The organism is Streptosporangium sp. NPDC051023 (assembly GCF_040689595.1).
Taxonomy (GTDB): Bacteria; Actinomycetota; Actinomycetes; order Streptosporangiales; family Streptosporangiaceae; genus Streptosporangium.
This window is the reverse complement of sequence record NZ_JBFBCE010000059.1, coordinates 1-56876: the sequence shown is the minus strand read 5'-3', so window position 1 is coordinate 56876 and position 56876 is coordinate 1. Positions and strand designations below refer to the sequence as shown.

55 protein-coding genes and 2 tRNA genes (1 of these 57 running past the window's edge) are annotated in these 56876 nt (G+C 69.3%); 41 read left to right on the top strand and 16 right to left on the bottom strand.

What is annotated here, in order from left to right:
- The 19 genes from AB0395_RS31680 to AB0395_RS31590 form a co-directional block, all read left to right on the top strand.
- Window positions 1–51, top strand: partial view of a DUF4233 domain-containing protein gene (locus AB0395_RS31680; RefSeq protein ID WP_366287422.1) — the 3' end only. 318 nt of this gene lie to the left of the window's left edge; 51 of the gene's 369 nt are visible here — the last part of the coding sequence; its start codon lies beyond the left edge, outside the window; the stop codon is at window positions 49–51.
- Between the two features lie 11 nt (window positions 52–62).
- Window positions 63–1877 (top strand): hypothetical protein, encoded by a 1815-nt coding sequence (locus AB0395_RS31675; protein ID WP_366287420.1) that lies wholly within the window; start codon window positions 63–65, stop codon window positions 1875–1877.
- 91 nt (window positions 1878–1968) lie between these two features.
- Window positions 1969–2379, top strand: a complete 411-nt coding sequence (ndk, locus tag AB0395_RS31670) for a nucleoside-diphosphate kinase (RefSeq protein WP_366287418.1) — start codon at window positions 1969–1971, stop codon at window positions 2377–2379.
- A gap of 183 nt (window positions 2380–2562) precedes the next feature.
- On the top strand, window positions 2563–3594 hold the full coding sequence (locus AB0395_RS31665) for a rod shape-determining protein (protein WP_366287416.1): 1032 nt from the start codon (window positions 2563–2565) through the stop codon (window positions 3592–3594).
- Window positions 3594–4475, top strand: a complete 882-nt coding sequence (gene mreC / locus AB0395_RS31660; RefSeq protein WP_366287414.1) for a rod shape-determining protein MreC — start codon at window positions 3594–3596, stop codon at window positions 4473–4475. The genes AB0395_RS31665 and mreC overlap by 1 nt, the downstream gene beginning before the upstream one ends.
- Before the next feature lie 2 nt (window positions 4476–4477).
- Window positions 4478–5005, top strand: a complete 528-nt coding sequence (gene mreD / locus AB0395_RS31655; RefSeq protein ID WP_366287413.1) for a rod shape-determining protein MreD — start codon at window positions 4478–4480, stop codon at window positions 5003–5005.
- A gap of 76 nt (window positions 5006–5081) precedes the next feature.
- The gene (gene mrdA, locus AB0395_RS31650; RefSeq protein WP_366287411.1) at window positions 5082–7160 is read left to right on the top strand and encodes a penicillin-binding protein 2; all 2079 of its coding nucleotides are present in this window, start codon (window positions 5082–5084) and stop codon (window positions 7158–7160) included.
- Window positions 7157–8320 (top strand): rod shape-determining protein RodA, encoded by a 1164-nt coding sequence (gene rodA / locus AB0395_RS31645; protein WP_366287409.1) that lies wholly within the window; start codon window positions 7157–7159, stop codon window positions 8318–8320. The genes mrdA and rodA overlap by 4 nt, the downstream gene beginning before the upstream one ends.
- Window positions 8321–8434: 114 nt before the next feature.
- A complete protein-coding gene (locus AB0395_RS31640; RefSeq protein WP_366287407.1) occupies window positions 8435–8659 on the top strand; it encodes a hypothetical protein in 225 nt (74 codons plus the stop codon).
- A 103-nt stretch (window positions 8660–8762) separates the two neighbouring features.
- The gene (locus tag AB0395_RS31635; RefSeq protein WP_366287405.1) at window positions 8763–10190 is read left to right on the top strand and encodes a hypothetical protein; all 1428 of its coding nucleotides are present in this window, start codon (window positions 8763–8765) and stop codon (window positions 10188–10190) included.
- Window positions 10187–11083, top strand: coding sequence for an aminoglycoside phosphotransferase family protein (locus AB0395_RS31630; protein WP_366287403.1), 897 nt, complete (start codon window positions 10187–10189; stop codon window positions 11081–11083). The genes AB0395_RS31635 and AB0395_RS31630 overlap by 4 nt, the downstream gene beginning before the upstream one ends.
- Before the next feature lie 18 nt (window positions 11084–11101).
- Window positions 11102–13012 carry a TIGR03960 family B12-binding radical SAM protein gene (locus AB0395_RS31625; protein WP_366287402.1) on the top strand — a complete coding sequence of 637 codons (1911 nt, stop codon included), beginning with the start codon at window positions 11102–11104 and terminating at the stop codon, window positions 13010–13012.
- Window positions 13013–13115: 103 nt separating this feature from the next.
- Complete coding sequence (locus AB0395_RS31620) at window positions 13116–13895, top strand: TIGR03936 family radical SAM-associated protein (protein ID WP_366287401.1); 780 nt, start codon at window positions 13116–13118, stop codon at window positions 13893–13895.
- Between the two features lie 96 nt (window positions 13896–13991).
- A complete protein-coding gene (locus AB0395_RS31615) occupies window positions 13992–16772 on the top strand; it encodes an Rne/Rng family ribonuclease (RefSeq protein WP_366287399.1) in 2781 nt (926 codons plus the stop codon).
- Window positions 16773–16956: 184 nt separating this feature from the next.
- Entirely contained in the window at window positions 16957–17259 is a 303-nt protein-coding gene (rplU, locus tag AB0395_RS31610; RefSeq protein ID WP_271223379.1) for a 50S ribosomal protein L21, read from the top strand.
- A gap of 19 nt (window positions 17260–17278) precedes the next feature.
- On the top strand, window positions 17279–17536 hold the full coding sequence (gene rpmA / locus AB0395_RS31605) for a 50S ribosomal protein L27 (RefSeq protein ID WP_012893687.1): 258 nt from the start codon (window positions 17279–17281) through the stop codon (window positions 17534–17536).
- 104 nt (window positions 17537–17640) lie between these two features.
- Window positions 17641–18993, top strand: coding sequence for a GTPase ObgE (obgE, locus tag AB0395_RS31600; RefSeq protein ID WP_366287396.1), 1353 nt, complete (start codon window positions 17641–17643; stop codon window positions 18991–18993).
- Window positions 18994–19049: 56 nt separating this feature from the next.
- Complete coding sequence (proB, locus tag AB0395_RS31595) at window positions 19050–20174, top strand: glutamate 5-kinase (protein WP_366287395.1); 1125 nt, start codon at window positions 19050–19052, stop codon at window positions 20172–20174.
- A 17-nt stretch (window positions 20175–20191) separates the two neighbouring features.
- Window positions 20192–21484: a glutamate-5-semialdehyde dehydrogenase gene (locus tag AB0395_RS31590; RefSeq protein ID WP_366287393.1), complete on the top strand. Its 1293-nt coding sequence runs from the start codon at window positions 20192–20194 to the stop codon at window positions 21482–21484.
- 56 nt (window positions 21485–21540) lie between these two features.
- Here AB0395_RS31590 and AB0395_RS31585 read toward each other — a convergent pair whose 3' ends face one another.
- On the bottom strand, window positions 21541–21936 hold the full coding sequence (locus AB0395_RS31585; protein ID WP_366287392.1) for a hypothetical protein: 396 nt from the start codon (window positions 21934–21936) through the stop codon (window positions 21541–21543).
- A 336-nt stretch (window positions 21937–22272) separates the two neighbouring features.
- On the opposite strand from AB0395_RS31585, the gene AB0395_RS31580 reads away from it, so the two are divergent.
- The gene (locus tag AB0395_RS31580; RefSeq protein WP_366287390.1) at window positions 22273–22461 is read left to right on the top strand and encodes a hypothetical protein; all 189 of its coding nucleotides are present in this window, start codon (window positions 22273–22275) and stop codon (window positions 22459–22461) included.
- A 178-nt stretch (window positions 22462–22639) separates the two neighbouring features.
- A complete protein-coding gene (locus tag AB0395_RS31575) occupies window positions 22640–24277 on the top strand; it encodes a serine/threonine-protein kinase (protein ID WP_366287389.1) in 1638 nt (545 codons plus the stop codon).
- A 136-nt stretch (window positions 24278–24413) separates the two neighbouring features.
- Here AB0395_RS31575 and AB0395_RS31570 read toward each other — a convergent pair whose 3' ends face one another.
- Complete coding sequence (locus AB0395_RS31570) at window positions 24414–25439, bottom strand: M48 family metallopeptidase (protein ID WP_366287388.1); 1026 nt, start codon at window positions 25437–25439, stop codon at window positions 24414–24416.
- Window positions 25440–25513: 74 nt separating this feature from the next.
- Here AB0395_RS31570 and nadD point away from each other — a divergent pair, with 74 nt between their 5' ends.
- The 4 genes from nadD to AB0395_RS31550 all read left to right on the top strand — a co-directional run bounded on the left by nadD (window position 25514) and on the right by AB0395_RS31550 (window position 27498).
- A complete protein-coding gene (gene nadD, locus AB0395_RS31565) occupies window positions 25514–26182 on the top strand; it encodes a nicotinate-nucleotide adenylyltransferase (protein ID WP_366287387.1) in 669 nt (222 codons plus the stop codon).
- A gap of 89 nt (window positions 26183–26271) precedes the next feature.
- Window positions 26272–26679 (top strand): ribosome silencing factor, encoded by a 408-nt coding sequence (gene rsfS, locus AB0395_RS31560; RefSeq protein WP_366287385.1) that lies wholly within the window; start codon window positions 26272–26274, stop codon window positions 26677–26679.
- Window positions 26676–27308, top strand: coding sequence for a histidine phosphatase family protein (locus AB0395_RS31555; RefSeq protein ID WP_366287384.1), 633 nt, complete (start codon window positions 26676–26678; stop codon window positions 27306–27308). Before rsfS ends, AB0395_RS31555 begins: the two co-directional genes overlap by 4 nt.
- A gap of 117 nt (window positions 27309–27425) precedes the next feature.
- A tRNA-Ala gene (locus tag AB0395_RS31550) sits at window positions 27426–27498 on the top strand.
- 121 nt (window positions 27499–27619) lie between these two features.
- Here AB0395_RS31550 and AB0395_RS31545 read toward each other — a convergent pair.
- The gene (locus tag AB0395_RS31545) at window positions 27620–28984 is read right to left on the bottom strand and encodes an alpha/beta fold hydrolase (RefSeq protein WP_366287382.1); all 1365 of its coding nucleotides are present in this window, start codon (window positions 28982–28984) and stop codon (window positions 27620–27622) included.
- 291 nt (window positions 28985–29275) lie between these two features.
- Window positions 29276–29761, bottom strand: a complete 486-nt coding sequence (locus tag AB0395_RS31540) for a TIGR03618 family F420-dependent PPOX class oxidoreductase (protein ID WP_366287381.1) — start codon at window positions 29759–29761, stop codon at window positions 29276–29278.
- A 470-nt stretch (window positions 29762–30231) separates the two neighbouring features.
- On the opposite strand from AB0395_RS31540, the gene AB0395_RS31535 reads away from it, so the two are divergent.
- Window positions 30232–33501, top strand: a complete 3270-nt coding sequence (locus AB0395_RS31535; protein ID WP_366287380.1) for a BTAD domain-containing putative transcriptional regulator — start codon at window positions 30232–30234, stop codon at window positions 33499–33501.
- Window positions 33502–33673: 172 nt separating this feature from the next.
- On the opposite strand, the gene AB0395_RS31530 is transcribed toward AB0395_RS31535, so the two are convergent.
- The gene (locus tag AB0395_RS31530) at window positions 33674–35098 is read right to left on the bottom strand and encodes an ISKra4 family transposase (protein WP_366287378.1); all 1425 of its coding nucleotides are present in this window, start codon (window positions 35096–35098) and stop codon (window positions 33674–33676) included.
- Window positions 35095–35766, bottom strand: a complete 672-nt coding sequence (locus tag AB0395_RS31525; protein ID WP_366287376.1) for a plasmid pRiA4b ORF-3 family protein — start codon at window positions 35764–35766, stop codon at window positions 35095–35097. Before AB0395_RS31525 ends, AB0395_RS31530 begins: the two co-directional genes overlap by 4 nt.
- Window positions 35767–35959: 193 nt before the next feature.
- Here AB0395_RS31525 and AB0395_RS31520 point away from each other — a divergent pair, with 193 nt between their 5' ends.
- Together AB0395_RS31520 and AB0395_RS31515 are read left to right on the top strand one after the other, a co-directional pair.
- Complete coding sequence (locus tag AB0395_RS31520; RefSeq protein ID WP_366287374.1) at window positions 35960–36118, top strand: hypothetical protein; 159 nt, start codon at window positions 35960–35962, stop codon at window positions 36116–36118.
- Window positions 36115–36852, top strand: a complete 738-nt coding sequence (locus AB0395_RS31515) for a recombinase family protein (RefSeq protein ID WP_366287372.1) — start codon at window positions 36115–36117, stop codon at window positions 36850–36852. The genes AB0395_RS31520 and AB0395_RS31515 overlap by 4 nt, the downstream gene beginning before the upstream one ends.
- Before the next feature lie 349 nt (window positions 36853–37201).
- Here AB0395_RS31515 and AB0395_RS31510 read toward each other — a convergent pair whose 3' ends face one another.
- The 3 genes from AB0395_RS31510 to AB0395_RS31500 form a co-directional block, all read right to left on the bottom strand.
- A complete protein-coding gene (locus tag AB0395_RS31510) occupies window positions 37202–38635 on the bottom strand; it encodes a Vps62-related protein (protein ID WP_366287370.1) in 1434 nt (477 codons plus the stop codon).
- A gap of 441 nt (window positions 38636–39076) precedes the next feature.
- The gene (locus tag AB0395_RS31505; protein WP_366287368.1) at window positions 39077–40456 is read right to left on the bottom strand and encodes an ATP-binding protein; all 1380 of its coding nucleotides are present in this window, start codon (window positions 40454–40456) and stop codon (window positions 39077–39079) included.
- On the bottom strand, window positions 40453–41130 hold the full coding sequence (locus AB0395_RS31500) for a response regulator transcription factor (RefSeq protein WP_366287366.1): 678 nt from the start codon (window positions 41128–41130) through the stop codon (window positions 40453–40455). The genes AB0395_RS31505 and AB0395_RS31500 overlap by 4 nt, the downstream gene beginning before the upstream one ends.
- 50 nt (window positions 41131–41180) lie before the next feature.
- Between AB0395_RS31500 and AB0395_RS31495 the strand changes: the two genes are divergently transcribed.
- Window positions 41181–41852 (top strand): hypothetical protein, encoded by a 672-nt coding sequence (locus tag AB0395_RS31495; protein ID WP_366287364.1) that lies wholly within the window; start codon window positions 41181–41183, stop codon window positions 41850–41852.
- A 15-nt stretch (window positions 41853–41867) separates the two neighbouring features.
- Here AB0395_RS31495 and AB0395_RS31490 read toward each other — a convergent pair whose 3' ends face one another.
- Window positions 41868–42359, bottom strand: coding sequence for a DUF523 domain-containing protein (locus AB0395_RS31490; protein WP_366287363.1), 492 nt, complete (start codon window positions 42357–42359; stop codon window positions 41868–41870).
- Between the two features lie 86 nt (window positions 42360–42445).
- Here AB0395_RS31490 and AB0395_RS31485 point away from each other — a divergent pair, with 86 nt between their 5' ends.
- The 8 genes from AB0395_RS31485 (at window position 42446) to AB0395_RS31450 (ending at window position 48215) form a co-directional block, all read left to right on the top strand.
- Window positions 42446–42808, top strand: a complete 363-nt coding sequence (locus AB0395_RS31485) for a hypothetical protein (protein ID WP_366287361.1) — start codon at window positions 42446–42448, stop codon at window positions 42806–42808.
- Window positions 42805–43185: a hypothetical protein gene (locus AB0395_RS31480; RefSeq protein ID WP_366287359.1), complete on the top strand. Its 381-nt coding sequence runs from the start codon at window positions 42805–42807 to the stop codon at window positions 43183–43185. Before AB0395_RS31485 ends, AB0395_RS31480 begins: the two co-directional genes overlap by 4 nt.
- 60 nt (window positions 43186–43245) lie before the next feature.
- Window positions 43246–43932: an SRPBCC family protein gene (locus AB0395_RS31475; protein WP_366287357.1), complete on the top strand. Its 687-nt coding sequence runs from the start codon at window positions 43246–43248 to the stop codon at window positions 43930–43932.
- 214 nt (window positions 43933–44146) lie between these two features.
- Window positions 44147–45376, top strand: a complete 1230-nt coding sequence (locus AB0395_RS31470; RefSeq protein WP_366287355.1) for an MFS transporter — start codon at window positions 44147–44149, stop codon at window positions 45374–45376.
- A gap of 101 nt (window positions 45377–45477) precedes the next feature.
- The gene (locus AB0395_RS31465; protein WP_366287353.1) at window positions 45478–46320 is read left to right on the top strand and encodes a metal-dependent hydrolase; all 843 of its coding nucleotides are present in this window, start codon (window positions 45478–45480) and stop codon (window positions 46318–46320) included.
- 190 nt (window positions 46321–46510) lie between these two features.
- Window positions 46511–47941 (top strand): MFS transporter, encoded by a 1431-nt coding sequence (locus AB0395_RS31460; RefSeq protein WP_366287351.1) that lies wholly within the window; start codon window positions 46511–46513, stop codon window positions 47939–47941.
- A 19-nt stretch (window positions 47942–47960) separates the two neighbouring features.
- A tRNA-Ala gene (locus tag AB0395_RS31455) sits at window positions 47961–48033 on the top strand.
- A gap of 32 nt (window positions 48034–48065) precedes the next feature.
- Window positions 48066–48215: a hypothetical protein gene (locus tag AB0395_RS31450; protein ID WP_366287349.1), complete on the top strand. Its 150-nt coding sequence runs from the start codon at window positions 48066–48068 to the stop codon at window positions 48213–48215.
- Here AB0395_RS31450 and AB0395_RS31445 read toward each other — a convergent pair.
- Window positions 48195–49058, bottom strand: coding sequence for a TauD/TfdA family dioxygenase (locus tag AB0395_RS31445; protein ID WP_366287347.1), 864 nt, complete (start codon window positions 49056–49058; stop codon window positions 48195–48197). The genes AB0395_RS31450 and AB0395_RS31445 overlap by 21 nt on opposite strands.
- Before the next feature lie 345 nt (window positions 49059–49403).
- Between AB0395_RS31445 and AB0395_RS31440 the strand changes: the two genes are divergently transcribed.
- The 3 genes from AB0395_RS31440 to AB0395_RS31430 all read left to right on the top strand — a co-directional run bounded on the left by AB0395_RS31440 (window position 49404) and on the right by AB0395_RS31430 (window position 51453).
- The gene (locus tag AB0395_RS31440) at window positions 49404–50033 is read left to right on the top strand and encodes a GNAT family protein (RefSeq protein ID WP_366287345.1); all 630 of its coding nucleotides are present in this window, start codon (window positions 49404–49406) and stop codon (window positions 50031–50033) included.
- Between the two features lie 110 nt (window positions 50034–50143).
- Window positions 50144–50854 (top strand): sulfotransferase family protein, encoded by a 711-nt coding sequence (locus AB0395_RS31435; protein ID WP_366287343.1) that lies wholly within the window; start codon window positions 50144–50146, stop codon window positions 50852–50854.
- Window positions 50851–51453 (top strand): DUF6875 domain-containing protein, encoded by a 603-nt coding sequence (locus tag AB0395_RS31430; protein WP_366287341.1) that lies wholly within the window; start codon window positions 50851–50853, stop codon window positions 51451–51453. The genes AB0395_RS31435 and AB0395_RS31430 overlap by 4 nt, the downstream gene beginning before the upstream one ends.
- Window positions 51454–51854: 401 nt before the next feature.
- Here AB0395_RS31430 and AB0395_RS31425 read toward each other — a convergent pair whose 3' ends face one another.
- Window positions 51855–52109 carry a hypothetical protein gene (locus tag AB0395_RS31425; RefSeq protein WP_366287339.1) on the bottom strand — a complete coding sequence of 85 codons (255 nt, stop codon included), beginning with the start codon at window positions 52107–52109 and terminating at the stop codon, window positions 51855–51857.
- On the opposite strand from AB0395_RS31425, the gene AB0395_RS31420 reads away from it, so the two are divergent.
- Window positions 52102–52362: a hypothetical protein gene (locus AB0395_RS31420; protein WP_366287337.1), complete on the top strand. Its 261-nt coding sequence runs from the start codon at window positions 52102–52104 to the stop codon at window positions 52360–52362. The genes AB0395_RS31425 and AB0395_RS31420 overlap by 8 nt on opposite strands.
- Here the strand turns inward: AB0395_RS31420 and AB0395_RS31415 are convergent.
- From AB0395_RS31415 to AB0395_RS31400, 4 genes are all read right to left on the bottom strand, one after another.
- Window positions 52359–54086, bottom strand: coding sequence for a serine/threonine-protein kinase (locus AB0395_RS31415; protein WP_366287335.1), 1728 nt, complete (start codon window positions 54084–54086; stop codon window positions 52359–52361). The two genes, AB0395_RS31420 and AB0395_RS31415, sit on opposite strands and share 4 nt — an antisense overlap.
- 318 nt (window positions 54087–54404) lie before the next feature.
- A complete protein-coding gene (locus AB0395_RS31410; RefSeq protein WP_366287333.1) occupies window positions 54405–55229 on the bottom strand; it encodes a 3-hydroxyacyl-CoA dehydrogenase family protein in 825 nt (274 codons plus the stop codon).
- Window positions 55230–55629: 400 nt separating this feature from the next.
- Complete coding sequence (locus AB0395_RS31405; protein WP_366287331.1) at window positions 55630–55860, bottom strand: zinc-binding dehydrogenase; 231 nt, start codon at window positions 55858–55860, stop codon at window positions 55630–55632.
- On the bottom strand, window positions 55857–56876 hold a 1020-nt coding region (locus tag AB0395_RS31400), incomplete at its 5' end, for a CoA transferase (RefSeq protein ID WP_366287329.1). The genes AB0395_RS31400 and AB0395_RS31405, both read right to left, overlap by 4 nt.

Sequence of the window (56876 nt, the reverse complement as noted above, 5' to 3'; positions counted from 1 at the left end):
ATCACGGCGATATTCGTCGCTCGCCGTGTCGAGGGCGTGACTTCCCGCTAAAGTCGGCCAACATGGCCGTCCCTCCCATTCAGCCGACCCGGGGGGTGGCCGCCGGGTCCGCCGACCTGGCGCGCCCCCTCCGTGCCTCGCTGATGCTCGACGTCGTCCTTGGGCTGCTCGTCGCGGTGACGCTTCCGCTGGCGATCGTCGCCATCCCCAACACCGTCTCCGTGGTCGCGGCGCTGCTCCCGCCGGACATCTCGCAGGTCGAGATGGTCAGGGCGCACGGGCTCGCGCTGCCCGCGATGGTGCTGACCGTGCCGCTGGCGGCGCTGTTCTTACGCCGGGTGCGCGCCGTCCCGATCCTGGTCGTCGGGCTGGCCTCGCTGGCGCTCGCGGACGCGGCGGGAGGGTACGCCGAGTCCACGCCTCTGGTCGGGGTTCTGCGGGTCCTGCACGGCGTGGGAGCGGGTTTGCTGGTGCCGGCCAGCCTCGTGGCGGTCTGGGGGCGGTCCCCGGCTCTGCGCGCCGTCTGGGCGGGCATGCTGGCGACGAGCCTCATGGCCGCGCAGGCGCTGGCTCTGTGGCCTCTCGACGAGGTCAGGTCCTGGAGGGTCACGCTCCAGCCGTACCCCATGCTCACGGGCGTCGCCCTGGCACTCGCCGCCGTCTACCTCGTGCTCTGGATGAGAAACGGCGACGGTGCCGCGGGCCCCGGCGTCGTGGAGCGCGGGCGCCTGCCGGTCGCGGCGGGGCTTGCCGCGGCGGTCGCCGCGCTGGCTCTGGGCACGACGTTCGACTGGCCGCCCGGCCTGCTCATCCTCGCCGCGGCGCTGTTCATCTTCGCGCTTTTCCTCCTGGCCTCGGCGAACGGGTTCGAGGGCGTGACCGGCAGGGTGCCCGCTTACACGACGCTCGTGATCGGCGTCGTCGTCCTGCCGACCGCGGCGCAGGTCACTAACGTCGAGCTGGGCGGGCTGAGCGGTCCGGGGCTCTCCGGCCTGTGGCCCGCGTTCGTGGTCGCCGGGATCGCGGGCCTGGTCGCCGCGGTCGTGGTGAGCAGGCTCGGCGGTGCCGTCGTGCCGCTGTGTGCCGCGGGCGGTCTGGCGCTCGTGGTCGCCGGGCTGTGCGTCGTCAGGCTGTTCCTGCCCGCGGCGGAGGGGCCCGCGTTGATCTTCCCGTTCGCGCTGCTCACGGTCGGCGCCGCGGTCGCCGTGACCTCGGCGCTGCGTTCTTCCGGCGTGGGTGCCGCGCTCTTTGCGCTCTCGTTGCTCTTCCCCGGGGTCCTGTCCGGTTTCCTGCTGGGCACCGGGATCCAACTCACCCTCCTGCAAAGGGCCAGGACCCCGCAGGCGATGGTCGACGCGTTCGTGGGGGCCCTGCACATGTGGGCCCTGGTCGGCGGCGGCCTGGTGGTCGTCACGATCGTGCTCGGCGCGGCCCTGGCCCGCCGTTCCCCCCAGACGCGTGCCGGTACGGCAGGCGGCCTCCCACGGGTCGAGCTGCCTCCGGTCGAGGGGCTCGACGACGTTCCCATGGACGAGGTCTCCCAGGGGGTGGCTCCCGCGATTCCCGCGCCGGCGCCACCGGTCGACCCCGATCCGCCCGCGGCCGGCTCACCGGCAGGGCAGGGCGGCGGGAAGGCCGCTTCCATGGCGGCGGACGAGTTCGAGGAGGACAGCCCGGAGCAGGCAGAGCCGAAGAACGAGCCGGAGCCGAAGACGGACCAGAGGCCGAGGCCGGGCACCGTGCCCACGCCGGGCTCGAGGCCGGAACCGGGGCCGGAGCCGGGGACCGGGCCGGAGAAGCCCGGCGCGCTGCCGGTGGTTCCGCCGCCGACCCCGTCCCCCGAGGGGGCGCTGGGGGACGGAGCCGACCGCCCGTGACGTCGCCGACCACTGGGAATCGGGCCGGGGACGGTAAACTTCGCGCGTTCATCGCAGTCCGCGAGTCATTCCCGTTCAAAGGAGAACCTCAGTGTCCGAGCGCACTCTTGTCCTGATCAAGCCCGACGGTGTCGCGCGTGGTCTCATCGGCGACGTGATCGCCCGGATCGAGCGCAAGGGCCTGAAGGTCGCGGCGCTCGAGCTGCGCACCCTGGACGCCGACACCGCGAAGACGCACTACGCCGAGCACTCCGAGCGGCCGTTCTTCGGCGAGCTGGTCGAGTTCATCACCTCGGGCCCGCTGGTCGCGCTGGTGGCGGAGGGCCCCCGCGCCGTCGAGGCCTTCCGTTCCCTCGCGGGCCTGACCGACCCGGTCAAGTCGGCCCCCGGCACCATCCGTGGCGACCACGCCCTGGAGATCGGTGAGAACGTGGTCCACGGCTCCGACTCGGCCGAGTCCGCCGCCCGCGAGATCAAGCTCTTCTTCCCGGACCGTTTCTAGTCTTCCGGCCTCGCCGAGCCCCGCCGCCCACAAGGGCGACGGGGCTCGGCGTGTTTGAGGCCACTTAAGATTTTCCCGGAGCTGGGGGCCTCATTGCGCTCAGGGGTGGGTACGTCACGTTACGATTCGAGTGCGTTCTGTAGTTTTCGCCGACGACCTGATGGAAGGAGGGCCGCCTTCCTCATGAGCAGCAAGCTTGCCTTCCTCGGCCGCGACATGGCGGTCGATCTCGGCACCGCCAACACCCTCGTCTACGTGCGGGGCCGCGGCGTCGTTCTCAACGAGCCGTCCGTCGTCGCGATAAACACGACCACGGGAAAAATCGTGGCCATCGGTATCGAGGCCAAGCGCATGATCGGCAGGACTCCCGGAAACATCATGGCGATCCGGCCGCTCAAGGACGGTGTGATCGCCGACTTCGACGTCACCGAGCGTATGCTCCGCTACTTCATCCAGCGGGTGCACAAACGTCGCCACTACGCCAAGCCGCGCATCATCATCGCGGTGCCGAGCGGCATCACCGGGGTCGAGCAGCGAGCCGTCAAGGAGGCCGGATACCAGGCGGGCGCCCGCGGGGTCTACATCATCGAGGAGCCGATGGCCGCCGCGATCGGGGCGGGGCTGCCCGTGCACGAGCCGACCGGCAACATGGTGGTCGACATCGGCGGCGGGACGACCGAGGTGGCGATCATCTCGATGGGCGGTGTCGTGACCAGCCAGTCGATCCGGGTCGGTGGGGATGAGCTGGACCAGGCGATCATCACCTTCGCCAAGAAGGAGCACTCGCTCATGCTCGGCGAGCGGACCGCCGAGGAGATCAAGATGGCGATCGGCTCCGCCTGTCCGCTCCCCGAGGAGGGACACGCCGAGATCCGCGGTCGTGATCTGGTTACCGGCCTGCCCAAGACGATCGTCGTTTCGGCCGCAGAGATCCGCAAGGCCACCGAGGAGCCGGTGAACGTGATCGTTGACGCGGTCAAGACGACGCTGGACAAGTGCCCGCCCGAGCTCTCCGGAGACCTGATGGACAGAGGGATCGCGCTCACCGGGGGTGGTGCGCTGCTCAAGGGCATGGACGAGCGGCTCAAGGGCGAGACGGGCATGCCGATCCACCTGGTGGACAACGCGCTCGACTCCGTCGCCCTCGGCTCAGGCAAGTGCGTCGAGGACTTCGACGCGCTACAGCAGGTCCTGGTGCCGGAGCCGCGGCACTGATGAGAGACACGCGCCGGGCACGGATGAGCCTGGGAGTGCTGCTGGCCGCGGCGCTCGTGCTCATGACCGTCGACCATCGGGCGGGGGCGAACTCCCCGCTGGGCCCGCTCAGGGAGGTGGGGGCCGAGCTGTTCGGCGCCGCGGAGAGCGCGGGAGCGAGTCTCGTCCGGCCGATCGGGCGGTTCTTCGAGACGATGGCGGCCGCGCCGGACGCGCAGCGCCGCATGGACGGCCTGCGCGCGGAGAACCAGCGGCTCAGGCGTGACCTGATGGCCCAGGCCCTGGACCGCCGGCACTCGGCGGAGCTGAGCCGCCTGCTCGGTGTCGCGGGGATCGCCGGATACAGGTTGGTGCCCGCCCAGGTGATCGCGCGGCGCGGCACACCCGGGTTCGAGGAGGCCGTCCAGCTCGACGTGGGCAGCGCCGACGGGGTGCGCTCCGAGATGACCGTGCTGAACGGCGATGGCCTGGTCGGCAGGGTGGTCCAGGTGAGCACCTCAACCTCCACCGTGGTCCTGCTCAGCGACCCCGCCTCGGCGGCGGGGGCACGCCTCGAGGGGAGCAACGAGATCGGGCTGGTGAACGGGGTCGGGCAGAACGGCCGTCTTCTTCGTTTCCGCCTGCTCGACTCGACCGCGCAGGTCGTTCCCGGGCGCCGTATCGTCAGCTTCGGCTCACAGCGTGGCGCGCCGTACGTCGCGGGGGTTCCGATCGGGGTGGTCGAGCATGTGGAGGCGACGCCGGGAGAGCTGACCAGGATCGCCTACGCGCGCCCCTACGCCGACCTCACCGCGCTGGACGTGGTCGGCGTCGTGGTGCAGGCGCCCAGGCGCAACCCGCGTGACGCCGTGCTGCCGGACGTGCCGCGTGAGGGGGTCTGACAGTGGGCCGTGACGTGCTGTCCGCCGGGGTGCTCCTGCTTTCCATGGTCATCCAGGTGACGGTCGTGAACCGGCTGCCGCTGCCCGGCGGGGCGGCGCCCGACCTCGTGCTGCTTGTCGTCGTGGGATACGCGCTGGTCCGCGGCGCGACGGCGGGGGCGGTCATGGGTTTCTGCGCCGGGCTCGTCGGCGATGTGCTGCCGCCCGCCGCGCACGTCCTCGGGCAGTACGCCCTGGTGTTGTGCCTGATCGGGTTCATGGCGGGCAGGGTGGCCGACAGCCGTCCCGAAGCCAGGCTGCTCGCCGCGCTGGCCTGTGCGGCGGCCGGGCCGCCCGCCGTCGCGGTGACCAGCGCGTTGCTCGGCGACGCCCAGATCGACGGGGATGTGCTCACCACGACGCTGCCCTGGGCGATCGGCTACAACCTGCTGGCCGCGCCGCCGACAGTGTGGCTGGTGATGAGGGTCGTCAAGGGGCCCCGTGAGCGGGAGTTGCGACCCCTGGCGCATCTCGTGCGGGGGCGCAGATGAGCGGGCGGCGCCGCGGGTGCTGTGGGCGCTGTGTACGGGGGGTGTCCTCACCGGTGCGGCTCCCCGGGAGGCGGGCATGATCCGGACACGGGGCAGGCTGGTGATGCTCCAGGTTCTGGTGATCTCGCTGCTGGCGCTGCTGGCCGTACGGCTCTGGCAGGTGCAGGTGGTGCGCGGAGCGGAGTTCGTCGAGGCGGCTACGGAGACGCGCACCCGTGACGTGATGGTGCCCGCGGTACGCGGGCAGATCCTCGACTCGGCCGGGCGTCCGCTGGTGCGCAACCGGACCAGGCTCGTCGTCTCCGTCGACCGCACGAGCCTCAATCGGATGGAGGGCAACGGCAGGGTCGTGCTGCAGCGCCTCGCCACGGTGCTGAACCGCAGGCCTGCGGATCTGCGCATGCGCATCAGGGCGTGCGGCCCCGGGGTCACCAGGCCTTGCTGGCCCGGCTCGCCGTACCAGCCGATCCCGATCGACGACGACGTCACCACCCGTGAGGCGCTGCAGATCTTGGAACGGCAGGAGGAGTTTCCCGGGGTCACCGCCGAGGTGCAGGCCGTCAGGGAGTACCCCGGCAGCACCTCGGGCGCGCAGGCGCTCGGCTACCTGCAGCCGATCACGCAGGAGGAGCTGGAGAAGCGTGACGGGTTCAAAGCGGTGTTCTCCGGGGTCGACCTGGTTGGCCGCGACGGCCTCGAGGCGGTCTACGACAAGCAGTTGCGGGGAATTCCCGGGTTGCGGCGGGTGCAGGTCGACCGGCTCGGCAAGGTGATCGGGATCGAGCGCCAGGTGCAGCCGACGCCGGGCGACACGCTCATCACCAGCATCGACGCCAAGGTGCAGGCGGTCACGGAGAAGGCTCTGGCGGAGGCCATGAAGTCGGCGCCGACCGCGGATGGGGCGGCGGGGGTTGTGCTCGATGTGCGGACCGGCAGGGTGGTGGCGCTGGCCAGCGCGCCGACTTACGATCCGGCGGTGTGGACGGGGGGCATCTCCGAGCCCGAGTATCAACGGCTGCTGTCGGGAAAGGCGGGCAGGCCGCTGGTCTCCCGGGCCATCAAGGGGGAGTTCGCGCCGGGCTCGACGTTCAAGGTCTCCTCGGTCTCCGCGATGCTCAACGACGGCTACCCGTTGCACGGCCATTACGACTGCCCCGGCTCCTTCATGGTCGGTAGCAGGCCGTTCAACAACTTTCACGGCATCGGGATGGGCACCCTCACCCTGCACACGGCGCTGGTGAAGTCCTGCGACACGATTTTCTACAAGGCGGCGTACGAGCAGTGGCTGCGTGACGGCGGGCTGCGGCCCAGGGGAAAGACCAAGGAGCCGATGGCGGCCATGGCGCGTTCCTTCGGGTTCGGCAGGCCGACGGGCATCGACCTGCCAGGCGAGTCGGCGGGACGCATCCCCGACCGCGAGTGGAAGAAGCAGCTGTGGGCCGTGACCAAGACGGAGAACTGCAGGCGGGCCAAGTCCGGCTATCCGGAGGTCGCCAGGACCAGTCCGGGAAGGGCGACCTTCCTCAAGCAGCTCGCGTACGAGAACTGCCTTGAGGGCTACCAGTGGCGGCCCGGTGACGCGGCCAACTTCTCCATCGGGCAGGGGGATGTGCTGGTGACCCCGCTGCAGCTCGCCGCGGCCTACGCGGCGCTGGTCGGGGACGGCAGGCTGCGCAGCCCCCGCCTCGGCTGGGCGCTGGTGCGGCCCGACGGCACCATGGTCAAGGAGATCAAGGTTCCGGTCGTCGGCAGGCTACCGATCTCCTCGGCGGAACGGGCCTACATCAAGGGGGCGCTCAGCGAGGTCGCCTCGGACGGTACGGCCGCCGGAGCCTTCGCCGGGTTCCCCATGGACAAGGTCAAGGTCGGCGGAAAGACCGGCACGGCCGAGGTCTACGGTAAGGCCGACACCTCCTGGTTCGCCTCCTTCGCGCCCGCGGACAAACCCAGGTTCGTGGTCGTCGTCATGGTCTCCCAGGGCGGGATGGGCGGTCAGACCGCGGCTCCGGCCGTACGGAAGATCTACGAGGGCATCTACGGCTTCACCTCCCAGGCCGGTCAGGTCAAGGGGAAGCCGGTCCGTGCCGCGCTGCCGGACCACAGGCCGGCCGCCGATCTGCCGATGATCAAGCGGGACGGGACCGTGGCCCGGTGAGTCGCCCGATGGCGGTGCCGAGCGGTGGTTCCTTCGCGCGCAGGGCGGTCGCGGCGTCCTCGGCGGTGCGCAGGATGGACGGGGTGCTGCTGGTCGCCGTCGCGGCGCTGACGGTGATCGGCACGATGCTGGTCTGGTCGTCGACCAGGACCTGGGCGCCCGGCTCGACCGGGCTCGTCAAGAAGCACATCCTCAACGTGGCCATCGGGATCGCGCTGACCAGCGCGGCGGTGATGGTCAACCACAGGTCGCTGCGAACCTACGCGCCACTGGTCTATGGCGTGAGCCTGATCGGGCTCGTCCTGGTCGTCACGCCGCTTGGCGCGACCGTGAACGGCGCCCACTCGTGGATCATGCTGGGCGGCGGTTTCGCCTTCCAGCCCTCCGAGTTCGCCAAGCTCGGACTGGTGCTGATGCTCGCCATGCTGCTGGCCAAGCCGGTCAGGGACACCGGCCGGCCTCGCACGCTGGACGTCGGGCTCTCGCTGGGAGTCGCCGGGTTCACCATGGGGCTGGTGATGCTCCAGCCCGACCTGGGCACCACGATGGTCCTCGGGGTGATCACCGCCGGTGCGATCGTGATCGGAGGTGTCCGTAAGCGCTGGGTTTTCGGGCTCGGCCTGCTCGTGGTCTGCGGGGCGGTGGCCGTCTGGCTGTTCGATGTGCTGGAGCCGTACCAGATCGCGCGGTTCACCGCCTTCCTGAACCCGGCGAGCGACCCGCGCGGCGTCGGCTACAACAGCACCCAGTCTCTGATCGCGATCGGGTCGGGAGGGCTGTTCGGCAAGGGGCTGTTCGAGGGAGGCCAGACGACCGGGCGTTTCGTGCCCGAGCAGCACACCGACTTCATCTTCACCGTGGCGGGGGAGGAGTTCGGCTTCCTCGGGTCGGTTACCGTGGTGGCTCTGATCGGTGTGATCCTGCTGCGCGGGATGCGGATCGCTCGGCAGTGCGACGATCGGTTCGGCACCCTGGTGGCCGGGGTGATCGTCTGCTGGCTGGCCTTCCAGTCCTTCGTCAACATCGGGATGACGATTGGAATCATGCCGATCACGGGTCTTCCGCTCCCGTTTGTCTCCTATGGCGGGACTGCGACCTTCGCCAATATGATCGCTATCGGGTTGCTCCAGGCTATCCACATTCGCGAACAACCATTCTGAATCAGCGAACATGAGAGCCGTCCGCATGTTCGCCCCTCTGAATTCTCACTGGATTTCTGTGAGTCAAGCGAACATTCTGGGAACGATGACGGAACTCGCGATGACGGAGGGGCCGTGATATCGGAGCTCGCCGAGCGGCAACGGGCACTGGAACTGCTGCGTACAGCGTTCCCCGACTACAGGATCGTGTTCAGCAAGGGTCGCTGGGCCGCGGTTTCGGCCGGAAGCCCACCCGCGGTGTGGTTCGCCGAAACTCCGAGCAGCCTGTGCGGGCAGCTGTTCCAGGCGCAGCTGCGCAACGGTGGAACCGTGGTCCCCTTCGGCGGTAGCGGTTCATGAGGGGGGCGCTCTCCCCGACCGGCGAAATGCTCTCAGGTCCACCCGGTGTCGATCAGACCACTAGCGTGGGGGCGACCCCATCGGGAAAGGGCCGAAAAAGCCTATGACCCAGAGCTCACGGGGCGGAGATCGCGCCGCCCTCGCCTGTGCCACCATCATCCGCAACCGTACACTCGCCGCCCTGTCGGGGCCGCCGTCCGCGGCCGTCATCCAGCAGATGGTCGAGGAGATCCGCAGCTGCTGCCCGCAGCAGAGCTGGTTCAAATGCCGCCGGCTCGCCCACGGGTGGACCGTTGAGGAGGCCATCGAGCACTTCCACGCCCTGTGCGACCGGGAGGGCGTCAAGCGGCGCGGCCTGACCGAGCGCTCATGGCGGGAGTGGGAGGCGGGCGCGCGGCCGGACCGCGACTACACCGACCTGCTGTCCAGGCTCTTCGAGACCGGTCCCGTCCAGCTCGGCTTCGCCAACGACTACACCCCTGAGGAGCTGCGCTCCGCGCCGTCCGCGCCCCCGACCCTCGACCTGATCACGGTCGCGGCCGACGAGGCGGGCGCGCACGCGGAGGAGGCCGAGGCGAGCGAACTGGGCGCGGGCGCGCTGGAACGATTGCGGACGCAGGTGATCTGGGTCGGTAAGCGCTACGTCGCCGAGGCGCCGTTGCCGCTGTTCGTGGAGATGCGGGAGTTGCAGGAACGCACCAGGAGGGCGCTGGACAAGCGCATCCACCCCGGGCAGGCCAGGGAGCTCTACTTCCTCACCGGCGCGCTGTGCGGGCTGATGGCCAACGTCAGCATGGACATGGATCGCCGCATCCCCGCCGACACCCTCGCGCGGGCCGCGTGGACCTACGGCAAGGTGGCCGGGCACACCGCGCTGATGGGCTGGGCGCGTGGCATGCAATCCTCGGTCGCGTTGTGGGACCGGCGTTACAGTGACGCCGCCAGATACGCGGAGGAGGGCCTGACCTGCCTGCACACCGGCTCGGGCGCGACTCGCCTGCACATGCTGCGTGCCCGCTCCTACGCCATGCTGGGCCGCAGGCGGGAGGCGGTCGACGCGTTGCGCCAGGCTGAGGACGCGCGGGCGGGTGGCTCCGACGAGTTGCACGACGAGATCGGGGGAGAGTTCGCGTTCCGCCCGGCCAAGGAGCGTTACTACGCGGCCGTCACCCATCTGCACCTCGACGCGCCCGCCTCGGCCATCGAGGCGGCACGCGAGGCGCTGGCACTCTACGCCGCGGGAGAGCGGGAGAACCGCTCGTACGGGTGTGAGTCCATGGCCAGCGCACACCTGACGGTCGCCCACATCATGGAGGGCGATGCCGCGGGTGCGGAGGAGGCGATGGCGCCGATCCTCGCGCTCGCGCCGGACAGACGGATCAGCAGCCTGGGCACGACGCTCAACACGGGTCGTGAGCTGCTGGCTTCCCGGCCTGGCGGGCAGCAGCTGGCCAGGCAGATCGAGAGTTTCTGCGCGGTTGGCCTGCCCCAGCGGGCCCACCACGCCATTTCAGACAGGAGTGGACGATGACGATCGCCGCCGAGGGCTCGCTCCTCACCAGGGCAGCCATGGCACTCAACGAGGCATGCCAGAAGGTCGATCTTGACGCGGAGGGGGTCACGCTGCTGCGTGACTTCGCCAACACCGTCTACCACCTGCCCGCCGAGGGGGTAGTCGTACGGCTGGCACAGGCGAACACCCCCGGCAAGTTCGACCGCCTGGTGACCTCGGTCAAGGTCACACGCTGGCTCGCTGAGCAGGGGTTTCCCACCATCAGGCCGCTGGACGTCAAGCAGCCGGTCGTCGCGGAGGGGTTTCTGGCGACCTTCTGGCACCACGAGGAGCACATCGGCCCCCCGCCGGACCCGGCGCAGCTCGGGCCGCTGCTGCGGCGGTTGCACGACCTGCCGCCGGTGCCGTTCGAGCTGCCGACCCACGATCCGTTCAGCGCGGTGCGCAGGTCGATCGAGGCCGGTCTCGCACTCGGCGAGACGGACCGCGCCTGGCTCTTGGAACGCTGTGAGGCGCTGGCCGAGACCTACTACGAGCGGCTTGAGTTCGCGCTGCCGTACGGCCTCGTGCACGGGGACGCCCACCGCGGCAACATGATCCGCACGCGTGACGGCTTTCTGCTGTGCGACTGGGACGGCGTGTGCGCCGGGCCGAGGGAGATCGACCTGATCCCGACGCTTCAGGGAGTGCGGTTCGGGTTGACCGAGCGCCAGCGGGCCAATTTCAGCCAGGCCTACGGCTACGACGCGACGAGGTGGGAGGGGTATCCAGTGCTGCGTGACATGCGTGAGCTGCAGACCCTCACCGCCGTGCTGCGTAACGCCCACCGCGATGAGAGCGCTCTCGCCGAGCTGCGGCACCGGCTCGACTCGCTCAGGGCGGGCGACGACCGCCTGTGGCACCCTTTCTAGGCGGATAGTCTTGGCCGTATGCCTGTCGAGTCGTTGTTTCCCCGCCTGGAAGCGCTCCTGCCGAGGGTGCAGAAGCCGATCCAGTATGTCGGAGGTGAGCTCAACTCGACCGTCAAAAGCTGGGATGAGACGACGGTCCGCTGGGCTCTGATGTATCCGGACGCCTACGAGGTAGGCCTGCCCAACCAGGGTGTCCAGATCCTTTACGAGATCCTCAACGAGATGCCGGAAACACTGGCCGAGCGGACCTACGCGGTCTGGCCCGACCTGGAGGCGCTCATGAGGACTGAGGGGGTGCCCCAGTTCACCGTCGACGCGCACCGTCCCGTGCGGGCGTTCGACGTGTTCGGGCTCTCCTTCTCCACCGAGCTCGGCTACACCAACATGCTCACCGCGCTCGACCTGGCGGGCATTCCGCTGAGGGCCGCGGACCGCGGCGAGGACGATCCGATCGTCCTGGCCGGCGGTCACGCGGCCTTCAACCCGGAGCCGATCGCCGACTTCCTCGACGCCGCGGTGCTGGGAGACGGCGAGCAGATCGCCATCGCGATCACCGAGGTCATCCGTGAGTGGAAGGCCGAGGGCTCGCCCGGTGGGCGTGACGAGCTGCTGATGCGGCTGGCCGAGTCGGGCGGCGTCTACGTGCCGAGGTTCTACGACGTCGACTACCACGCCGACGGCCGGATCCAGCGCGTCGCGCCGAACCGCTCGGGCGTGCCGTGGCGGGTCCACAAGCACACGGTCATGGACCTCGACGAGTGGCCCTACCCGAAGAAACCGCTGGTCCCGCTGGCCGAGACCGTGCACGAGCGGTTCAGCGTGGAGATCTTCCGTGGCTGCACGCGCGGATGCCGTTTCTGCCAGGCGGGGATGATCACCCGTCCGGTGCGGGAGCGTTCGATCACCACGATCGGCGACATGGTCGACGCGGGCGTCAAGGCGTCCGGCTTCAACGAGGTCGGCCTGCTGTCGCTGTCGTCGGCGGACCACTCCGAGATCGGCGACATCGCCAAGGGCCTGGCCGACCGGTACGAGGGCACAAACACCTCGCTGTCGCTGCCCTCGACCCGGGTCGACGCCTTCAACATCGACCTGGCCAACGAGTTCTCCCGCAACGGCCGCCGCTCCGGTCTGACGTTCGCCCCAGAGGGCGGCTCGGAGCGGATGCGCAAGGTGATCAACAAGATGGTCACGGAGGAAGACCTGATCAGGACCGTCAGCACGGCCTACAGCCAGGGCTGGCGGCAGGTGAAGCTCTACTTCATGTGCGGCCTGCCCACCGAGGAGGACGCCGACGTGCTGGGCATCGCCGATCTGGCCAGGAAGGTCATCAAGGCGGGGCGCGAGGCCACCGGGTCCCGCGATGTTCGCTGCACGGTCTCCATCGGCGGGTTTGTGCCCAAACCGCACACCCCGTTCCAGTGGGCCGCCCAGGCCTCCCACGAGGTCGTCGACCACAGGCTCAGGGCGTTGAAGGACGCTCTGCGCGGCGACAAGGAGTACGGCAGGGCCATCGGCATGCGTTACCACGACGGCAAGCCCTCGATCGTTGAGGGCCTGCTCTCCCGGGGTGACCGCAGGGTCGGCGAGGTCATCCGCGCGGTGTGGGAGGACGGCGGCCGGTTCGACGGCTGGAGCGAGCACTTCTCCTACCAGCGCTGGATGGACGCCGCCGCCAAGGCGGGTGTCGATGTCGACTGGTACACCACGCGGGAACGCGAGGAGAACGAGGTGCTGCCCTGGGACCACCTCGACGCCGGTCTCGACCGCGAGTGGCTCTGGCAGGACTGGCAGGACGCCGTCAGCGACGTGGAGGTCGAGGACTGCCGCTGGACCCCGTGCTACGACTGCGGCGTGTGCCCGACCATGGGCACCGAGATCCAGATCGGGCCGACGGGGAAGAAGCTGCTGCCACTGACGGTTGTCTGAGATAGGCCGTGCGTGAGCACGGCCTATCCTGAAACGACGACCACGACTTGGGAAGGACGACACGACTCTGAAACCCGTTCCCGATGGGCCTCCGCCTGTGCCGGTGGTGCAGCGCCTGCGCGTCCGGTACGCCAAGCGCGGCCGCCTGCGGTTCACCAGCCACCGTGACATCTCCCGGGCCGTGGAACGCGCGGTCCGGCGCGCCGACGTGCCGGTGGCGTTCAGCGCGGGCTTCTCACCCCACCCCAGGATCTCCTACGTGGGCGCGGCCGCGCCCACCGGAGTCGCGAGCGAGGCCGAGTACCTCGAGATCAGCGTGACCCGGCGATGTGACCCCGACCGGCTGCGTGCCGCTCTGGACACCTCGCTTCCGCCCGGTCTCGACGTGCTGACCGTCATCGAGGCGGCCGGAGGAAACCTGGCCGACCGGCTCGAGTGCTCGGCGTGGGAGCTGCGGCTGCCGCAGGCGGATTCCGCTCTCGCCGAGGCCGCGGTCGAGGGGTTCAACGCCGCGGAGCGCGTCGAAGTCGAGCGCCTGACCAAAAAGGGACTGCGCCGCTTCGATGCCCGAGAGGCGGTGCTGAGCCTTGAGGTTGCAGAGGGAACTGAGACAACAGCAGGTCAGGGGTCCAGTCAGCCATGTGTCATACTTCGCATGGTTGTACGGCACGCAACTCCTGCCGTTCGACCCGACGACGTTCTTACCGGACTGCGTCTTGTGGCTGGCTTCGCGCCGCCGGTGCCCCCCGAGGTGACCAGGCTGGCGCAGGGACCGCTCGACGTGGGAACCGGTGAGCCCGCCGACCCCTTCGGCCCGGACCGCGACATCACGCGCGGCGGCGAAGCGGAACCGGTGGGCGGGCACGTCGGCGGCGACCTATAGGACTTGGCGCCGGGCTGATGGCCCGGCGTACAGCGAGAGACGAGAGCTCCCGCGCGGCGCGGAGACGCGCCCGGGAGCTGACGGGAGAGCGCCCGCATGCTCGACAACGAGCCCAGCACCGGGGCCACTGGCCCTGGCGGGGATACAAACGAACAGACAAAGCCGACGCCTCGCAGGCGAGCCGCAAGCAGGCCTGCGGGTCCTCCGCCGGAGGTGCCGGAGACCGCCCCACCGGTTGTGGTGACCGCGGCGCCCGAACCGGCCGCGGCGCCCGAACCGGCTGTCGTGTCCGGACCGGTCGCCGGATCCGAGGCAGCGGCCGCATCCGAGGCGGTCGCTGCACCCGAGCCGGAGACGGTTCAGGAGACGGTGCCCAAGCGCGTCACCAGGCGCAGGGCGGCCACAACGGGCACCTCGACGACCACGCGGCGTAGCCGTACGAAGAAGGCGGACCCGGAGCCGGTCGCCGAGGCGACCCTCGAACTCGACGCGGCGGCCCTACGGGAAACGGCCGCGCAGCCCGTCGCGTCCGCCGAGACACAGGCGGAGCCTGCGGCCGAGGCGGCCCCCGCGCCGGCTAGGCGCAGCCGTACCCGGAAGAAGGCCGTCCAGGAGGATGCGCTCGCCGAGGTACAGCGGATCGCGGACATCACCACGGCCGAAGCCGAGGAGGTCGCGGCGGCGCTGCTGCTCGCGATGCCCGCCGACGAGCCGCTGGACGACGAGCCCGCGGACGAGGAGGCCGCCGAGGAACGCCCCGGCCTGTTCGCCGACCCGTTCGGGCTGGCGGCCCAGGAGCGCTTCGAGATCCCCTCCGTGGCCTTCCAGGCGCCTGCGGCGGTGTTCCAGCCGCTGTTCCAGGCTCCCGACCAGTACCGGGCCGAGCAGCCCGTCCGCCCCGCCCCGGCGCAGCCCGCCGAGGTCCAGCAGCCCGAGCCGGAGCCCGTCGAGGCCGAGGCGGAGGCCGCCGAGGAGCCGGAGGACGACGACTCGGAGGGCGACGACGACGCGGGCAGCCGCCGCCGTCGCCGCCGCAGGGGCGGCCGAGGACGGGGCAAGACACGCGAGCTCGACGAGTCGGAGGACGACGACTCCGAGCAGCAGGAGGAGGAGACCTCCGCCGAGGCCGAGCAGGAGGAGGAGCCGGAGAGCGGCAGCTCCCGCAGGCGCCGCCGTCGTCGCCGCAGGGGCGCCGACGACGCGGGGGAGGTCCAGGACGACCCGCCCAACACCGTGGTGCGGATCCGCGCGCCCCGTGCCGGGCGCAGCACCTCGGTGGACGAGGTGCAGAGCGTGCGCGGCTCCACCCGCCTGGAAGCCAAGAAGCAGCGCCGCAGGGAGGGCCGCGAGCTCGGCAGGCGGCGTCCGCCGATCATCACCGAGTCGGAGTTCCTGGCCAGGCGTGAGTCGGTCGAGCGGGTGATGGTGGTCCGTCGCACCGGTGGCCGGACCCAGATCGCGGTGCTCGAGGACGGCGTCCTGGTCGAGCACTACGTCAACCGTGAGGCGAGCCAGTCCTACGTGGGCAACGTCTACCTCGGCAAGGTGCAGAACGTCCTGCCCAGCATGGAGGCGGCGTTCGTCGACATCGGCAAGGGCCGCAACGCGGTGCTGTACGCCGGTGAGGTCAACTTCGACACCGCGGGCCTCGAGGGGCAGCCGAAGCGGATCGAGGTGGCGCTGAAGTCGGGCCAGTCGGTGCTGGTGCAGGTCACCAAGGACCCCATCGGGCACAAGGGCGCGCGGCTCACCTCGCAGATCAGCCTTCCCGGCCGTTACCTGGTCTACGTGCCGGACGGCTCGATGACCGGGATCAGCCGAAAGCTCCCCGACAAGGAGCGCACCCGCCTCAAGAGCATCCTGAAGAAGGTGATGCCGGAGAACGCCGGCGTCATCGTCCGCACCGCCGCGGAGGGAGCCTCGGAGGAGGAGCTGGGCCGTGACGTGGCCAGGCTGTCGGCCCAGTGGGAGAACATTCAGCGCAAGGCCAAGTCGGCCAGCGCGCCCGAGCTCCTGTCGTCCGAGCCCGACCTGACGGTGCGAGTGGTCCGCGATGTGTTCAACGAGGACTTCAGCTCGCTGGTCGTGGCGGGCGACGACGTGTGGGAGACGGTCGACGAGTACGTCCGCTACGTCGCCCCGCACCTGGCTGAGCGGCTCACGAGGTGGGACGAGCGCGGAGACGTCTTCGCGGCCTACCGGATCGACGAGCAGATCGCCAAGGCGATGGAGCGCAAGGTCTGGCTGCCCAGCGGCGGCTCGCTGGTGATCGACAGGACCGAGGCCATGACGGTCGTCGACGTCAACACCGGCAAGTTCACCGGGCAGGGCGGCAACCTCGAGGAGACCGTCACCCGCAACAACCTGGAGGCGGCCGAGGAGATCGTCCGCCAGCTCAGGTTGCGCGACATCGGCGGCATCATCGTCATCGACTTCATCGACATGGTGCTGGAGAACAACCGGGACCTGGTGCTGCGGCGATTGCTGGAATGCCTGGCCCGCGACCGTACCAAGCACCAGGTCGCGGAGGTCACCTCGCTCGGCCTGGTCCAGATGACCCGCAAGCGGGTCGGGCAGGGCCTGCTGGAGGCCTTCTCGACCGTCTGCGAGTGCTGCAACGGCCGGGGCCTGCACGTTTCGACCGAGCCGGTCGAGAGCAAGCCGGAGCCGCGCGGCACCCAGGGCAAGATGGCCGTTGAGAAGGCCGTCGCGGAGAAGCTCGCCAAGGACGGCGGTCACGCCGTAGCGGCCAGCGAGCCGTCTGGCCGTGATACGGTGACCGATGCGCTTGATGACGTCCATGGAGAGGACGCGCAAGCCGTACAGGCTTCGGGCCGGGGGCGGCGACGTTCCCGTAAGGCCAAGTCGGCCGACTAGTTCGGCCCTCCGACGTTCCGCCCGGTTCGACCAGGACACCGGTAATCCGGTACCCTGGTGAACCGGTGCGCTCGTGGCGCGCCCTGTTCGCGCGCCTACCCGGTTCGTCGGTCGGAATCAGTGACCATAGCCGGATGCGGGGCGCAGCATCCAGCGAGCAAGCAGTCAGAAGAAGGGTTCCGCGGTGTACGCGATCGTTCGTTGCGGCGGCAGGCAGCAGAAGGTCTCCGTCGGTGACGTCCTCGAGGTGGACAAGGTCGCCGGCGAGGTCGGTTCCACGGTTTCGCTGCCGACGGTGCTCGTCGTCAACGATGGCGACGTGACCACCGAGGCGGGCAAGTTCACCGTCGCCGCCGAGATTCTCGGTGAGACCAAGGGTCCGAAGATCCGGATCCTCAAGTACAAGAACAAGACCGGCTACAAGAAGCGCCAGGGTCACCGCCAGCGGTACACGCAGGTGAAGATCACCGGCATCGACCAGGCCTGAGTTTCGGGAGTTTTGCGAGATGGCACACAAGAAGGGCGCGTCGTCCACTCGGAACGGCCGTGACTCCAACGCCCAGCGGCTCGGCGTGAAGCGCTTCGGCGGTCAGCTGGTCAACGCCGGCGAGATCATCGTCCGCCAGCGCGGCACCCACTTCCACCCGGGCGACAACGTCGGCCGCGGTGGTGACGACACCCTGTTCGCTCTGGCCGCCGGCCACGTGCAGTTCGGTGTCAAGCGCGGTCGTCGCGCGGTGAGCATCGTCCCGGTCGCGGAGTAGATCCGCACCGGCAGACGTCAACGACAGGGGTGGATCGCGTAGCGCGGTCCACCCCTGTTCGCGTTTTAAACGGGTATTTCCGCAGATAGGGGTAGGAAGCAGGCATGCCGGACTTTGTGGACCAGGTGGTCCTGCACATCAAGGCCGGTGACGGGGGACATGGCTGCGCCTCTGTCCATCGGGAGAAGTTCAAGCCGCTTGGCGGTCCCGACGGCGGGAACGGAGGACGCGGCGGCGATGTGATCCTGGAGGTCGACGCCAACACCGCGACGTTGCTCGACTACCACCGCCGCCCGCACCGCAAGGCGGACAACGGAAAGCAGGGCCACGGTGCCAACCGCGACGGCGCGAACGGCCCCGACATCATCCTCGCCGTCCCCGACGGCACCGTCGTCAAGAACGCGGAAACGGGCGAGGTCCTGGTCGACCTGATCGGCGCGGGCACCCGCTACGTGATCGCCGAGGGCGGGCACGGCGGGCTCGGCAACGCCGCCCTGGCCTCGGCCAAGCGCAAGGCGCCGGGCTTCGCGCTGCTCGGCGAGCCCGGTGACGAGCTCGACGTGATGCTGGAGATGAAGAGCGTCGCGGACGTGGCGCTCGTCGGCTTTCCCAGCGCGGGCAAGTCCTCCCTCATCGCGGCGCTCTCCGCGGCCCGTCCCAAGATCGCCGACTACCCGTTCACCACACTGATCCCCAACCTCGGCGTGGTCACCGCGGGCGAAACCATCTTTACCGTCGCCGACGTGCCGGGCCTCATCCCGGGAGCCTCGGAGGGCAAGGGGCTGGGGCACGAGTTCCTGCGTCACGTCGAGCGGTGCAACACCCTCGTGCATGTGATCGACTGCGCGACCATGGAGCCGGATCGCGACCCGATCAGCGACTTTGAGGCGATCGAGGCCGAGCTCAGGGCGTATGGCAAGCTTGAGGACCGGCCGCGTCTCGCGGTGCTCAACAAGGCGGACGTCCCCGACGCCCGCGAGCTGGCGGACATCGTCAGGCCGATGCTCGAGGAGCGGGGCCTGCGGGTCTTCTCGATCTCCGCGGCGACCCACGAGGGGCTCAAGGAGCTGACCTACGCCATGGGCGAGATGGTCGCCGCTGCTCGGGAGGCCGCGCCGATTGTCGAGCCGACCCGCCTGGTGATCAAGCCCAGGCAGCTCGGCGACGCGGGCTTCACTGTGCGCAGGGTCGACGAGAACACCTTCCAGGTCACCGGGGCCAAGCCGGAGCGGTGGATCCGCCAGACCGACTTCACCAACGACGAGGCCGTCGGCTACCTGGCCGACCGTCTTGAGCGGCTCGGTGTCGAGGAGGAGCTCACCAAGGCGGGCGCGAAGGCGGGCGCCGAGGTGGTCATCGGCTCCATGGAGACCGGTTACATCTTCGACTGGCAGCCGACGCTCAACGCGGAGGCCGTGCATCAGGGGCCGCGCGGCACGGACAACCGGCTCGGATAGCCTGCTGTCTCTCGGTGATCTCCGTGATCCTGTGATCTGGGAAAGGTGTACGTTTCGTGGACTCTGTGCGCGATCGGATCCGTACGGCTTCGCGCCTCGTCGTGAAGGTGGGTTCGTCATCGCTCACGACCCCGCAGGGGACGATCGACGTCGACCGGGTCGACGCCCTGGTAGACGTGCTCGCCGCCCGCAGGAAGGCGGGCACGCAGGTCGTGCTGGTCTCCTCGGGCGCGATCGCGGCGGGTCTCGGCCCGCTCGGCCTGTCGTCCAGGCCTCGTGACCTCGCGACCCAGCAGGCCGCGGCCTCGGTCGGGCAGGGGGTGCTGGTCGCCCGGTACACCTCCTCCTTCGCCCGGTACGGCCTACGGGTCGGCCAGGTGCTGCTGACCGCCGACGACATGATGCGCCGCTCGCACCACGTCAACGCCCAGCGCACGCTGAGCAGGCTGCTGGAGCTCGGCATCGTGCCCGTGGTCAACGAGAACGACACCGTGGCCACCGACGAGATCCGTTTCGGCGACAACGACCGGCTCGCCGCGCTGGTCGCCCACCTGACTCACGCAGACGCGCTCGTGCTGCTGTCCGACGTGGACGCCCTCTACGACGGCGACCCCCGCCGTCCCGGCGCCCGCAGGCTGGGCGACGTGCGCGGTCCTGAGGACCTCGTCGGGGTCGAACTCGGCAAGGGCGGCGCGGTCGGCACCGGCGGGATGGTCACCAAGGTGCAGGCCGCCAGGATCGCGACCGGCGCGGGTGTGCCCGTCGTGCTGACCGCGGCCGCGCACGCCGCCCAGGCCCTCGCGGGCGCCGACATCGGCACCTGCTTCCACCCGGACGGCCGCCATCCGGGCACCCGCCTGCTCTGGCTGGCCCACGCGACCACGGGGCGGGGCAGGCTCCACCTGGACTCGGGGGCGGTCGACGCCGTGGTCGGGCGCCGTAAGTCGCTGCTGCCCGCCGGGGTCACCGCGGTCGAGGGCGAGTTCGCCGCGGGGGATCCGGTCGACCTGTGCGGGCCGTTCGGCGGGGTGGTCGCCAGGGGCCTGGTCAACTTCGACGCGGGGGAGATCCCCGGCCTGCTCGGCCGGTCGACCCGTGAGCTGGCCGCCAGCCTCGGTCCGGAATATGAACGCGAGCTCATCCACCGTGACGACATCGTCATACTGGAGTCCCACCACTAGTTCTTTTGGAGCGCGAGATGTCCGAGGACTTCCTGAAGGTAGCCCTGGCGGCTAAAGAGGCCGCCGCCGAGCTGGCCCCGCTGCCGCGGGCGCCCAAGGACGCCGCGCTCCGCGCGATCGCCGACGCCCTGGTGGCCAGGTCCGCCGAGATCGTCGCGGCCAACGCGCTCGACGTCGAGCGGGCGGAGCAGGGCGGCGTCTCCGCCTACATGATCGACCGACTTAGGCTCGATGCGGCCCGGGTCGCCGCCGTCGCGGACGCGGTGCGTCAGGTCGCGGACCTGCCCGACCCGGTCGGCGAGGTGATCAGAGGCGGCACGTTGCCGAACGGTCTTGAGCTGCGCCAGCTCAGGGTGCCGCTCGGGGTGATCGGCATCATTTATGAGGGTCGTCCCAACGTGACCGTGGACGCCGCGGCGCTCTGCCTGAAGAGCGGCAACGCCACCCTGTTGCGCGGCTCGTCCAGCGCGTACGAGTCGAACACGGTCCTGGTCAGGATCATGCAGGAGGCGCTGGCCGGCACCGACGTCCCCGCAGGAGCCGTGCAGCTCGTGCCGGGGCAGACCCGCGAGTCGGTCAAGGAGCTCATGCGGGCCCGTGGCCTGGTCGACGTGCTGATCCCGCGCGGCGGGGCCTCGTTGATCAACTCGGTGGTCGAGGAGGCGACGGTCCCGGTCATCGAGACCGGCGTCGGCAACTGCCACGTCTACGTCGACGCCGACGCCGACACCGATCTCGCCATCGAGATCCTGCTCAACGCCAAGACGCAGCGCCCCTCGGTGTGCAACGCCGCAGAGACGGTCCTGGTGCACGCCGCCGTCGCCGAGACCTTCGTGCCGCGCGCGCTGGCCGCCCTGGCGGCCGCGGGCGTGACGGTGCATGGTGACGCCAGGATCGCCGCCTACGGCGGCGACGTGGTGCCCGCCGGGGAGGAGGACTTCCTGGTCGAGTATCTCTCGCTGGACATCGCCGCCGCCGTCGTCGACTCGCTCGAGGACGCGGTCGCGCACATCAGGAAGTACGGATCCGGCCACACGGACGCCATCGTCACCCGTTCCGTCGGAGCATCCCGCCGGTTCGTCGCCCTGGTCGACTCGGCGGCGGTCGCGGTCAACGCCTCGACCCGGTTCACCGACGGCGGCGAGTTCGGCTTCGGCGCGGAGATCGGCATCTCCACCCAGAAGCTGCACGCACGCGGCCCCATGGGCCTGCCCGAGCTGACCTCGACCAAGTGGGTCTACACCGGTGAGGGCCACCTGCGCACCGCGGAGGGCACGGTCATCGCGCGGGGCGAGGCCGTGGCGAGGTAGAAGGCGTTCGAAGCGTCATCCCGATCGGGCGCCGGGCACGTCGTTTCCGGCGCCCGCTAACACCATCCGAGGCCCGGGACCGGGTCGGGACCCTTGACGAAGACGTTCGCCACGTAACCCCAGACGCCGTTGTTGTTGATGTGCGACCAGTTCTCGGATCTGTTGCCTCTGTAGTAGATCGTCTGGCCCGTGCGCTGGCAGTCGGCCCAGTAGACGCCGGGACCCGCCTGCCCCACGACGGAGTCCCAGGATGTGGGGCCGGACCGCATGTTGGCCGGTCCGTCCCACATCTCGATCTGCTTGCCCGCCCGCGCGGGCACGCCGCCGTCCGGGCTGCCGGCCACCGTCCTCAGCCCGGCCGGGAGGGGCTCGGCGGAGGCGGCCGGTGTGGCGGCGACGGCGCCCGCGAGAGCGAGGGGGATGGCCAGGGCGCGAACAACGCCTTTGCGCATTGGGGGCTCCTGTCTGTCTCAGAGGATCGTTCGTGGGGGCCGGCGCGGTGATGGTCCGCTGACCCGGGGCGGAGAGACCGGTGGGAGCACCCGACGGCGTCATGGCGCCTCTTCGCGGGCGGAGGCCCCTTCCATCCCTCATCCTGACATCACTTTAAGTAATTGGTAAGTCGCATAACGCTGTCGAGAGTGGTGATGGCAGTGTGGCCTCTGGGGTAGGAGGGGCGATCCAGGCCGGAGGTTCGTCCGCCGATGAGGGTGTCGAAGCGACCGTCACCTTATGTGACGGCGTGTCGCTCCAGGTAATACGGGCTTTCTCTGGTTTGACTGGACTTCATGGAAATTGTGATCGCATTCCTGTTTGTCGCCATTGTGCTGTTCGGGGTCGATCGGCTGATGCTGTGGTTGGAGAGGCGGGGCCACGTGAACTGGCGCCGCACCAAGCGCCGGGACCTGTCGGGCGAGCCGACGGCCGAGCTGGACACCCTGCTGGCCCACTCATCCCAGGAGCCGAAGCGCCCCTGAGAGGGGGCCCGCACCGTGTGCGACGGTAGGCGCCCGCCGCACGGATCTTTCCTCGGGTACGGCGTGCCGCCGGAAATTCGTCGCATCCGCCCGCTATGGTGTTGACTCCTATGGCTGGAGAGCAGGGGAGCGCGCGAGAGCGGGCGACCCGGTAGGCACAGCGGTCCCCCAAGACCATGTGGCCGACGCAGGAGGTCACGTGGGTCGTCTCGGGCGAGTCGGTTCCTATACGTTGGTCGAACGCCTCGGCAGAGGTGGCATGGGCGAGGTCTACCGCGCGACCAACAAGCGCAGTGAGAGCGTCGCCCTCAAAATGCTCCACGACATCGTCGACGCCGACTCGGAGGCCCGAATACGCCTGGAGCGCGAGGTCCGAGCCCTCCGCAGGGTTGAGAGCCCCTACGTCGCCCGCGTCGTTGACGCAGACCTGGCCTGCGAGCGGCCCTACCTCGTCATGGAGTACATCGAGGGAGACACCCTCCTCGACCGCGTACGGCGCGGCGGCCCGCTCATGGGTGCCGCGCTGGTCACCCTGGCCCACGGGCTGGCCACTGCACTGTCGATCGTCCACGCGGCCGGGGTCGTCCACCGTGATCTCAAGCCCGCCAACGTTCTGATCAATGCCGAGGACGACCCCGTTCTGATCGACTTCGGCATCGCCCAGGTGTTGGATGCCACCCGGCTGACTCTGACCGGCACCTTTCTCGGTACCCCGAGCTACGCCGCCCCCGAGGTGTTCGCTGACGAGCCCGTCGGCGAGCCCGCGGACGTGCACGCCTGGGCGGCCACGGTCGCCTTCGCCGCGACCGGGCGCCCGACCTTCGGCAGGGGGCCGGCGGAGGCGCAGATGTACGCCATCCTCAACGGCCAGGCCGACCTGGCGGGCATTCCCGCGGCACTGCTTCCCCTGGTTCGCGCCGCCCTGCACCGTGAGGCGGCCAAACGGCCGACCGCCGCCCTCCTGGCCGCCCGCCTCAGCCGTCTGGCCAGGGCCGCCATCTCCGATGCAGAGCCCCGGAAGATCACGAGGCAGGCCGCGGCGACGGCCGTCCCGGATGCGATCGGGCAGGGGGCCGTGAAGAAGCCGGAGACCCGCGGCAGGTCCGGCCCGCCCGGTGCCAGGGCGGAGGAGTTCCCGCGTGGCGGGCGGCCCGGTGTCAAGGCGGAGGAGTTCCCGCGCGGCGGGCGGCCCGGCACCAAGGTGGCCGAGTCCGTCCGTCCGGTTCGGCGGGTGGTCAGGAGGCGCGGGGGCGAGGGGGCCGGGGAGGACGCCGCGGCAGGCGGCGGGCCGAGGCCGCTGCGCGCGGGAAGCGCGGTGCTGGTGCTCCTGCTGGCCGTACTCGCCGTGCCGTGTGTCGTGGCCACGGTGATCTGGCCGGTGGCGACCTTCGCCGTCACCGGGGTCTTCGCCGCCCTGGCCCGCGCGATCTGGGCCGGGCGTTGGCTGGTCAGGAAGCGCAAGACGGCCAGGTCGCGGGGTGTCCTGCGGGTCGTGACCTTCCCGCCCGCCCTCGCGGTCTCAGTGCTGACCGTGCTGGCCTGGCCGGGACTGCCCGCCGCCGCGCTCGCCTGGGTCACGCTCTGGCTGGCCTGCGGCGGGTCGCTGCCTCCGGAGTGGTGGCTACAGCCGGTTCCGGTGATCGTCGCGGGCATCGTGTTCGGCGTCGTCTGCGGTGTGATCGTCAGCAGAGAGGTCGAGCGGGTCAGCTCCAGGATGCCTGAGCTTCGCAAGGAGGGGTTGCGCACGCTCGCGGTGCTGGGCGGGTTCGTCGCCCTGTGCGCGGCTGCGGTGCGCGCGATCGCGCTTCTTGTCTAGCGGGGCACGGCCCCGCGGCCTGCCCGGGGTGCGGCTCTGCGCGTCCAGGAAGGGCACGATCCGAGACGAGGTGTCGCTCCCCTCGGAAAAGGCCTAGAAGGTGATCTTCCAGACCTTTTCGTGGAGCTCATGGCGTCTAGTTGCCGTCGCGGCGGGAGAAGCGGTTGAAGATGCGCTCTCCGGCGTTGACCGCGCCCTCGGCCACGTCGCGCAGGACACCGATGAACGGATCCTGGGACTGAGACCAGGACTCGCGGTACGAGCGGGCGGCGGCCCTGACCTCCTCGGAGATCTTGGCGTTCGCGTCGTCCGCGCGGCGAGGGTAGTCGCCGCCGAGGATCGTCTCGTAGTCGCCGTCGCGGCGCCACTTGTCCAGCTCCGCCACTCGGGAGACGGCGAACGGGTGGGTGGTGCCGAGCAGGTTGAGGACTTTGAGCAGGCCGTCACGGACGTCACCCGCCGTGTCGTACTCCCGTGCCTGGTCGAGGAAGGCCTCGATGTTCATCTCGTGCAGGCGCGAGCCGCCGGCGAGCTTCATCAGCGCGCGCAGGGCGGCGTCCGGGTCCTGGCCGCAGAGCAGTCCGCCGCGGTCGGCCGAGAGCTCCGACTTGCGGTGCCACTCCTCGAGGCCCGCGACGATCGCGCGCAGACCGATGTAGCCGAGCGGGATCCAGGCGACGCGGGTGGCCAGGCGGGTAAGGATGTCCAGCATGGTGCGGTAGACCGCGTGGCCCGACAGGATGTGCGCGGTCTCGTGGCCGACGACGAAACGCAGCTCCTCGTCGTCCATGAGGTCGAGGAGACCGGTCGTGACGACGATGAACGGGTCGTCGAAGCCGATCGCCTTCGCCTGCACCAGCGGGCTCTGCTGGACGTACACCTCGGGAATGCGGTGCAGGTCCAGGGTGTAGGCGGCGTCGCGCCCCATGTCGTGCAGGGTGCGAAACTGGGTCTCGCCGGTGCGCACGGCGGAGGCGAGGTGGATGAGGCGCAGGCGGCGCTCGCTGATCAGGCCGGACATCTGCTTGAGAACCGTGTCGAACCCGCTGAGCGAGCGCAGAGCTACCAGCGCGGACCGGTCGGCGGGATGTTCGTAGGCACGCGAGCTTACGCCGGGAAGCTGTACGCGATTGCGATCCGGGGTGGTGGTCATGTCCGGCATGCTACGTCGGGGCCGCCGGGCATGCGCGGGGGGTGATTAAAAGCCATGTACGGCTTACGCGTATGGTCCGTTTCATGATGAACGCGCCCACCGGCCAGGGGAAGAGACGCCTGGGAGTCATGGGCGGCACCTTCGACCCCATCCACCACGGTCACCTCGTCGCCGCGAGTGAGGTCGCGCACCACTTCCACCTCGACGAGGTGGTCTTCGTGCCGACGGGACGCCCATGGCAGAAGGCCGACAAGACCGTCTCCGCCCCCGAGGACCGTTATCTGATGACGGTCATCGCGACCGCCTCGAACCCCCGGTTCTCGGTGAGCAGGGTGGACATCGACCGCCCTGGCCCGACCTACACCATCGACACCCTCAGGGAGATCGCCGAGGCCAGGGGCCCCGACGTCGAGCTGTACTTCATCACCGGGGCCGACGCGCTCTCCCAGATCCTGAGCTGGCGCGACGTCGAGGAGCTCTTCACCATCGCGCACTTCGTCGGGGCCACCCGCCCCGGCCACATCCTGCGTGACCCGGGACTGCCGGAGGGCAAGGTGAGCCTGCTGGAGATTCCCGCCCTGGCCATCTCGTCCTCCGAGTGCAGGGAGCGGGTCGCCTCGGGACAGCCCATCTGGTACCTGGTGCCCGACGGTATCGTGCAGTACATCAACAAACGCGGTCTCTACCGCTATGTGAGCCCCTCGTCGGACCGCCAATTCGTTTGCGGCACGGAATCGGGTGGCACACGATAGGCGTTGTACCTGTTGCGGCTCTTCGACGAGCGCCCGATCGGGCACCCTGATAGGTGACAGCGCCGACTACTGGAGGACTAACCGAAACCGTGACCGCAACCGACAGATCCGTCCAGCTCGTCAGACTCGCCGCCGAGGCGGCGGCGGACAAGCTGGCCGATGACATCCTCGCCTATGACGTGAGCGACCAGCTCGTCATCACCGACGCCTTCCTGCTCTGCTCCGCCACCAACGACCGCCAGGTCCGAGCCATCGTCGACGAGATCGAGGACCGGCTGCGGATCGAGGCCCACGCCAAGCCCGTCCGCCGTGAGGGAGAGCGTGAGGGCCGCTGGGTTCTCCTCGACTACGTCGACATCGTCGTGCACGTCCAGCACGAGGAGGACCGCACCTTCTACGCCCTTGAGCGGCTGTGGAAGGACTGTCCCTCCATCGCCCTGCCTGACAGCGTCACGCAGGTCGCGGCCCAGCGCGCCCGCGAGGCGGTAACTGAGTGAGTCGCCGCATCGTCTGCCTGAGGCATGGCCAGACGCTGTGGAACGTCGAGCACCGCTTCCAGGGCCACAGCGACATCCCGCTTGACGAGACCGGTATCGCGCAGGCGGCCAGGGCGGCCTCGCTGCTTGCCTCCCTCCGCCCCACCATGATCGTTTCCTCCGACCTGCAGCGGGCCTTCGACACCGCCTCAGCGCTCGGCCGTCTCGTCGGCTTGGGCGTTTCGGTAGACAAGGATCTGCGTGAGCGCGGCGGCGGTGAGTGGGAGGGGCTCACCCGGGAGGAGATCTCCGCGGGCTGGCCCGAGCAGTTCGCCGCCTGGGATGCCCCCGGCGGCGAGGTGGTCACCGACGTCGCCGAGCGCGTTTCGGCGTCGATCCGCAAATGGGCTGCCCAGCTCGACCAGGACGGCCTGCTGGTGGTCGCCTCCCACGGGGCGGCGATCCGGCTTGGCATCGCCAGGCTGATGGGCCTGCCGGAGGAGCTCTGGCCCGCTCTCGGCGGCCTGGGCAACTGCTCCTGGTCCGTCCTCGAGGAGGGACGCAAGGGCTGGCGCCTGCTGGAGCACAACGCGGGAACCCTTCCGGAGCCCGTCCAGAGCGACGACAGCCCCGAGATCACGCAGGACTGAGCGGTACGGCTCACGCCCGTGAAGGGCGTGAGCCGTACCGCCGTCGATTAGGTGAACACGTGGGTGTCCTTGTATGCTTCCGAAGCGCCGCGACGAGAGAACTCGGAGCGGTGACCAGGGGCTATGGCGCAGCTGGTAGCGCGCCTCCATGGCATGGAGGAGGTCTGGGGTTCGAATCCCCATAGCTCCACCCTGGGGCCGTTCTCGAGACGGCCTGAAGGAAGTTGACGAGATCCCGTCCGATCACCTCGATCGGGCGGGATCTCGCCGTTTTCCCGGCTGATGTGGTCGTTGCAGGGCTCGTTCGATTGTCAGTTACCGCAGGTAGTGCCCGAACTCTCTCCTGTGATCAGGAAACGGGAGATCTCGCGCTGCACGCACTTCTGGGCGTCGGTGACGGCGTGCCGACCGTAGATGATGTGGCCGGTGGCCGCGAGGACGACGCGCCTGGCGGCGGGAATGCGGGCCGCCACGCGCAGCGCCCATGCCTTCGGGGTCGCCAGATCGCGCTCGTAGGTGGCGATCAGCGCGTTCACCCCCTTCAGCTCCGGAGTCGCAGGCGGGTTGGTCACCTTCGCCGGCCAGCCCTGGCAGCCGAGCACGAAGTCCGTGGACTGGGCGTTGTGGCGGATGCCGGGGGCGGCCTCGCGAGCGGCGGCCATCGCTTTGCCGAACTGGGCGAACGTCGTCGTGACCGAGAAATCCTGACACCACGTGGCCCGGTGCATGATCTCGACGTACGGCGACTCGAAGGGCACCTCGCCCTTGCCGGTGGCGAGGTTCTTGATGAGCTCCTTCATGGAGTCGGCGCCGAAATACTCGTTGAGCAACGCGGTCAGCATGTGCGGAGTGACGATGGTCGTCCCGTGCTTGAGCGTGCCCCTGTCGGCCTTGGCGAACAGCAGCGTCACGGTACGCCTCTGGGCCGGGTCCAGATACTCGCGGTAGGCGCGCTCGGACTCCTTGGCGCCGTCGAGCAACTGAGCGGCGGCGGTCTTAAGGCCATGGTCCACGACGCCGTCCAGGACGAGCCGGTCGAGCTTGTCCGGGAACAGCTGAGCGTAGTGCTGGCCGATGAGCGTGCCATACGACTGGCCCAGGAAACTGATCTTCTCCGCGCCGAGCGCGCGGCGGATCGCCTCGACGTCCCGGGCGACGGACATGGTGTCCAGGTGGTCGAAGAGCGGGCCGGTCTTCTCCCGGCAGCTCTCCCCAACCCTGCGGTTGTGCACGACGAGTTCGTCCCAGGCGGCCTGGGTGGCCGGTGGGGGGAAGGTCTTGTTCACCAGCGTGTCGTCGCACTGGATGTCGTGGCTGCGTCCGATGCCGCGCGGGTCGAAGCCGATGATGTCGAAACTGTCGAGAATCTCGTCGGGAAACTCCTCGGGGGCCCTCATGACCGGGGTCGCGCCGGGATTGCCGGGGCCGCCCGGGTTGGTAACCAGCGTGCCGAGCTTCTGCTTGCGGGCCTTGCTGCGGGAGGCGAAGATCTTGATCTGCTCGCCGTCCGGTAGAGACCAGTCCACGGGCACCTCGACCGTGCCGCACTCGATGCCGTCGCCCGGGGCCGGGTAAGGCGGATCGGGCGGGCACTTCTCCCACTGGATGGCAGAGGCGGACTGCGGCACAAGGGCGCCGCCCAGGCTGAGAACGGCGGCGAGAAGGAGTTTCGTCATCACAGGGGGAGAGCTTGCTGGATCGATGTTATCGGGTGTCGTTGAACACGTGATGAGCGTGTAACAGTGGCCGCCGACCGGCGTGAGCTCCGCAGGATGGCCTGCCCGGCCGCGCGGTGCTCGTGCCGACGGGATGAGCGTCGAGTCGGCAGCCGGCCGATCAGGTGTTCTATGCCCATAGATCCGCGCCAGGCGCTTCGGCATTTCGGACGGGATCTCGCAGTTTTCCGGGTCGGCGGGTTCGTTCGAGCGTGTGCGGCCGCATCCACGCTTTCCCGTTTTGGGGCCTGGCTAGTCCTTCACGGGGCCGTCCAGGGCCGTTCCGTACAGACGGGACACCCTGAGCCTGATCACCACACGCCGGCTTTTCGTCATCTGTTCGAGGAACGCCGTCTCGTCCGCCGGATCGTCGAAGCCCCCGGCCATCGCCAGCAGTTCCCGCCCGGTCGCGTCACCGGGTTCCGTGCTCGCCTCCGACACCTCCGCCTCACCCTCCGCGATGGCGTAGAAGAGGACGTTCTCGCCCTGGACGTGCAGGGTCGCGCGTGGGTCGTGCCGCAGGTGGCTCACCTTGATGCGCCCCTCGGCCGACGAGAACCGGATGACCCGTTCCTCGGCGTCCCAGTAGAAGACCATCGAGGCCAGGTGCGGATGGCCGTCGCGTTTGACGGTCGCCAGCACGCCGAACCGCTGCTCGCCGAGGATCCGGATCACTTCTTCTTCGGTGAGGGGCCGGGCGCTGGGGCCCTGGCCTGGGCCGTAGTCGCTCTCGCTCATCAGAATCAGTCCTTTCAGCGGTCAGGCGGAGAGGGAAGACCGGCTGCCGTCCGGGATCGTCATCGGTCCCGCGGCGGACGGCACACCAAGTGCCCAGGATTCGGGAGGTGGTGTGAACGCCGCGGTCGCCTCCTGTTCCGTAGAGCAATAAGAGAGACCATAGCAGATGGTTTTATTACAGATGATCCCTGTCGGACCTTCTTGGGGCTTGCTCCGTGCGCTCTCGTGCCCACCGGGTGGTCCCGCCGTCTCCTGTTTCCCGCAGGCCTGGCCCTCTCGTGAACCCCCGTCTCGGGCCGTCCTCGGGACGGCGCGAAGAAGGCGGTGCGATCCCGTCCGATCGGTTCGATTGGACGGGATCTCGCTGTTTCCCGGGCTTCCGCGACCACCTGGGGGCGAGTGTCAGCCCTCGGCACGGCAGGTCCGAGGACAGGAGCGCGCAGGACCGGCCACGCACGATAATCGGTGCCATGTGGGTCGGCTTACTGGGCGCGATGGAGGTGCGGGACGCCGTGGGCGGCCCGATCGCCGTTGGCGGGCCGAGAACGCGGGCATTGCTCGCGATGCTGGCGCTCAACGCGGGACGGGTGGTCACCGCGGAGCGGCTGATCGGCGGCCTCTACGGCGAGGAGCAGCGGGGCAACGTCGCCAACGCGCTGCAGGCGCAGGTCTCCCGGCTCAGGCAGCTGCTCGGGCACGCCGGGGCGGTCGAGTTCCACCCGGCGGGCTACCGGCTCGCGGTGAGTCCCCAGGACGTCGACGTCCACTGTTTCGAACGGCTGGCGGCCCAGGGGCGCCAGGCCCTGGGCGTGGGGGACAGGGCGCGTGCCGCCGCGCTCCTGCGCGAGGCGCTCGCCCTGTGGCGAGGGCCCGCGCTGCCCGACGTGGGCGACGCGCCGTTCGTGCGCGGCCAGATCGCACGTCTGGAGGAGCTGCGCCTGACGGCCGTCGAGGACCGTGCAGAGGCCGAGCTGGCCATGGGGGAGCACCGGGCCCTGGTGGCCGAGCTGCGTGGCCTGGTGGCCGCGCATCCGCTGCGGGAGCGGCTGCTGGGGCAGCTGATGCGGGCGTTGTACGGCAGCGGCAGGCAGGCCGAGGCCCTCGCCACATACGAGGAGGCCAGGCGGACCCTCGCCGAGGAGCTCGGAGCCGAGCCCGCGGCCGAACTGGCCGCGACGCATCTGGCCGTGCTCAGGGCCGATCCTTCCCTCGCCGTCCAGCCGGTCGCGGCCCGCACCGCACGGCAGGTCACCGCGGAACGGCCCGTGGCCCGCTATCCCGAGGTTCTGGCCGTCGGCATCGGGACGGTCACGCCTGGGACGATCGTCCCGCCCGCGGCGGTGCCCGTCCCGCGGCACGCGCTCGTGGCCCAGCTCACCAGCTTCGTTGGCAGGCGGGAGGAACTGGCGCGGGTCGGCGCGCTGCTCGAGGAGGGGCGCCTGGTCACCCTCACCGGCCCGGGAGGGGTCGGCAAGACCCGCCTGGCGGTCGAGGCCGCGGCCCGGCAGCCGGGCGAGGTCCGGTTCGTCGACCTCGCGCCGCTGAGCCGGGCGGCCGAGGTCGCCCAGGCGGTGTTCGGCGCACTCGGGCTGCGCGAGACAGGACTCACACCCGGCCCAGGCAGGCCGCAGGCCGACTCCGTCGAGCGGATGATCGCCGCGCTCGCCGGACGGCGCGTCCTGCTCGTCTTCGACAACTGCGAGCACCTCGTCGAGGCCGCCGCGGAGCTCGCAGGACGCCTGCTCGGGGCCTGTCCCGGGCTGCGGATCCTCGCCACCGGCAGGGAGGCGCTCGGCATCACCGGGGAGAGCCTGTGCCCGCTCCCCGCGCTCGCGGTGCCGCCACCCGGCACGCCGGCGCGGGAGGCGCTCGGCTACCCGGCCGTCCAGCTCTTCGCGCACCGGGCCACCGCGGTGCTGCCGGGGTTCGCCGTCGACGAGACGAGCGCCGAGGCCGTGCTGCGGATCTGCCGGGCTCTCGACGGGCAGCCGCTGGCGATCGAGCTGGCCGCGGCCCGGTTGCGGTCGCTGCCGGTCACCGAGGTCGCGGCCAGGCTGGACGATCGCTTCCGGCTGCTGTCACGCGGCAGCCGTACCGCGCAGCCGAGGCACCGCACGCTCCGCGCGGTGGTCGAGTGGAGCTGGGACCTGCTCGACGAGACCGAGCGGACGCTGGCCGGGCGGCTGACGGTCTTCACCGGCGGCGCGACCCTGGAGGCGGTCTCCGCGGTGTGCGGGCTGCCGGACGGCGAGGTGGTCGAGGCGCTGACCGGTCTGGTGGACAAATCCCTCGTCGAGGTCTCTGGGGCCCGCTACCGCATGCTCAACACGATCCGGGCGTTCTGCGCGGAACGTCTCGCCGAGGCGGGGGAGACGGAGCGGCTACGGCGCTCGCACGCCGACCACTTCCTCGGCCTGGTGCTGGCGGCGGAGCCGCGCCTGATCACCGCGGACCAGCTCGAGTGCCTGGCCTCGCTGGACGTCGAGCGCGACAACCTGCACGCCGCGTTCCACTGGGCCGCCGCCGCCGACGCCGGGCGGGCACTGCGGCTGCTCGCCTCCCTGACGACCTACTGGTGGCTGCGCGGGCTGCGCAGCCAGGGGGCGGCACGCGCGGAGGAGCTCCTCAGGAGGATCGGCCCTCACCCGCCTGGCGGGTTCGAGGAGGAGTACGCCCTGTGCGTCCTGAGCATCGCGTCCGGCGGGTCCCGCAGTGAGTTCGGCACCCACCTGGACAACGCCGTCGGGGCGGTGCTGGCCAGGGGGCGGCCGCCCAGGCAGCCCTTCCTGATCATGATGCTGGGCATGGCGATGGGCATCCCCGAGGCGCGGACCGCGAACCTGGGCGACGAATGGCAGGCGCTGCTGGGCGCCGATCCGTGGAGCCAGGCGCTGAGGCGCTTGGGCGAGGGCCTCATGGCGTTGTACGCCGGGCGGATCGACGACGCGGAACGCGGGCTGTCCGCCGGGCTCGACGGATTCCGCGCCCTCGGCGAGCGGTGGGGAATGGAGGTCACCCTGTCCGAGCTCGCCAAGATCGCCGAATGGCGGGGCGACGTCGGGCTGGCGTGGAGCCTGTGTGAGGAGTCCCTGGAACTGGCCCGCGTGCTCGGGGCCGACGAGGACGTCGCCCAGGGGTTGTGCCGGCGCGCGAGTGTGCGCGCGCAGACGGGTGACCTCGAGGGGGCGAGGGAGGACACGGGGCGGGCGGCCGAGCTGGCCCGCCGTAGCGGGGCGTCCGAGGTGCTCGCCCTGGCCAACCACGGGCTGAGCGTCATCGCCAGGCTGGAGGGCGAGACGGCCGAGGCCCGGCGCCTCGCGGAGGCGGCACTGGCCGGGTGCCCCTCGGGATGGTTCGGGGCTGAGGAGACCAGGGCCATCGTCATGGTCGGTCTCGGGCTGATCGCTGAGACCGAGGGCGACGCCCGTGAGGCCCTGGCGTGGTACCACCGGGCGCTGGTCTCGGCCTCGAGCCAGCGCAACGTGATGATGACGGCCCTGGTGACCGAGCTGCTTTCCGGGGTCGCGCTGCTCGAGGACGACGCGGAGCGGGCCGCCCTGCTGCTGGGCGCGGGTACGGCGGTGCGCGGGACCGCCATGGCGGGCAACGCCGACGTGACGCGGCTGAGCCTGGCCGTGCGGAGGGCGCTCGGCGACCGAGCCTACGAGGCGGCGCACGAGCGGGGCGCGTCCATGACCCGCGAGGAGGCGTGGGCGATGGCCGGTGTCCCCCCGGTCTGAAGCCCGTCGAGGTCACGACCACACCGGAGAAGCCGGACGCGTCCTTCGCCTGGACACCCTCTCCCGGTCCAGGCCCCGGTCCGGTTCCGGTTACGGCCACGGGCAGGACGCTCACGTGGCTCCCGGAGGGGCGGTGGAGATCTCGGAGACCGGGAGAAACCATGGGAACGGATCAGGCCGCGAGGCTGAGCGCCTGATCTGAGTTGGGGTACCAGCGGGCGAAGTCGGTTTCGAGGTCGTGGTTGAGGACGCGAGTGCGGATCTGGAGGAGGAGGTGGGCGCCGCGGGGTGTCCATCTCATCTGCTGCTTCTTGACCATGCGCCGGCTGATGACGTGGTTGACGGTGGCTTCGGCAGTGGCACTGGAGATGGCCTCGCCGTTGCGATGGCGTTCGCCGTAGTTGGGGATCTCGTGCTGGTTGCGGTCGATGTAGGTACGGAACTCGCTCAGCCGGGTGAAGAAGGTCCGCTGCTTGTCGTCAGTGGGATCCGCGCACAGCAGTTCGTAGTCCTCGACGAGGTCGGTGAGCAGGTCGAGGGCTCGGAAGGTGTTGCCGTGCCACAGGTAGTGCTTGATCCGTTCCAGGGTCCGGTCGGTCTCGGCGGGGTCGACGGTGAAGTCCTCGACGTCTGCGACCGGTGTGGGGAGCGATTGGGTGCTCTGGCGCAGGACGGTGAGGCGCATGGTGATGTGGAACCAGTCGAGGTAGTGCTCGGCCTGAGGATTGAGGTAGCGGGGCAGGTCGCGGATGTCCTCGCCGCCGTCGGTGAGGAACACGATCTGCTGGTTGTCGGTCATCCCTTGGGAGCGCAGCAGCTCATACAGGCGCCGTTTGGGTTTGTGGTCGTAGGTCTGGACGAACGCGAAGGTCTTGGCAGGGCCGCCGCCGGTGGGGGTGGAGCGGCCGGTAACGGCCTCGAACCAGCCGTCGCGGCGGGAGGTCTGGTTGGCCGAGTGGACGTAGCCACCGTCCAGGGCGACGACCAGCGGCAGGTCCGGGCGCGGCATGGTCTCCAGGTCGCGGGGGCGGGTGTCGATGAAGCTGAAGCGTTCCTCACCGAGCTCGTTCTCCAGCCGGGTCGCGGTGCGCTCGACTTGCTGGCGCAGGGCGGTGGCGTGCAGGGGCCGGCCGAGCGGGAAGGTCTCGGCGAGCAGGGTCGTGGCGGTGCCGTAGGAGGTGAGCGCGGCGTACTTAGCCTCCCACAGCAGCAGCTCCGGAGCGGTGCGTTCGGGCAGCGCCGCGGCGATCGGGCTGAATGTCGCGGCCTCCGACGCCGTCGCCGTGCAGGAGCAGGTCTTCAGGCGCGGGCTGTCCAGGCGGAGGGTGCCGAACAAGGTGCGCAGCACGATCTGCCGGGTGTCCTTGCGGGCGCGGGCTCGACCGCAGTGCTGGCAGTGCCGTTCGGCGTCGACGGCCACCCGGGCCTGGGCGGTGAGGAGGTGGTGCTGGACGCCGGACAGCACCTCGTGGGCCTCGGTGAGCGCCAGCCCGGCGGTCGCGAGGCTGAGGTCGTCGCGGGCGATCGCGGTGACGTGCTCCACGGTCGGCGGGGTGCCGTCCTGGGCGTCGATGACGAGCTGAACGGTGATCTTCACGTGGGTTCGTCCTCCGGCACGCGGGAGTCGAGGGTGTGCAGGGCGGTGTTGAGCTCGGTCTTGTCGAAGTCGTCCAGGCGGGCGATGCCGGTCAGCGCGGTCAGCTCCTCGCGGTGTTCGGCGAGGAACTCCGCCGCCCACGCCCGGTCGTTGCCGCGGTCGAGGGAGTCGGCCATGAGCTCGGCGAGGCGGCCCGCCACGATGATGAGGGGCCAGCGCTGCCGCAGCTCCAGGAACTCCCGCACCCCGCGGCAGGACTCGGGCGGGGCCTGGCGGGCGCCGCCGGTGCAGGCCGGATACCGGCGGCTGGGCGTGCGGGTCAGGAGTTGCTCCACCCGGACTTCCAGCCGCCAGCCGGCGAAGAAGTCGTAGTCGTAGGTGAACCGCTCACCGGTGCGCAGGCCGAACCGGGTCAAGCGCACCTGGCGACCGTCGGTGGAGAACCCCGCCGACCCCGGACGCCAGCACCCGTACTCCACGCCGTGGATCGTGAAGTGGTGCAGGCTCTCGTCACTCCACCCGAACGCGCACTGGAACACCTCGTGCAGGTCGGCGATCGAGGTGCTCGCGGGAACGAGCAGGCGCCGCCAGACCATCGGGCTGAGCCCGGCGAGCACCACCCGCATCTGGAAGACGACGTCGGTCTCCGGCCCGCCCGAGTGATCCACAGCGCCGATTCTTCCGATCCCAGCCGATGTGCGTCCTGGTTTCCGGTAACGCTTCGGGCCGTCCCGCATCGACTTTTCGGACGGGGGTTTCTGGACGGTGGGAGAGGCTGTGGCGGACGGCCGCGAGCGGAAGACGGGGAACTGGCGCTGCGCGCCTTCAAGACCGCAGGAAGCTTCCAACTGCTCATCGAGCATGGAGATCCTCGGCTTCCGGACCGACGAGTACGACCGTCAGGACCTGGCCCGCGTCGCCAACTCGCTGCGCGGCGTGTCGGTCCGCGCCGCGATGAGTTCCGGAGACGATGACATCCTGCGCACCGTTACCGGCCGCGACGACCTCGGACGATTGTGACGGGCAGGATCTACGCCTACGCGCGAGTCTCCACCCGCGATCAGAACCCGCAACTCCAGCTCGACGCCCTGACCGCCAGCGGCTACGACGAACTGGTTACCGAGAAGGAGTCGGGCAAGCGCGGGGTCGCGCGTCCGGAGTGGGAGGCGCTGCTGTCGCGCCCCCAGGCCGGGGACATCCTGAAGTTCTGGAAGTCCGACCGGTGGGGACGCTCAGCCGCCCACGTGCTGACCACCGTCACCGAGCTGCGCGAGCGCGGAGTGAAGGTCATCAGCCTGACCGAGAACTTCGACCTCGGCACCAAGGAGGGCCGGTTCATGTTCACGGTCCTGGCCGCGGCCGCCGAGTACGAACTGGAACTGCGCGCCGAGCGCCAGGCCGATGGGATCGCCGCCGCCGCACGCCGCGAAACCGAAGGCCGCCGGCTCCTCGGCAAGAAGAAGACCGGCCGCCCCCGCGCCATCGGCCCCGCCGAACTCACCACCCTCCGCCGCCTCGTCGACGACGGCGTCTCGGTCACCGAGGCCGCCCGCACCCTCAAGATCGGCCGATCCACCGCCTACCAAGCGCTGGCCACCACGCAGGAAGACGATCAGGCCGCGCGCGCCGAGCTGGAATCCGTCCTGGCGGCCCTTCCCGCGGACGGCCGTCCAACGCCCTCTATCGCCGCCTACGACGACCTACTCAGCCAGAACACCAGGCACCCGGCCTGGCGGGCGGCAGGCTCTGCATGACGCCGACGCTGGCGCCAAGGATTGAGGGGCTGAGACCGCTGCGCCCCTGCTGCCAGGCCAGGGAACGAGCGTCACTTTCCGAAATCGGGGTGCGTGGAATGTGCGGAGTAGTCTGCACACCCCCCGGCGAGTCGGCTTTTGAGCTCGATGGCAACGATGGAGTTCTGGTCTCCTGATCGCCGTACAAGTAAATGGATCAAGGTGTGGTACATGAGGGGCCCGCCGCCCCATACGGTGGCGGGCCCCTCGAATGCCGTGTGCGTAGCGGCCGGTACGGCCGTTAGGCGGGGGGGCGGCGCGTGGCTGACCCGCCGCTGTCGGCGATTTCGTTGTTCGGGTTGCCGGGTTGTCAGGAGTGTTTGGACCGCTTGGTGGGGGTGGTGGCTGAGCGCCCGGTCGAGGTGGTGGTGCCTGTCTTGGTCGTGGTTTTGGTGGTGGTGGTGTCGCTGGTGGCGGGGTCGTCGGGGTATTGGTCGTAGTGGAAGCTGTCGCCGCGGAAGGTCAGCGGGCTGCCGACGCGTGTGCCGTCGGCGCGCCGGACCTGGAGTTCGTAGTCGGCGACCCACATGGCTGCGGCATGGTCGGGGGGTGCTTGCAGCGTGCGGGTGACGCTGTGGGATTCCAGTTCCTTGAGCGAGGTGGTGTGCGAGAAGCCCAGTTCCAGGCTGAAGGTGGCGGTGGCCGAACTGCTGACGACACCTGTCGAGACGCCGACGGTGGAGGAGACCGAGAAGCCGGTGTTGACGCTGAAGGTGTTGGCGCTCTCTTTCTCGGTGCCGGTGGTGATGCTCTTGGTGACGGTCTGCGTGGTGCTGGTCTGGTTGCTGATGTGGGCCAGCAGCGTCCAGGACGCTTTGCGTTCGATGCGGTAGAAGGGTGAGTTGGCCACTTTCCACTCGTCGGTCTTGACCGGGTCGTGGACCGCGGTGTAGGGCAGCCAGACCACGTTGGTGACGGCCGAGGAGACCTTGCTGGCCGGCCGGACGTGATCGACCAGGGCCGGCATGTGGGGCCGGTCGGGCAGTTCGGTGGGCAGGGGCAGGCACAGCACACGCATCTCGGGCAAGCCTTCGGGCTGGTCGTAGGATTGGTGACCGGTGAAGGTGTTGGGCGCGATCAGGACGCGGGTGGGCCCCTCGCTGTCATCGACGTAGGAGGGGGGCACGACGATGCTCCAGGCGCTGAAGCGCTGCTTGGCGCCGGTGCCGCCGGCGTTGTAGAGCCATTTGACGTCGGCGGGGGCGGTCAGGTCCTCACGGACACACATCAGATCGGACCAACCCGGCTTGTCGAACTCGGCAGGATGGATGCCGGAGGTGATCAGCCCCATGGCCACGTAGCCCTCGGGGGGCACGGGACGCCAGATCGTGGTGTTCCATCGCCCGTTCGCGCCGGCGGTGGTCCAGACTTGTTCCAGGTCCACCGGGCGAGCCAGGGCGGGCGGGCTGCCGGCGGGGGCGGGATGGTCGGGGTTCAGTCTCACGCACAAGGCCACGGTGTGCCCGTCCAGTTCGTGCTGCCTTTTGGGAGGTGGGCAGTGGAGGTTGGGTGTACACCAGCCTGGGAGTGCGGCATAGCCGAGATAGGCGAAGCCGTCCGGGAATGTTCGGTTCCAGGGGTAGAGCTTCGGTTCGTGGCAGCTGAACCGGTGTGTGCCTGAGCGGTCATCGTTGTAGCGGAAAAAGAACTTGTCGACGAAGGTCAGGATGAGTTCGCCGAAGGCCATCGTGGTAGGGGGCTTGGCCGCGGTGGTGTTCGTCTTGGTCGCGGTGGTGTCGGTCATGGCAGATGCCACCCTCTGTTAGGCGTTGGGCATGACGACGGCGAGCCGTCCACTATGACACGAACAGTAGTTGAATGGGTTCGAAGAGTAACGACGCCGCCCCGTCTCCTGCGCTCGCTTGTGCGCTACGTTGACGGTGGAGCGGATGCGGCGGATCAACGAGATCGCCGAACTCGCCACCCTCCGCCACCTGGTCGACAACAGCGTCTCGGTCGCCGAAGCAGCCCGCACCCCCAACATCGGCCGTTCCACCGCCTACGAGGCGCTGGCTACCGTGCAGGAAGACGATCAGACCGCACCCGCCAAGCTGGAACCCGTCCTGGCGGGCCTGCCCCAGACAACCGCCCAACACCCTCAACCACCGCCTACGACGAACCACTCAGAACACCACCAGGTATACCCCCGGCCTGATCGTTCCCACGGTTTCTCCCGGTCTCCATCTCAGCGCGAGGCTTCCCCGCGATCTTCACCCGGGGCCCCCGGGGAGTCGCGTTTCCTGCGGGACCAGCGGTTCCTCGCGGGACGCCTGGCCGTACGGGAGGTGCGGTCACGCTGGTCGGTGCGCAACCACAGCTGTACCCGGGCGCCGCCGAGGGCCGAGGCGTCGATCCGCAGCGTGCCGCCGGAACTCTCGGCGAGCTGGCGGGCGATGTCCAGGCCGAGACCGGTCGATCCCGACCCGCTGGCCCCGCGCCGCAGCGCCGCCTCCGGGTCGGCGATGCCGGGGCCCGCGTCGGCGATCAGGATGCCGACCGTGTCCGAGCCCTGATGCAGCGTCACCGTGAACGCCGTGCTCTCCGGAGTGTGCCTGAAGACGTTGCCGAGCAGCGCGTCCACGACCGCGCTGAGCTCAGTGGCCGCGACCGGGATCCTGGCCGGTTCCGACGCGCCGATCAGCTCCCACGGCCGCTGCTGGTCGTCCGCCAGCGCCGACCAGAAGGTCAGCCGTTCGCGCAGCACCTGGGCGGCGTCGCAGTGGACGAACGCGGGCGCGCGGGAGGGTTGTCTGGCCGCCGCGATGATCTCGTCGACCTCGGACTCGAGGCGGCTCAGCGCCCGGCGGCTCTGCTCGGCCTCCGGGCCCAGATGGTCCAGGCTGAGCCGCAGCGCGGTCAGCGGCGTGCGCAGCCGGTGCGACAGGTCCGCGGCCATCTCCCGCTCCGCGGCGAGCAACTGGACCACCCGGTCAGCCATGGTGTTGAACGCCTCTCCGGCGGCGGCCAGCTCCGCCGGTCCTTCGGGTTCGATCCGGACGCTGAGGTCGCCCGCGCCCAGGGAGGCCGCCGCGTGGCCCAGGCGCCGGGCCGAACGCACCACCCGCGCTCCGAGGCGATCGGCGACCAGCACGGAGACCGCCATCAGCAGCATCGCGACCCCGCTCAGCACCGCCCACGACGTGGCGACCCCCCTGCTGAGGTCCTCGGCGGGCACGAAGATCTCGATGACCGCGATCCGGCCGTCCTCCAGGGTGACGGGGCGTAGCAGCAGGTAGTCGGCTCCCGCATCCCAGGTCACGGCCCGCGTGAGCCGGGACGCCCCAACCACGGCTTCCGCCGGGGCCTTGGGCGTACCCACCGAGCCGCCGCCGGGCAGGTGGAGCACGATCCGCTCCTTCGCGCCCGTGCTGGCGACCGCGCGGGCCAGCCGGTCCGGGTCCACGGTGATGGCCAGCACCGGGACCAGCGCCGACGCCTGCCGCTCGGCCTCGGCCACCGCGCGGCCGTGGGCGATGTCCCTGACGATGAGCCCGAGCGGGATCAGGAAGGCCAGGGCGATCATCGATGCCCCGGCGACGGCGAGCAGGGCCAGGGTCCGTCTCACGGCGGGGTGACCAGCATGACGCCGACACCGCGCACGGTGTGCAGATAGTGGGGGGCCGAGGCGCTCTCGCCGAGCTTGCGCCGCAGCCATGACAGGTGCACGTCGATGGTCTGGTCGTCGCCGTACGACTGCTGCCACACCTCGGTGAGCAGCTCCTTGCGGGAGACGACCCGATCGGCGCGGGCGGTGAGGTAGGCGAGGAGGTCGAACTCTCGCCGGGTCAACGCGAGCGGCGCGCCGTCCAGGGTGGCCTCGCGCCGGTTGAGGTCGACCGCGAGCGCCCCGACGAGCAGCACCGGCGGCGGGGTCGCCGCCCGTGCCCTGCGCAGCACGGCGTCGAGGCGGGCGTTCAGATGGTCGCCGGAGAACGGCTTGACCAGATAGTCGTCCGCTCCCGCCTTGAGCAGGCGGACGATCTCCGCCTCGTCGTCCCTGGCCGTCGCCACGATGACCGGCACGCTGGAGACACCGCGGACCATCTTCAGCGCCTCTGACCCGTCCAAGTCGGGCAGGCCGAGATCGAGGATCACCGCGTCAGGAGGATTCTGGGTGATCTCCCGCAACGCGTCGAGTGCCCGCCCCGCGCTGCGCACGGCGTGCTGGCGCCTGCTCAGTTCCTGGATCATCGCGGAACGCACGTACTCGTCGTCTTCCACCACGAGAACCGTCGCCATACGACGTAACCGTAGTGAACAAAGAGACACATGAGGTAATAATTCACCGCATGCGGCAAACCTTAGGGTTCATAGCGGTGTGGTGTGGAGCCACGGTCCTGGCGGCCTCGGTCACCTGGTTCGGTGTCCGTGACGTGCTGCGCAGCCAGGTCTTCGACGACGTGAGGGTCGAGTCCCTCAACGCCGCGCTCAGCCGCATGGAGGCCGAATCGGTTCCCCTGGGCACACCGACCGGGCCGGCCACGCTCCCCGCCCCGCCGAGTGCCCAGCCCACGCCCGGCAGACGCGCCCCCACGCCCACCGCCCGCCACAGCACGCTCAGCCCACGAGTCACCGGCTCTCCGCAGGACGATCACAAGGTGCTCGCCCATTCGAGGAACTCCACGACCCCTGGATCCTCACGGTCCACGATCGCCGCGCTCAAACCCGCCAGGACGGCCGCGGCCCTGCCCGGGCCCGTGCGGACGTCCACCGCGCCCAGCCCCTCCGCCCAGATGGCGGCGAACGACAGAACGCGGGTGGTGACCGTCAAGAACGGCTCCGTCTCGTTCACCATCGACGCGGGCGTGTGCCGTCTGGTCGCCGCGACGCCCAACCCGGGCTTCGAGGCCCAGGTGTCCCAGGCCGACGGCTGGGTCCGGGTCGACCTGGTCCAGGGGCAGCACGGCTCCGCGGTCTACTGCGTCGGCAAGGAGAGCCGCACCGACGTCTGGGAGTACTGAAGCGCTGAACGACCATCAGCACAGCTCGCGCAGCCGTACGGCGGCGTCCGCGATGTGGTCCTCGGTGAACACCGAGATGCCGTGCAGTTCGAGTAGGGCGGTGGTGACACCCGCGCCTGGCAGGCGGGAGCCGCGGAAGGTGCCGTCGTAGATGGTCAGGCTTCCGCAGGAGGGGCTGCCCTCCTTCAGGATCGCCACCCTGGCGCCGAAGGACCTGGCGACGGCGAGTGCCGACTGGGCTCCGGCGAGAAAGGCAGGTGTGACGTCGGTCCCATCGGCGGTGAGCACCCGGGCGGCTCCGGCGAGCACGGCCGCGCCTCCCGCGCCGCCCTCGATCTCGGCGGCAGGGCGCGGCACGGGCAGGCCGCCCTCGACCTCTGGACAGAACGGGACCAGCCGCCCCTCATCCCGCCAGGTGGCCAGCAGCGCGTCGCCGCTGGTCTTCGCGGCCCCGTCGTAGCGGACCCTTTGCCCCATCAGGCAGGCACTGACCAGGATTCTCTCCACGGATCCAGCGTATGCGCCGCGGCGAGAAGGGCGATGGTACCGGGCAGTACCCTACTGGTCATGCTTCCTGCCACGGTGATGTCCCGGTGATCGGCCCGCTCGCGACCGCCCTGATTGTGCTGGCGCTGGTCGTCGTGCTGTCCGCCATTGTGACCGCCGCGCGGAACAGGCCGATGGGCACTGTCCTGCTCGCCGCGCTCGGGCTGCTCGAGGTCGGTCTGCTGGTCCAGGCGGGCTTTGCGATCGCCGCGGTGGTCAGGGGAGAGGGGCCGGACGAGACGGTGACCCTGATCGGCTACCTCGTGGGAACGCTGGTGATCCCGCCGGGGGCGGCCTTCCTGGGGCTCGCGGAGCGCTCGCGCTGGGGACCCGCGGTGATCGCGGTCGGGGCCTTCGCGGTCTGCGTCATGGTCGGGCGACTGCTGCAGATCTGGCAGGGGGCGGCATGAGCGAACCGGCGATCGGCTCGGGCCCGGGACGTGCGCTGGTCGCGGTCTACGGCGTTTTCGCGCTGGCCGCGGGGGCACGCGCCGCGGTGCAGATCGCGACACGTTTCGGCGAGGCCCCGCTGGCCTACTCGCTGTCGGCGTTCGCCGCACTGGTCTATATCGTACTCACCGTGGCGCTGGCCAGGGGAGACCGGCGACTCGCCCTGGCCGCCTGCGGCATCGAGCTGGCCGGGGTCCTCGTCGTCGGCACGCTGAGCATGGCGGACCCCGAGGCTTTCCCGCACGCGACGGTCTGGTCCGGGTACGGCAGTGGCTACGTGTTCATTCCCCTTGTGCTGCCGGTCCTGGGGCTTTATTGGCTTTTGCGCCGTAGCTAGTTAGGCCCCGGGACCGCCGGGCAGGTCCGCTTACCGAACCCACGAGAGGGAGGCAGACCTGTGAGCACGATCGAACAGTCCGTCGATGTGAACGTTCCGATCAGGACGGCCTACAACCAGTGGACCCAGTTCGAGAGCTTTCCCGAGTTCATGGAAGGCGTCGAGTCGGTCAAGCAACTGAGTGACACCCGTACGGCGTGGGTCGTGGAGATCGCGGGCGTTCGCCGTGAATTCGAGGCCGAGATCACCGAGCAGCACCCGGACGAGCGGGTGGCGTGGAAGTCCGCCGACCGGCCGCACCAGGCCGGAGTGGTGACTTTCCACCACCTCGCTCCGGAGACCACCCGCGTCACGCTCCAGCTCGAGTACGACCCGGAAGGCTTCATCGAGACTGTCGGCGACTGGCTGCAGATCGTCCGCCTGCGCGTTCGCGGCGACCTGGAGCGCTTCAAGACGTTCATCGAGTCGCGTGGCGGTGAGACCGGTGCCTGGCGCGGCGACGTGCCGGGCCCGCAGAACCGCGGTACGGGCGTGCCCGGCTTCGGCGCGGGCGCCGCGACCGTTACCGACAGGCCCGCCGGCGGTCCGGGAAACGGTCACGGCTTCGACGAGCCGGTGCCGCCGCGCACGGTGGGGCAGGAGTATCCGCCGGAGTCCCCGCTGGCCCCTCCCGGCAGCGGCCCGCTGCCCGGAGCCGGTCGGCGGCCGGGAGAGGAGCCGCCCATGGCCCCGGAGCCGCGCATCTGATGCTCGCGTCCGCCGGATCGCCGTCGGAGACGGAGTCCGGCGCCTGACGGGTGAGAAGCCGGGTCACGCCCTGTAAGCGGGGGCGGGGCCCGGCTTTCACATTGTCAGGGCTTCTCTTTGCCAGGAACAAACTCGGATTTGGGTCCTGTTACAGTTGGAGTCAGCCAATCATCCTACGATTGGGTGAATCGATTGAAGGAGGACTGAACCCCGCATGAGCGTGCTAACCCATCAGACTCGGGGCCGCACCGGTGGAACGACTGGATCTCTGGCCTGGTTGCTCGTGCTGGGAATCGTCCTCGCCGCACTGAACCTGCGCACCGCGGTCACCAGTGTGGGACCGGTTCTCGATCACATCTCGTCCGGCCTGGGCATGTCAGGCGTCGGAGTCGGGCTCCTCACCACACTACCCGTGCTCATCTTCGCCTCGGTCGGTGCGCTGACCCCGGCGCTGGCCCGGAAGGTCGGCGAGCACCGGCTGCTGCTGATCGCCCTGATCACCCTCGGTGCCGGGCTGCTCGTCCGCGCGATGGTCGGCTCGGCCGAGGTGTTCCTGTTCAGCAGTGCCCTGGCGCTGTCCGGCGGCGCCGTTGGCAACGTGCTCATCCCCACCCTGATCAAGCGTCACTTCCCCGGCAGGGCCGGGACCATGACCACCGTCTACACCACCGCCCTCGCGGTCGGCACGATGCTCGCGGCCTCCGCGACCGTGCCGATCGAGCGGGCCGCCGACGGCAACTGGCACGTTGCCCTCGGGGTATGGGCGGCGCTGGCCGCTGTCGCCGCCATTCCGTGGCTTGCGCTGTTGCGCAGTGAGCCGGAGCGGGACACGGGCAGCAACGATCTGGGCCCTCGGACCCTGGTCAGGAGCAGGCTCGCCTGGGCGGTCGCCGCCTACTTCGGCACGCAGAGCATGGTCGCCTACATCATGTTCGGCTTCCTGCCGAAGATCCTCGTGGACGGCGGCTACACCACCGGCCAGGCGGGGCTCACGCTGGGCGTCTTCACCGCGATCGGTATCCCGGTCTCCATGGTCGTGCCGTGGATCGCCTCGAAGTTCGCCGACCAGCGGCCCGTCGTGGTGGCGTTCGTGGCCTTCTACACGGTCGGTTTCCTCGGACTCTGGCTCGCCCCCTCGGCCCTGGCCTGGCTGTTCGCCATCCTGGTCGGCATCGGGATGGGATCGTTCCCGCTGGCGCTGACCATGCTCGCCCTGCGCACCCGCACCCCTGAGGCGACCGCCGCGCTGTCCGCCTTCGGGCAGAGCGCCGGATACCTCATCGCGGGCGCGGGCCCCCTGGTCGTCGGCGTGATGCACGAGTCGAGCGGGGGCTGGACGCTGCCGTTCCTGCTGCTGTTCGCGGTGGTCGGGGTGCAGTTCGCGACCGGCTGGTACGCGGGCCGTGCTCGCTACCTGGAGGACGAGCGCGCCCTGGGCGCCTGATCCCGGGCCACGATGCGGCACCCGCCGTGGCCTGACCTCGTCGCCGGTACGGCCTGCGTCTCCTCGGGGGCGGCGCAGGCCGTACCTGGCATGATGGGGGGATGGAAATCGGAGGATCGACGCTCGTCGGCTATCCGGCGGGTGAGGTCCAGGGGCGTTCCCCGGTCGTGGCGAGGGTGCCCGTTGGAGACCGGCACGGGACGATCGTCGCCCAGACCCCGTTCCACCCGCTCGACCACACCTGGCCGGACCAGCCCGCCGACCTGGGAACCATCGCCGGGCTCGCGGTGACCGACTGCGTCACGGGAGCGGTCGCCGACGGCGAGCGGACCGTCCACCTCGGCGAGGACATCCCGGTGCGCCGCGGCACCCCGGGTTGGAGCTGGTTGGTCGTCCACGTCACCGGCGAGCCCGTGCCGGACGGGGAGGTCGAGCTGGTGGTCGACGCCGGACGTCGTCACGCGCTCTGCGCCGGGCACACCGCCTGCCACCTCACCGCGCTCGCGCTTAACGCGGCGCTGGCCGACCGGTGGCGCAAGGAGGTCCCCCAGGACGGTCTCGGCAACCCCGACTTCGACCAGACGGCCATCACCTCCTCGCGCATCCTGGAGGGCGGCAGCCACGACGTCTACCGCCTGGGAAAGTCCCTGCGCCGTAAAGGGTTCACCGCAGAGGGGCTGGCCGAGAGTCTGCCGGAGATCACCCGGCGGATCGACAACAGGCTGAAGGAGTGGATCGCGGCTGACGTCCCGGTCTGGATCGAGAGCCCGGGGCCCGAGCTGACCGCCCGCCGTACCTGGCACTGTGGCCTGCCCGGTGGCACGGTGGCCATCCCGTGTGGCGGCACCCACCTGTCGCGCACCTCCCAGCTGGGCTCGGTCGGCACGACCCTCGAACTCTCCGGTGACGGCGCCGAGCTGACCATGCGCACCACCGTCGGCTAGGTCCTGTCCCATGGGCTCACCGGGCGTCGTCCCGGCCCGCTCGGCGGATCCGGCGCTCTTCGAGGCGTTCGGTGGCCATAGCTCCCAAGACGTATCACGCTTCCCAAAGCGTGACATGACCCCATAGATGACGCTTCCTGACGGGCATTTACCATTTCATTGCGGAAGTCGGCGGGGGATGAGGGGGACCATGACAGGAGTGGCCGTCGCCGAGCCCGGCGCCGTGCAGCGGGGCAGGCAACTGTGGCTCACCCTGCTGGCGCTCTCCATGGCCGGAATGATCGTCTCCGTCCAGCAGACCGTGGTCATCCCGCTGCTGCCGAGGCTGATGACCGTCTTTGGCGTTTCGGTGGCAGAGGTCACCTGGGTCTTCACCGCCTCGCTGCTCGTCGGCGCGGTCGCCACGCCGCTCCTGTCCCGCCTCGGGGACATGTACGGCAAGAAGCGGATGATCCTGTTCACCGTGGGCCTGCTCATCCTGGGCTCCGTGGTCTGCGCCGTGTCCGTCTCCCTACCGGTGCTGATCGCGGGCCGGGCCCTGCAGGGCGCGTCCGCGGCACTCATCCCGCTGGCCATCGGCATGATCAGGGACAGCTTTCCGCAGGAAAAGGTGATGACCGCCATCGGCGTGGTCAGCGCGACCATGGGCGTCGGCGGTACCCTCGGCATGATCGTCACCGGCCTCATCGCCGACCGCACCACCAGCCACCACCCGGTCTTCTGGATCACGGCGGGGCTCGGCGTGGTCGCGGTCCTCCTCATCGCCGTGAGCGCTCACGACACCGGAACCAGCGCCGGAGGCCGTCTCGACCTCGTCGGAGCATCTCTGCTGTCGGTCTGGCTCGTCTGCCTGCTGCTGGCCGTGTCCCAGGGAAACGACTGGGGCTGGGGCTCAGGGCGGGTGGTCGGCCTGTTCGCGGGTGCGGCGGCCGTCTGCGCGCTGTGGGTGTTCAGCCAGATCAGACTGAGGGCGCCGATGATCCGCCTCCACCTGCTCATCGGCCGCCGGTCATTGCCCGCCAACCTGGCCGCGCTGCTGCTGGGCTTCGCGATGTTCGGCTCCTTCACGCTGGTCTCCAGCTTTGTCCAGACCCCCTCCTCGGCCGGGTACGGCTTCGGCGGATCGGTCCTCGACGTCGGCCTCTACGCCCTGCCAAGCACCGTGACCATGCTGCTGTCCTCCTTCATGGCGGGGCACCTGTCCACCCGCCTCGGCCCCGCCAGATCCCTGGCCCTCGGCGCGGCCGTCACGGCCGCGGGTTTCGGCTGGTTCACGGTCTTCAACGCCTCGGTGCTCGACCTGATCGGCGCGAACGCGCTGCAGGGCCTGGGGTTCGGGGTCGCGTACGCGGCGCTGGGCGCGCTGGCCGTACAGCACGTGCCCATGGACCAGAGCGGCATCGCGAGCGGTGTCAACTCCCTGGTCCGCTCTATCGGGGGCAGCGCCTCCGGCGCGGTGACCGCGGCGCTGCTGACCTCGATCACCATCGCTGGCAGCGCCATCCCCACCCGCGGCGCCTATGTCCTGTCCTTCGCGATCATCACCGTGAGCGCGATCGCCTCCGCTCTCGTCGTCCTCGTCTCCGGTGTGATGGCGCGGGAGGTCTCCGGAGTCGGCTAAGATTTCATCTGCATCGCAAGGGGCTATGGCGCAGCTGGTAGCGCGCCTCCATGGCATGGAGGAGGTCTGGGGTTCGAATCCCCATAGCTCCACTCTTGGCTGTTTTACGATGGCCTGAAGCGCGTTGACGAGATCCCGTCCGATCACCTCGATCGGACGGGATCTCGTCGTTTTCCCGGCCTGCGGGCCCGCCGAACTGGCCACGCTGAGCCGCCTGGTCGACGATGGAGTCTCGGCCACCGAGGCCGCTCAGTCAGCGGCTTTGATCGGCTAGGACGGTTATGCGCTGCAGGTGGCGAGAAACCGTCGGTGAGTACGGCTCGCGTGTGTGAAGCAAAGCGTGGTTGTCGGCGATCACCAGGTCGCCAACCTGCCAGTGGTGCGGGTACAGGTGCCGGGTATCGTACAGGGCCCGTCGGATGCCCTCCATGATGTCCGCAAGGTCGTGTCCATCAGGGACTTGGTCCAGGTGCGTGGACCTGACGCGCGTGGCGTCCTCGCTGTGGGGAATGGGCTCGCGGAAGCGCAGTGTGGGGAAGTCGTTGTGTGGATGTGCCACGACCAAAGGCACTTCGACCGAGTGCGTCACCTCACCCTGCTCGCGGACATCCCGGCTCTCGTAGCGGAAGATGAGGCTCTGCCACAGGGCTCGGGTGGCTGGTTCGGTGTCAGCCAGCACTCCGGCGGTGTCGCAGAACAGAGTCGCCCCCGGTTCGTGAGCTGGGGGTGCCTGCAAGCACTGGAAGATCTCCAGTGCGGGTGTGGGGTCGTGGATGCCGTCCCAGTGCATCGGCATGAATCCCGAATCGTCGAAGAGCTTGCGGGGATTGGGCCGCATTCGGATGTCGAGCACGGTCTTACCAGGTGGCGAGCCCCACCGCTGCGGAGTGCCCAGAGTGCGCGCGAACTCCTCCAACGCGGTTTCGGTGGCCGGTCCGCACCATCCACGTACGACGATCAGACGATGCTCGCGGATCAAGCTCTGCACCAAATCGGCGGGCAGCTGGTGCAGACCCGCGCTGGAGTCGTGGGCATGTGCGATCAGTTCGACGCCGAACGGTCGCAGGGGGATGCGCGTCCAGGCTGGGTGGAGGGGGGCGGCTTCGGAGAAGGTCATGATGTGCACCTGTCTTGTCTGCGGCCGTGGCTTCGGACGGCGCTCCCTGCCGGATGTAGAAACACCGACGTTACATTTCGATGTCAGATGACTACTCATGGTAACGTTACAGTGTCATGTCGGGCTCGCACCACGCACGGCGCGGCCAGAAGTGGACTGACTCGAGAACACCCGGGCCGGTCCGAGGCGGGGCATGCCATCGGCCTGTCTCGGTCTTCCTGTCGCAGCCACGAGGTCCTGGCGCCAGGAGGGAAAGCGCATGCGCTTCCAGCGGGTCGGCCGACCAGGCGCGCTCGGCCACGTCGGCGGCGCCCAGTGTTCGGCACCACGAGCAATTGAGGAAATGTGCGCAACTGGCCACTCTTCGACCTGTCGGTCACATCGCCCCGCTTGGAGCTGCGTAACCCGTCACTGACGGAACTCGACGAACTCGCCGATGTGGCGGCCGATGGTGTGCACGACGAAGGAGAGATGCCGTTCATCGTGCCGTGGTCGGCCGCCGAGCCCGCTCAGCGGGCCAGGAGCATCATTCGGGAGTGCTTCCGCTCGTGGGCCGAGTTCGCCGTGAGCCAGTGGACGCTCAGTCTCGTGGTGATCCATGAGGGTCAGGTGATCGGCCTGCAGGCGCTCAAGGCCGTCGACTTCCCCGTCACACGTGAGATCAAGACCTCCACCTGGTTGGGACGCAGATTTCAGGGCCAGGGCTTGGGGACCGAACTGCGTGCCGTAGTACATCACCTGGCCTTCGCCGGGCTGCGTGCCGAACACATGACGACGGTCGCGTTCGCGGACAACCGCGCCTCAATCGCGGTCTACGGAAAGTTCAACTACCTACAGGACGGGATCAACATGGTCGACCGTCAGGGGGAGGCGACGGTTGGGCGCCGCTTTCGCCTGCATCGGGCCCGCTGGACGCCACGGGACGATATCAAGATCCACAATCTGGAGCAGTGCTTCCCGCTCTTCGGGATCTGATACTCGAATCCATTTATTTCCGTAGGTTCCACGCACACCTGTCTGAGTCATCTGACTCACCGCGACAACTACTGCCAGTTAGAGATGCCAACCGTACGCGAGGATGTGTGATGGTAGAGATCATCGGAGCCGGCCTTGGCCGTACCGGCACCTATTCACTGCAGGCTGCCTTGACCCGACTTGGATACGGCCCCTGCCACCACATGTCGTCGCTAGGTGAGGATCCACGCCTGCTGGCAGGGTGGACGGCCATCGCCCGCGGCCAGGCAGCCGACTGGCGCCAACTGCTCACCGGTTTCCGCTCGGCGGTGGACTGGCCCTCGGCGGCTTACTGGCAGCAGTTGCTGGAAACCTATCCGAAGGCCAAGGTGGTGCTCACCGTTCGCGACCCGCAAAGCTGGTATGCCAGCGCCCACAAGACGATCTATCGCTACACCGCCCCCCAGTCCGGCCTCAGCGGCACTCTGACCTGGCTGGAGGACAGGCTCTCGGCCTCCATCCGACACCGTAGGGAGATCTGCCGCCAGCTGATCTGGGAGGGCGTCTTCGGCGGGCGATTCCAAGATTCTCAGTACGCGATGGAGATCTTCCAGAAGCACAACGCGGAGGTCCGCGCGCGGGTCCCCGAGCACCAACTCCTGGTCTTCGAGGTGTCGCAAGGATGGCGGCCGCTTTGCGACTTCCTCGACGCCGCCATCCCGGACGAACCGTTTCCACATCTCAACGACACCGCCGAGTTCCGGCGTCTGGCCGCGCTGCGACAGCGACGGACGCTCACGCTGCGAAGGACGGTCACGGCCGAGGGAGCGGCCATCCGATGATCGGCCAGGCGGCCGCGGGATGGGAATGGATCAACGACTTCCTCACCCTCCCGCATCCACAGATAGGGCGGAGCGGGCCGGTCTGCCCGTTCGTCATGCCCGCGATCAAGAATGGCACCCTGCACTTCGACACCCGCCGGATCAGTCCCGCCGCCGATGCGGGCCACCTGGCCGCGCTCATCGAGGACCTGGTCGACGAATTCACCACCATGGCCTGGGTTCAGCCCAACAAGACACTGCACGCGATGGTCGTGGTCATCGTCGGACTGTCGCCGGAACGGACGAGCGCGCTGGACGAGGCGCACGCCATGGTCAAGCACCGGATGGTGCGGCGAGGACTGATGCTCGGCCAGTTCCATCCGGATTGCACCGAGACGGCAGCCAGGAACCCCTCCTTCGCTGTGGCGCGTTCTCCTGTCCCCATGCTGGCCTTGCGCAACATGGCGTTCCACGACCTGCTCTTCCTGCATCAGGACCGGGACTGGTTCACGGCCTACGCCGGCAGGTATGGCCGGCGCTACGAAATCGGCCAGGCTCGCGACTTGCTCCTGACCACCCTCTACGAGCAGGCCTGTCAGCGGTGGCGGACACCTTCGTGACCCGGGCCCCTCGTCGGCACGTCCGAAACCCGTGGCCGGGACCACAGGAAAAGGCGGGAGTGCACGGGATGCAACGGCAGGTCTGGCCTTTCACCGTTACGTGACCGGCTCCGCTCCTTCAAGGATGACCTGCATTGATAGAGCGTGGCTCGCCGTCCCGTGATCGTGTCTCTCAAGGAGTCTCCGCGGGTCGGCAGCACCATCGTTTTATCCGTGGTCCATTCAATTTCCGCACTGACAGCTTTACGATCATGACGGGCTATGCGTCAATGGGGTTCGCTCCCCTCGCAGGAGGTCCTCATGAAAGCGGCCTGTGCCCGCATGATCATCATGTTCGCGTGTGGTCTGCTTGCCACCGCCTGTGGCGGTGGTGGCGGCGGTAGGCCTCACAGCGCTTCCAGTCAGGCAGCGATCGCATCATCGTCCACGCCGACGGTGTCCTTATCCGAACCCGTGACGTCCTCGGCCTCGCCCGCGTCAACGACGCCGCAGGCGGGGAAGGTGCCTGCTGGTTGCGGCGACAAGCGGCTGACCGCGGCGATGGCCAAGCTGGCCGCGGGGAAGAAGCTCAACCGGAAGCTCAGCTCCAAGAACGGCTCACGAGGAAAACTCACCTGCTGGTGGGAGGAGAGGCCGTCGTTCACCAGCGTGACCATTGAGCCCCCCTCCGGCCAGGACGAGAGCGCCGACATGCAGGTGATGGACGTCCCGGAGATTGCGAAGTTCGGCGCCGTGGCCCGAGCGAGGACCACCGAGATCGCCGGCAGCCGTGGGACGTTCTACATCGTGGCTTTTGTCGTCACCAGCGACAAGTATCGAATCCTGGTGAACGCCGGAGGCAGGGAACGCCAGGATCAGGCGGCGGGAGACGCCGCCGTCCTGATCACCGAATTGCTGCACACCAGCTAAGCGGGTGACAGCTTCTTGGTGCTCTCGACGGTGAAGGCGTCGCCGGCGCGGACGACCGTGACCCGGTTGAGGGTCCCGTCCGTGCCGAGCACCAGCAGGGTGACCCGCGCCGGGTCAGAACTCTCATCGAATGCCACGGCCCGCACACCCGCTCCCGTCGTGCCAGAAGCGGCGGACATCATGGTGCGGGCCGAACCGTTCGGCCACTCACCCGAGGACTGCTCGACGGAATCGGGCTCCGGAATTCGCGGCCATATGTGTTCCAGCCGCCACAGGTCTCCGACCAGAAGCATCTCCATCACCAGCGGACGGAGTTCGTGCCGTGGGTTCTTTCCGCCGGTGGTGGTGGTGATTTCGCCATGGACCAGAACGGCCACCCGGTTCTCGGATGCGGTCACGATGCCCGATCCACCTGGAATGCCGGTCTGGACCACCTTGTTCGTTCTGATCCAGGGGGCGTTCTTGACCAGCTTGGCACCGAGTTCCTGCCCGGCTCGTCCGTAGATGTCCTCCCTGATTTTCCTGTAGTCGTCGCCGAGCGTTCGGTAGTCGAAACCGTGTACGGTCTCGAACGCTATTTCCGCCTGTGCGCGGGCTTCCTCCGCGTAGGCGGGAGGTCGTTCGCTGTTCCTCACGGCATCCGTCGCCGTCGCGCTGGACGGTGATGTGCCGCTTCGGGGTTCACCACTGGGCCAGAGCCGCCAGGTGATCAATCCGACGGTGGCCGGCGCCGCCGCCGTCAGCGTCTGTCGCCTGGTCAGCCTCCGACCTCGGTTGAAGGCCGGTGTCGGCACCGGGGGAGTGGGCGCGAGCACCGATGGTGCGGAAAGGTTTCCCCGCCGACGGGGTAGGGCGAGCGTGGGAGAGTCGGCGCGACCTTGATCCATGATGCTGTGGACGAGATCCTGAGCGGAGGGGGGTTGGGCCGGGTCCTTGGCGAGGCACGAGGCGACCAGGGTCCGCAATGCTCCGCTGAGCATGACAGGCGAGCCCAGGTCGGGCTCGGTGTGCAGCACCCGGTAGAGAACCTCCGCGGACGCGCCGCCGCCGAAAGGGTAGGCGCCGGTCGCGGCGTAGACCATCGTGGCACCCCAGGCGAACACATCGGCGGAGACGCCGACCCTGCCGTCCGACAGTTGTTCTGGGGCCATGAAGGCCGGTGTGCCCAGCACGACGGGGTCCTGCCCACGACCGCGTACGGCGGAGCCGGAATGCGGGGTGAAGGCAGGCTCGGCATCGCGAGCGATGCTGAAGTCGATGATCCGTGGACCGTCTGTCCCCATCAGGATGTTCTGCGGCTTGATGTCACGGTGCACGATGCCGGCTCGGTGGATCGCGGTCAGTGCGGTGAGAGTCGCCACCGCCAGCCGTTCCAGTTCGGCCTCGCCTCGGGGGTCGTGCTCTCTGACATAGGAGTGGAGTGAGGGACCCGGGACATACTCGCTGACCAGGTACGGTGGCGTGCTTGTGACATCGGCGTCCAGCAGCCGCGCGGTACAGAAACCCGACACCCGCTGGAGCACCTGGAACTCCCGGGTGAAGCGCTGCCGCGCTCCCGGATCAAGGTCAGTGCGCAGCACCTTCAGCGCCACCGGCGCACCGTTGCCGGACCTGGCCAGGTAGACGACACCCTGGCCACCCTCTCCCAGCCTGCTGACGATGGTGTAGGGCCCGATCCGGCCCGGATCACCTGGCAGCGCATCGTGAGCGGCGACGTGTTCCATCACTGCCCAAAATAATGATCCTCGCGGACATTGGAAAGCCGGGTGTTTCCACCTCAGGGCTGTGTGATGGTTATGACGCGCTGAATCGAGATCTGACTCAGATTTCGCGATGGATACCGCTCCATAACCGCTGCGGCGCGGGTGATCATATGCCGGGTGCGGTAATCGCGATCTGAGTGTTCTGTACGGCCTGAGGGAAGTTGCCGAGATCCCGTCCGATCGGCTTGATCGGGCGGGCTCTCGCCGTTTTCCCGGTAATTCGTACACCACGTCCGTGGACGCAGCCTCCGTCAGTCCGCCGGTCGCGCGGCGAAGTGCTCACCAGTCGTAGAAGCCGCGGCCTGTCTTTCGGCCGAGGTGCCCTGAGGCGACCTTTTCACGGAGGATGGAAGGCGGTTCGAACCGCGGACCGAGCTCGCGGTTGAGGTGTTCCGCGATGGCCAGACGGACGTCGAGCCCTACGAGGTCGGTGGTTCGAAGCGGCCCCATCGGGTGCCGGTAGCCGAGTGTCATCGCCGCGTCGATGTCCTCGGCTGAAGCGATCCCCGCTTCGAACATGCGCATCGCCTCCAGGGCGATGGCGACGCCGAGTCGGCTGCTGGCGAATCCCGGGCTGTCCTTGACGACAATCGCCGACTTGCCGAGCGCTCGCACCCAGCTCTGAGCGGCCAGCTCAAGTACATGGTTTGTCGACTCGGTCACGACGATCTCAACAAGGTCGCTCACCGGCACCGGGTTGAAGAAGTGGAGCCCGATGAGCGCAGACGTGTCGTGTAGGGCCTCGGCCAGTTTTGATATCGAAAGGCTGGAGGTGTTCGTGCCGATCCATGCAGAGGGTGCATTGGCCTCGATGGCGCGGAGCACATCCGCCTTCAATTCCGGTTCCTCGGAAACGGCTTCGACCACCAGCCCGCAGCCCGCGAGTCCCCGTGGATCCGAGCCCACGGACAGCCTTTGAAGGTGTTCACCGGCGGTGCCGCCGACGGATCCGCGATTGACGGCGGTTGACACGCTGGCCTCGATCCGAGACCTCGCGGCGTCCGCACCGGAGTCGGACACCTCGACCACCCGCACCGTGGCGCCTGAGGTCAGGAACGCGTGCGCGATTCCCGATCCCATGCGTCCTCCGCCGTAGACCCCCACGATGGCGGGAACCTCGTCGATTGGATCTACCCGACTACTCAATGCGCTGCTCCGATCAATTCGTCACGTTCTCGAGGACGACGGCCAGGCCTTGGCCGACGCCGATGCAGATGGAGGCGATGCCCCAGCGGTGGTTGTCCTCGACCAGTCGCCGGGCAAGGGTTCCGATCGACGCAGCCGACGTGAGACCAGCCGATGCCCGCTCGCGCCAGCGCCCGGCTGGAAGCCTCGATGGGGGCCAGACCGAACTCCTGCGGAGCAAGCGCATGCGCTGCCTTGCCGCCGAACCTTCCGAACGGGGGGCGGACCGACGCGTAAACGAATGCGTCCTGCATCGCCTGTTCCCTTCATGAACCGTCGCGACCAGATGAGGGGCGACCGCTGGCTGTAGCCGGAAAGGTCATCCGAGGCCGGTCGTGATGACGACCTTGCCTCGCGCCTTTCCGTCCTTGACGTACTGCAGTGCGTCGCCGGCCTCGGCCAGCCCGAAGGTGCGGTCGATGGCGCCGTTGATGCGCCCGTCGACGACGAGCTCGAAGACGACCTCGCCCGGACCTGGCTCGAGATCCGGCAGCTCTTCGACGCGCAGCGAGCTCAGTGGACCGAAGTCGCGGCAGATGACGGTCCTCACGCGTCTGCTCCCGGATGGGCCCAGGACGTACCGTCCACGAGCGGCGACAACACCGGGTAGGGCTCGGCTGACGGCTGCTTGCGGAGCGCTCGCGAGATGGGCATGGCCAGGGCGCCGAACGATGCTTCGCCGGTGGGCGTGGCAACCCGCACGGGTGAGTCGACGTCGAGCAGGCCATTCTCGACAGCCTCGTTGAACGTCGCCACCACGGACGTGCAGACGTCCTCGTTCCCCAACACCTGCCGCCAGTGCTGCGCCGACTCGGAAGCGAAGAGCGCGGTGAGCGCGGCGATCACGTCGGGCTCGCGTCCGACGTCGTCCCGGTACGACGGGTCCAGCCCGATCAGCTCGGTCAGCCGGTCCCAGAACTTCTGCTCCAGCGCCGCACACGCCACGTGACGGCCGTCCTTGGTGGGATAGACGTGGTACCGCGGGCTTCCGCCGGTCAGGAGTTCCTTGCCCGGACGCGGCCAGCCGTCGCCTGCCTGGTACGACGCGAAGTAGCCGTAAGACAACATTTGAAGGTTGTGGGCCATCGACAGCTCGATGTGACAGCCCGCCCCGGTCGTATCGCGCGAACGGAGCGCGAGCAGGATGTTGACGACCGCCGGGTACGTACCTCCCGCGATGTCTGCGATGACGGTCGGCGGAAGCGAGGGAGCGCCCGTGCCGTCCACGACGACGCCCAGCAGGCCGCTCTCGGCAAGGTAGTTCAGGTCATGTCCGGCCCTGTGCGCGAACTCCCCCTCCGGGCCGTATCCGCTGATCGAGCAATAGATGACGCGCGGATTGACCTCCAGGAGATGTGCGTATCCGAGGCCGAGCCGATCGGCCACACCGGGCCGGAACTGCTCGATCACGATGTCCGCTTCGCGCGCCAGGTCGAGAACTCGCCGACGTTGAACCGGATCCTTGAGGTCCGCGCCGAACGCCCGCTTGCCGCGGTTCAGCAGCGCGTAGTTCGCACTCGCCTCGCCGAATCTCGGCGCGTAGGCGCGCATCTCGTCCCCGACGTC

Coding starts and splice junctions, on each gene's coding strand:
- AB0395_RS31675 (WP_366287420.1), top strand. CDS start 63: ATGGCCGTCCCTCCCATTCAGCCGACCCGGGGGGTGGCCGCCGGGTCC.
- AB0395_RS31665 (WP_366287416.1), top strand. CDS start 2,563: ATGAGCAGCAAGCTTGCCTTCCTCGGCCGCGACATGGCGGTCGATCTC.
- mreC (WP_366287414.1), top strand. CDS start 3,594: ATGAGAGACACGCGCCGGGCACGGATGAGCCTGGGAGTGCTGCTGGCC.
- mrdA (WP_366287411.1), top strand. CDS start 5,082: ATGATCCGGACACGGGGCAGGCTGGTGATGCTCCAGGTTCTGGTGATC.
- AB0395_RS31635 (WP_366287405.1), top strand. CDS start 8,763: ATGACCCAGAGCTCACGGGGCGGAGATCGCGCCGCCCTCGCCTGTGCC.
- AB0395_RS31630 (WP_366287403.1), top strand. CDS start 10,187: ATGACGATCGCCGCCGAGGGCTCGCTCCTCACCAGGGCAGCCATGGCA.
- AB0395_RS31625 (WP_366287402.1), top strand. CDS start 11,102: ATGCCTGTCGAGTCGTTGTTTCCCCGCCTGGAAGCGCTCCTGCCGAGG.
- AB0395_RS31615 (WP_366287399.1), top strand. CDS start 13,992: ATGCTCGACAACGAGCCCAGCACCGGGGCCACTGGCCCTGGCGGGGAT.
- rpmA (WP_012893687.1), top strand. CDS start 17,279: ATGGCACACAAGAAGGGCGCGTCGTCCACTCGGAACGGCCGTGACTCC.
- obgE (WP_366287396.1), top strand. CDS start 17,641: ATGCCGGACTTTGTGGACCAGGTGGTCCTGCACATCAAGGCCGGTGAC.
- AB0395_RS31590 (WP_366287393.1), top strand. CDS start 20,192: ATGTCCGAGGACTTCCTGAAGGTAGCCCTGGCGGCTAAAGAGGCCGCC.
- AB0395_RS31585 (WP_366287392.1), bottom strand. CDS start 21,936: ATGCGCAAAGGCGTTGTTCGCGCCCTGGCCATCCCCCTCGCTCTCGCG.
- AB0395_RS31580 (WP_366287390.1), top strand. CDS start 22,273: ATGGAAATTGTGATCGCATTCCTGTTTGTCGCCATTGTGCTGTTCGGG.
- AB0395_RS31570 (WP_366287388.1), bottom strand. CDS start 25,439: ATGCCGGACATGACCACCACCCCGGATCGCAATCGCGTACAGCTTCCC.
- nadD (WP_366287387.1), top strand. CDS start 25,514: ATGATGAACGCGCCCACCGGCCAGGGGAAGAGACGCCTGGGAGTCATG.
- AB0395_RS31545 (WP_366287382.1), bottom strand. CDS start 28,984: ATGACGAAACTCCTTCTCGCCGCCGTTCTCAGCCTGGGCGGCGCCCTT.
- AB0395_RS31540 (WP_366287381.1), bottom strand. CDS start 29,761: ATGAGCGAGAGCGACTACGGCCCAGGCCAGGGCCCCAGCGCCCGGCCC.
- AB0395_RS31535 (WP_366287380.1), top strand. CDS start 30,232: ATGTGGGTCGGCTTACTGGGCGCGATGGAGGTGCGGGACGCCGTGGGC.
- AB0395_RS31520 (WP_366287374.1), top strand. CDS start 35,960: ATGGAGATCCTCGGCTTCCGGACCGACGAGTACGACCGTCAGGACCTG.
- AB0395_RS31510 (WP_366287370.1), bottom strand. CDS start 38,635: ATGACCGACACCACCGCGACCAAGACGAACACCACCGCGGCCAAGCCC.
- AB0395_RS31500 (WP_366287366.1), bottom strand. CDS start 41,130: ATGGCGACGGTTCTCGTGGTGGAAGACGACGAGTACGTGCGTTCCGCG.
- AB0395_RS31495 (WP_366287364.1), top strand. CDS start 41,181: ATGCGGCAAACCTTAGGGTTCATAGCGGTGTGGTGTGGAGCCACGGTC.
- AB0395_RS31480 (WP_366287359.1), top strand. CDS start 42,805: ATGAGCGAACCGGCGATCGGCTCGGGCCCGGGACGTGCGCTGGTCGCG.
- AB0395_RS31470 (WP_366287355.1), top strand. CDS start 44,147: ATGAGCGTGCTAACCCATCAGACTCGGGGCCGCACCGGTGGAACGACT.
- AB0395_RS31465 (WP_366287353.1), top strand. CDS start 45,478: ATGGAAATCGGAGGATCGACGCTCGTCGGCTATCCGGCGGGTGAGGTC.
- AB0395_RS31460 (WP_366287351.1), top strand. CDS start 46,511: ATGACAGGAGTGGCCGTCGCCGAGCCCGGCGCCGTGCAGCGGGGCAGG.
- AB0395_RS31445 (WP_366287347.1), bottom strand. CDS start 49,058: ATGACCTTCTCCGAAGCCGCCCCCCTCCACCCAGCCTGGACGCGCATC.
- AB0395_RS31435 (WP_366287343.1), top strand. CDS start 50,144: ATGGTAGAGATCATCGGAGCCGGCCTTGGCCGTACCGGCACCTATTCA.
- AB0395_RS31430 (WP_366287341.1), top strand. CDS start 50,851: ATGATCGGCCAGGCGGCCGCGGGATGGGAATGGATCAACGACTTCCTC.
- AB0395_RS31425 (WP_366287339.1), bottom strand. CDS start 52,109: ATGGTCACGCTGGTGAACGACGGCCTCTCCTCCCACCAGCAGGTGAGT.
- AB0395_RS31415 (WP_366287335.1), bottom strand. CDS start 54,086: ATGGAACACGTCGCCGCTCACGATGCGCTGCCAGGTGATCCGGGCCGG.